Annotated in this window: 39 protein-coding genes and 1 rRNA gene; 17 read left to right on the top strand and 23 right to left on the bottom strand. The window is 75.5% G+C overall.

Annotation, left to right across the window (positions count from 1 at the left end):
• Positions 1 to 100: 100 nt before the first annotated feature.
• The 5 genes from ACFRAR_RS22050 to ACFRAR_RS22030 all read right to left on the bottom strand — a co-directional run bounded on the left by ACFRAR_RS22050 (position 101) and on the right by ACFRAR_RS22030 (position 7,599).
• On the bottom strand, positions 101 to 868 hold the full coding sequence (locus ACFRAR_RS22050; protein ID WP_380699826.1) for an SDR family NAD(P)-dependent oxidoreductase: 768 nt from the start codon (positions 866 to 868) through the stop codon (positions 101 to 103).
• Positions 869 to 1,192: 324 nt separating this feature from the next.
• The gene (locus ACFRAR_RS22045; RefSeq protein WP_380699825.1) at positions 1,193 to 1,933 is read right to left on the bottom strand and encodes a transglycosylase family protein; all 741 of its coding nucleotides are present in this window, start codon (positions 1,931 to 1,933) and stop codon (positions 1,193 to 1,195) included.
• 554 nt (positions 1,934 to 2,487) lie between these two features.
• A complete protein-coding gene (locus tag ACFRAR_RS22040; RefSeq protein WP_380699839.1) occupies positions 2,488 to 3,156 on the bottom strand; it encodes a response regulator in 669 nt (222 codons plus the stop codon).
• A 140-nt stretch (positions 3,157 to 3,296) separates the two neighbouring features.
• Positions 3,297 to 4,964 carry a sensor histidine kinase gene (locus ACFRAR_RS22035; protein WP_380699824.1) on the bottom strand — a complete coding sequence of 556 codons (1,668 nt, stop codon included), beginning with the start codon at positions 4,962 to 4,964 and terminating at the stop codon, positions 3,297 to 3,299.
• 103 nt (positions 4,965 to 5,067) lie between these two features.
• On the bottom strand, positions 5,068 to 7,599 hold the full coding sequence (locus ACFRAR_RS22030) for a SpoIIE family protein phosphatase (protein ID WP_380699823.1): 2,532 nt from the start codon (positions 7,597 to 7,599) through the stop codon (positions 5,068 to 5,070).
• A 94-nt stretch (positions 7,600 to 7,693) separates the two neighbouring features.
• Between ACFRAR_RS22030 and ACFRAR_RS22025 the strand changes: the two genes are divergently transcribed.
• Complete coding sequence (locus ACFRAR_RS22025) at positions 7,694 to 8,026, top strand: DUF4326 domain-containing protein (protein ID WP_380699821.1); 333 nt, start codon at positions 7,694 to 7,696, stop codon at positions 8,024 to 8,026.
• Positions 8,027 to 8,035: 9 nt separating this feature from the next.
• Here the strand turns inward: ACFRAR_RS22025 and ACFRAR_RS22020 are convergent, their stop codons facing one another.
• Positions 8,036 to 8,602, bottom strand: a complete 567-nt coding sequence (locus ACFRAR_RS22020) for a Uma2 family endonuclease (protein ID WP_380699820.1) — start codon at positions 8,600 to 8,602, stop codon at positions 8,036 to 8,038.
• Between the two features lie 162 nt (positions 8,603 to 8,764).
• Between ACFRAR_RS22020 and ACFRAR_RS22015 the strand changes: the two genes are divergently transcribed.
• Both ACFRAR_RS22015 and ACFRAR_RS22010 read left to right on the top strand, forming a co-directional pair.
• Positions 8,765 to 10,075: a PQQ-binding-like beta-propeller repeat protein gene (locus ACFRAR_RS22015; protein WP_380699819.1), complete on the top strand. Its 1,311-nt coding sequence runs from the start codon at positions 8,765 to 8,767 to the stop codon at positions 10,073 to 10,075.
• A gap of 50 nt (positions 10,076 to 10,125) precedes the next feature.
• Positions 10,126 to 10,761 carry a uridine kinase gene (locus tag ACFRAR_RS22010; RefSeq protein ID WP_380699818.1) on the top strand — a complete coding sequence of 212 codons (636 nt, stop codon included), beginning with the start codon at positions 10,126 to 10,128 and terminating at the stop codon, positions 10,759 to 10,761.
• Here the strand turns inward: ACFRAR_RS22010 and ACFRAR_RS22005 are convergent.
• The gene (locus tag ACFRAR_RS22005) at positions 10,709 to 11,557 is read right to left on the bottom strand and encodes a DNA-formamidopyrimidine glycosylase family protein (RefSeq protein WP_380699817.1); all 849 of its coding nucleotides are present in this window, start codon (positions 11,555 to 11,557) and stop codon (positions 10,709 to 10,711) included. The two genes, ACFRAR_RS22010 and ACFRAR_RS22005, sit on opposite strands and share 53 nt — an antisense overlap.
• A gap of 77 nt (positions 11,558 to 11,634) precedes the next feature.
• Positions 11,635 to 12,096, bottom strand: a complete 462-nt coding sequence (locus tag ACFRAR_RS22000; RefSeq protein WP_380699816.1) for a universal stress protein — start codon at positions 12,094 to 12,096, stop codon at positions 11,635 to 11,637.
• Between the two features lie 142 nt (positions 12,097 to 12,238).
• On the opposite strand from ACFRAR_RS22000, the gene ACFRAR_RS21995 reads away from it, so the two are divergent.
• Positions 12,239 to 12,625: a hypothetical protein gene (locus ACFRAR_RS21995; protein ID WP_380699815.1), complete on the top strand. Its 387-nt coding sequence runs from the start codon at positions 12,239 to 12,241 to the stop codon at positions 12,623 to 12,625.
• 37 nt (positions 12,626 to 12,662) lie between these two features.
• Here the strand turns inward: ACFRAR_RS21995 and ACFRAR_RS21990 are convergent, their stop codons facing one another.
• The 3 genes from ACFRAR_RS21990 to ACFRAR_RS21980 form a co-directional block, all read right to left on the bottom strand.
• Positions 12,663 to 13,637, bottom strand: a complete 975-nt coding sequence (locus ACFRAR_RS21990; protein WP_380699814.1) for a zinc metalloprotease — start codon at positions 13,635 to 13,637, stop codon at positions 12,663 to 12,665.
• A gap of 97 nt (positions 13,638 to 13,734) precedes the next feature.
• Entirely contained in the window at positions 13,735 to 14,400 is a 666-nt protein-coding gene (locus ACFRAR_RS21985; protein ID WP_380699813.1) for an AAA family ATPase, read from the bottom strand.
• A gap of 118 nt (positions 14,401 to 14,518) precedes the next feature.
• Positions 14,519 to 15,445, bottom strand: coding sequence for an LLM class F420-dependent oxidoreductase (locus ACFRAR_RS21980; RefSeq protein ID WP_380699812.1), 927 nt, complete (start codon positions 15,443 to 15,445; stop codon positions 14,519 to 14,521).
• Between the two features lie 150 nt (positions 15,446 to 15,595).
• Between ACFRAR_RS21980 and ACFRAR_RS21975 the strand changes: the two genes are divergently transcribed.
• Complete coding sequence (locus ACFRAR_RS21975; protein WP_380699811.1) at positions 15,596 to 15,949, top strand: DUF6401 family natural product biosynthesis protein; 354 nt, start codon at positions 15,596 to 15,598, stop codon at positions 15,947 to 15,949.
• A gap of 10 nt (positions 15,950 to 15,959) precedes the next feature.
• Here the strand turns inward: ACFRAR_RS21975 and ACFRAR_RS21970 are convergent, their stop codons facing one another.
• Complete coding sequence (locus ACFRAR_RS21970; protein ID WP_380699810.1) at positions 15,960 to 16,766, bottom strand: hypothetical protein; 807 nt, start codon at positions 16,764 to 16,766, stop codon at positions 15,960 to 15,962.
• Between the two features lie 226 nt (positions 16,767 to 16,992).
• Here ACFRAR_RS21970 and ACFRAR_RS21965 point away from each other — a divergent pair, with 226 nt between their 5' ends.
• The gene (locus ACFRAR_RS21965; RefSeq protein WP_380699809.1) at positions 16,993 to 17,760 is read left to right on the top strand and encodes an alpha/beta hydrolase; all 768 of its coding nucleotides are present in this window, start codon (positions 16,993 to 16,995) and stop codon (positions 17,758 to 17,760) included.
• A gap of 257 nt (positions 17,761 to 18,017) precedes the next feature.
• On the top strand, positions 18,018 to 18,686 hold the full coding sequence (locus tag ACFRAR_RS21960; protein WP_380699808.1) for a hypothetical protein: 669 nt from the start codon (positions 18,018 to 18,020) through the stop codon (positions 18,684 to 18,686).
• An 84-nt stretch (positions 18,687 to 18,770) separates the two neighbouring features.
• On the opposite strand, the gene uppS is transcribed toward ACFRAR_RS21960, so the two are convergent.
• The 4 genes from uppS to ACFRAR_RS21940 all read right to left on the bottom strand — a co-directional run bounded on the left by uppS (position 18,771) and on the right by ACFRAR_RS21940 (position 23,093).
• Positions 18,771 to 20,468 (bottom strand): polyprenyl diphosphate synthase, encoded by a 1,698-nt coding sequence (uppS, locus tag ACFRAR_RS21955; protein WP_380699807.1) that lies wholly within the window; start codon positions 20,466 to 20,468, stop codon positions 18,771 to 18,773.
• Positions 20,469 to 20,616: 148 nt separating this feature from the next.
• Positions 20,617 to 20,754, bottom strand: a complete 138-nt coding sequence (locus ACFRAR_RS21950; RefSeq protein ID WP_380699806.1) for a hypothetical protein — start codon at positions 20,752 to 20,754, stop codon at positions 20,617 to 20,619.
• A gap of 165 nt (positions 20,755 to 20,919) precedes the next feature.
• Positions 20,920 to 22,380 (bottom strand): sensor histidine kinase, encoded by a 1,461-nt coding sequence (locus ACFRAR_RS21945; protein WP_380699805.1) that lies wholly within the window; start codon positions 22,378 to 22,380, stop codon positions 20,920 to 20,922.
• Positions 22,377 to 23,093 (bottom strand): response regulator transcription factor, encoded by a 717-nt coding sequence (locus ACFRAR_RS21940; RefSeq protein WP_380699804.1) that lies wholly within the window; start codon positions 23,091 to 23,093, stop codon positions 22,377 to 22,379. Before ACFRAR_RS21940 ends, ACFRAR_RS21945 begins: the two co-directional genes overlap by 4 nt.
• Positions 23,094 to 23,332: 239 nt before the next feature.
• On the opposite strand from ACFRAR_RS21940, the gene ACFRAR_RS21935 reads away from it, so the two are divergent.
• The 5 genes from ACFRAR_RS21935 to ACFRAR_RS21915 all read left to right on the top strand — a co-directional run bounded on the left by ACFRAR_RS21935 (position 23,333) and on the right by ACFRAR_RS21915 (position 28,571).
• Entirely contained in the window at positions 23,333 to 24,712 is a 1,380-nt protein-coding gene (locus ACFRAR_RS21935; RefSeq protein WP_380699803.1) for a ferric reductase-like transmembrane domain-containing protein, read from the top strand.
• A gap of 41 nt (positions 24,713 to 24,753) precedes the next feature.
• A complete protein-coding gene (locus tag ACFRAR_RS21930; protein ID WP_380699802.1) occupies positions 24,754 to 25,296 on the top strand; it encodes an FMN-binding protein in 543 nt (180 codons plus the stop codon).
• 6 nt (positions 25,297 to 25,302) lie between these two features.
• The gene (locus tag ACFRAR_RS21925) at positions 25,303 to 26,079 is read left to right on the top strand and encodes an FAD:protein FMN transferase (protein ID WP_380699801.1); all 777 of its coding nucleotides are present in this window, start codon (positions 25,303 to 25,305) and stop codon (positions 26,077 to 26,079) included.
• Between the two features lie 636 nt (positions 26,080 to 26,715).
• Positions 26,716 to 27,927, top strand: coding sequence for a sensor domain-containing protein (locus tag ACFRAR_RS21920; RefSeq protein WP_380699800.1), 1,212 nt, complete (start codon positions 26,716 to 26,718; stop codon positions 27,925 to 27,927).
• Positions 27,915 to 28,571, top strand: coding sequence for a response regulator (locus tag ACFRAR_RS21915; RefSeq protein WP_380699799.1), 657 nt, complete (start codon positions 27,915 to 27,917; stop codon positions 28,569 to 28,571). The genes ACFRAR_RS21920 and ACFRAR_RS21915 overlap by 13 nt, the downstream gene beginning before the upstream one ends.
• Here the strand turns inward: ACFRAR_RS21915 and ACFRAR_RS21910 are convergent.
• The 6 genes from ACFRAR_RS21910 to ACFRAR_RS21885 form a co-directional block, all read right to left on the bottom strand.
• On the bottom strand, positions 28,544 to 30,898 hold the full coding sequence (locus tag ACFRAR_RS21910; protein WP_380699798.1) for a DEAD/DEAH box helicase: 2,355 nt from the start codon (positions 30,896 to 30,898) through the stop codon (positions 28,544 to 28,546). The two genes, ACFRAR_RS21915 and ACFRAR_RS21910, sit on opposite strands and share 28 nt — an antisense overlap.
• Positions 30,899 to 31,095: 197 nt before the next feature.
• The gene (locus tag ACFRAR_RS21905) at positions 31,096 to 32,094 is read right to left on the bottom strand and encodes a hypothetical protein (RefSeq protein ID WP_380699797.1); all 999 of its coding nucleotides are present in this window, start codon (positions 32,092 to 32,094) and stop codon (positions 31,096 to 31,098) included.
• Positions 32,091 to 33,038, bottom strand: a complete 948-nt coding sequence (locus tag ACFRAR_RS21900; protein ID WP_380699796.1) for an ABC transporter ATP-binding protein — start codon at positions 33,036 to 33,038, stop codon at positions 32,091 to 32,093. Before ACFRAR_RS21900 ends, ACFRAR_RS21905 begins: the two co-directional genes overlap by 4 nt.
• A 30-nt stretch (positions 33,039 to 33,068) precedes the next feature.
• A complete protein-coding gene (locus ACFRAR_RS21895) occupies positions 33,069 to 33,512 on the bottom strand; it encodes a GntR family transcriptional regulator (RefSeq protein WP_380699795.1) in 444 nt (147 codons plus the stop codon).
• Between the two features lie 96 nt (positions 33,513 to 33,608).
• A complete protein-coding gene (locus ACFRAR_RS21890; protein ID WP_380699794.1) occupies positions 33,609 to 35,147 on the bottom strand; it encodes a DUF2079 domain-containing protein in 1,539 nt (512 codons plus the stop codon).
• Between the two features lie 134 nt (positions 35,148 to 35,281).
• Positions 35,282 to 35,923: an HD domain-containing protein gene (locus ACFRAR_RS21885; protein WP_380699793.1), complete on the bottom strand. Its 642-nt coding sequence runs from the start codon at positions 35,921 to 35,923 to the stop codon at positions 35,282 to 35,284.
• A 104-nt stretch (positions 35,924 to 36,027) separates the two neighbouring features.
• Between ACFRAR_RS21885 and ACFRAR_RS21880 the strand changes: the two genes are divergently transcribed.
• The 5 genes from ACFRAR_RS21880 (at position 36,028) to ACFRAR_RS21860 (ending at position 41,411) form a co-directional block, all read left to right on the top strand.
• Positions 36,028 to 36,999, top strand: a complete 972-nt coding sequence (locus ACFRAR_RS21880; protein ID WP_380699792.1) for a GlxA family transcriptional regulator — start codon at positions 36,028 to 36,030, stop codon at positions 36,997 to 36,999.
• A 168-nt stretch (positions 37,000 to 37,167) separates the two neighbouring features.
• A complete protein-coding gene (locus ACFRAR_RS21875) occupies positions 37,168 to 38,382 on the top strand; it encodes an MFS transporter (protein WP_380699791.1) in 1,215 nt (404 codons plus the stop codon).
• A gap of 147 nt (positions 38,383 to 38,529) precedes the next feature.
• The gene (locus ACFRAR_RS21870; RefSeq protein WP_380699790.1) at positions 38,530 to 39,708 is read left to right on the top strand and encodes an alpha-hydroxy-acid oxidizing protein; all 1,179 of its coding nucleotides are present in this window, start codon (positions 38,530 to 38,532) and stop codon (positions 39,706 to 39,708) included.
• Positions 39,709 to 39,823: 115 nt separating this feature from the next.
• A complete protein-coding gene (gene pcp, locus ACFRAR_RS21865) occupies positions 39,824 to 40,507 on the top strand; it encodes a pyroglutamyl-peptidase I (RefSeq protein ID WP_380699838.1) in 684 nt (227 codons plus the stop codon).
• A 193-nt stretch (positions 40,508 to 40,700) separates the two neighbouring features.
• Complete coding sequence (locus ACFRAR_RS21860) at positions 40,701 to 41,411, top strand: CPBP family intramembrane glutamic endopeptidase (protein ID WP_380699789.1); 711 nt, start codon at positions 40,701 to 40,703, stop codon at positions 41,409 to 41,411.
• Positions 41,412 to 41,476: 65 nt separating this feature from the next.
• On the opposite strand, the gene rrf is transcribed toward ACFRAR_RS21860, so the two are convergent.
• Positions 41,477 to 41,567, bottom strand: a 5S ribosomal RNA gene (rrf, locus tag ACFRAR_RS21855); the annotation flags it as partial.

Raw genomic sequence — 41,567 nt, 5'->3', positions numbered from 1 at the left:
ACCCCTCGCGCCCGGGCCCCCCGCCGGCCCCGGCCTCGCTACCGCCCGCGCCCCCCCCCCCCCCGCCCACGACACCGCACCCGGCGTGCGCCGGGGCGGCTCAGGCGGCGAATCCGCCGTCCACCGCGAGCTCGGCGCCGCTGACGTACCGCCCGCCCTCGCCCACCAGGTAGGAGACCGCGGCCGCCACCTCCGCGGCGGTGCCGAAGCGGCCGAGCGCGGTGAGCTCGCTCTGGATCTCCGCCGAGGGGCCGCCGGCCGGGTTCATGTCGGTGTCGATCGGCCCCGGGTGGACCAGGTTGGCGGTGATCCCGCGCGGCCCGAGCTCCCGGGCCAGCGCCTTGTTCAGACCGATCAGCGCCGCCTTGCTGGCCGCGTACAGCGTGGTGCCGGGGAAGGCCACGCGCTGGGCGACGCAGCTGCCGATGGTGACGATCCGCCCGCCCTCGGCCAGGTGCGCGGAGGCCGCCCGGGCGTACAGGAAGGGCGCCCGGACGTTCACCTCCAGCACCCGGTCGACGTCCTCCAGGGTGAGGTCGCCGATCGGGCCGAGGACGCCGACCCCGGCGTTGTTCACCAGGACGTCCAGCCGCCCGAACCGCTCCACGGCCGCCGTGACCGCGTCCTGCACCGCCTGCGGGTCGGCGCTGTCCGCCCGGACCGCCCAGCCGGTGCGCCCCAGCGAGGTGATCTTCGCGGCGACCGCCTCGGCCCGCTGCGCGCCGCCCTGGTAGGTCAGCACCACGTCGGCGCCGTCCTCGGCCAGCCGCAGCGCGACCGCCTCCCCGATCCCCCGGCTGCCGCCGGTCACCAGGGCCACCTTGCCGTCGAGCCCGCCCAGGCCGTCGCGCACCGTCGAACCGTTCATCGTCATCTCTCCAGAACCCCTCGTTCCGATCTCGGACATGACTCGATCCTGCCCCTGGGCGTTTCAAACCTCCGGCGGCATTCGGACATTGCGTTCAACGTTCAACCACACCTCGGACCGCTTCCGCACCCCGGCGCGCGCACGGCGCGGCCTCCCGCCCGCCGCCCCGGGACGCGCCGGAGCGGCCGCCCCCTGCGCGGGGCGGCCGCTCGGCCGGTCACGGCGGTGTGCTGCCCGTCAGCCGACTCCGATCGGCCGGTTCCTGGCCGGCCGCCTCCCGGTCGGACGGTCCGGGCGGACGGGTCCTGGTCGGACGGGTCCTGGTCAGACCGTCAGCGTCTGGCCCGGGAAGATCAGGTCCGGGTCGTCGCCGATGGTGCCCACGTTGTTCCGGTAGAGGCTGTCGGTGTCGGTGCCGAACTTGGCCGCGATGTCGCTCAGGGTGTCGCCGCTCCTGACGGTGTAGCCACCGGCGGCGGTGTTCGTCGGCGCCACCGGGGCGGACTGCGCCGGCTTGGCCGAGGGACGGCCCTCGGACGCCTGCCGCGCGGCCACGGGCGCGGCGGCGGGCTTGGCGGAGGGCTTGGCGGCGGGCTTGGCCGCCCTGGTGGCCGGCTTGGCCGCCTTGGCCGCCGTGCCGCCCGAGGCGTCGACGGCCGCCGGAGCGCCGCCCCGGCCCAGTCCCGCCTTCTTCCCGCAGACCGGCCAGGCACCCGGCCCCTGCGAGGCGAGGACCTTCTCCGCGACGGCGATCTGCTGCGCCCTGGTCGCCTTGTGGGCCTGGGAGGCGTACGCGGTCCCGCCGTACGCGGCCCAGGTGGACGGGCTGAACTGCAGTCCGCCGTGGAAGCCGTTGCCGTTGCTGATGCTCCAGTTCCCGCCGCTCTCGCACTGGGCGACGGCGTCCCAGGTCGAGGCGGGAGCGGCGGAGGCCGAGGTGGCCGTGACGAGGCCGGTCACCGGCAGGGCCGCGACGGCGGCACCCGCGACGACCGCCATCCGCAGGCGGTGGCGCTTGCTGGTGGTGGTGTCGGTGGCAGCGGCGGTCTCGTGACGGAGATTCATACAGGTCCTCTCGACAAGCCCCGGGCGGGCATGCGGAACCAGGCCCGGGACATGGGCCGGCGGTCGTTTGCTCACCTCACTCGAGGGGCGGCCGGACACGTGTCGGACGTGCCGTGCCGCCCCGGTCACCTCCGCACGCCGACGGCCCGTTCGAGCCGGCTCGTCGACGGGCACCGCCCTCGCGCCGGGGGTCGGTCGGCGGGCAGTGCGTCGGGGTGAACCCGGGTGGCGCTCGTTGCGCCGCCAATGAAGCTAGGGGCATCACCCGGACGCAGCAAGCAATTCTTGGACGTCGCTGGTCAATTGACTGTTACCGGCGGTATCGATCACAAAATCATGCCCGATTTGAAGGCTTTTGACCGTATTTTCAAGATCATATGGTCAAAATCCGTGCCCTCGCTCACACCTCTCCATCCGAGAAAGCCGCCACACCATCCACGCTGAGAAATCGTCAGCTGACGTACCGTCACCGTCGCACCCGGAGTTCCCGGTTCCGCACCCCCGCCGAGTGGCATCCGTCACGCCCGGCACCCTAAGTGACCTGAACGGCACCCTCAGCGACGACCGTCCAGCTCCGCGTCCCGCGCCAGCAACGCCGCCTGGACCCGGTTCTCGCAGCCCAGCTTGGCCAGGATCCGGCTCACGTAGGTCTTCACCGTCGCCTCGCTCATGTGGATCCGGGCCCCCGCGTCGGCGTTGGACAGACCCTCCCCGAGCAGCTCCAGCACCTCCAGCTCCCGCGGGGTGAGCACCTCCAGCCGGCGCCGCGCCGCCACCGCGCGGGCGGCCAGCGAGGCGGTGCGCCCGGAGGCCAGCGAGTCGACGATGTGCCGGGTCGCCGCCGGCGAGAGGAAGGCGTTCCCACCCGCCGCAGCACGGACGGCCTGGATCAGCTCGTTCGGCGCGGTGTCCTTGAGCAGGAAGCCCGCGCCGCCCTCGGCCACGGCGCGCAGGACGTTCTCGCGCTCCCCGAAGGTGGTGAGGATCAACGCCCGCGCGCCGGGGGCGGCCTTCGCCAGCTCCCCGAGCGCCGTCAGACCGTCCATCACCGGCATCTGGATGTCCAGCAGCACCACGTCCACCCGGTGCGCCCGCGCGAGCTCCAGCGCCTCCCGGCCGTCAGCGGCCTCCGCCACCACCTCGATGTCGTCGGCCGAGCCGAGGATCATCCTGATGCCGGCCCGGATCAACGGCTCGTCGTCGGCGACGAGGACTCGGATCACGCTGGTCATTCCCCTCGAACGGTGCGTCGGCTGCGGCACCATCCTCACATTCCGGCGCAGCCGCCCCGCACCGCCCCCGTACCCGCGGCCCGGTCCTCCCGCCGAGCACCCGGCCGGACCACCCCGGCGCGCGCGGGCGCTCAGCCCCTGGCCACGTACTCCTGCTTGTCCACCAACACGCCGTCCCGGAAGCAGAACCGCGCCACGTGCTCCTCGTCCCAGCCGGACCCGGGCGCACCGCCCAGCACGTACCAGCGGCAGTGCGCGCCCGGCGGCACCTCGGGACCGGCCCCCTTGTAGGTGTCGGTGAAGAAGTCGTTGCCGCGCGGCAGGGTGCTCAGCACCTCGGCCTCGGCTGTGCCGACCCCGATCCGGTCGAACACCGGCTTCTGCACCATCGCGTCGCTGGTGCCCCGGACGACCGCGATCACCCCCCAGACCAGCAGGCCGAGCACGACCAGCGCGACCGCGACGACCCCGACCGCGCAGCCCGTCGCCGGGCTGCGGCGCCGGCGCCCCGCCTCCTCGGCGGGCGGCGGGCCGTCCAGGATCCAGTCCTCGGCCCCGTCCGCCGCGGCGGCCGTCCCCTCCTGTTCCGCCCCTTCGTAGGGGAGGACGGCCGCCAGCCGGAAGCCCTGCTCCGGCGTGGGCCCGGCGTGCACCATGCCGCCGACCAGCCGGGCGCGCTCCCGCAGGCCGGCCAGCCCCTGACCGCCGCTGACCACCGTCCCCGCGCCGGAGCGCGCGCCCACGAGCTCCGGCGTGCGCGTGTTGGTCACCTCCACCACCAGCGCGTCCGGCTCGTACCGGAGCGCGACGCCGATCGGTGCGCCGGGGGCGTGCTTGTGCGCGTTGGTGAGCGCCTCCTGGACGATCCGGTACGCCGCGTGGTCGACGGCGGCCGACAGCGGACGCCGCTCGCCCTCCACGCCGAAGGCGACCTCCGCGCCGGCCGCCCGGGAGGACTCCACCAGTCCCCCGACCCCGTCCACCCCGCCCCGGGCCGGTGTCCCGGCGCCCGTCCCGGTGCCGGGCGGCGACGCCGTCGACTCGTCGTGCAGCACCCCGACCACCTCGCGCAGCTCGCGCATCGCCGCGACCGCCGCATGCCGCAGCACCCCGACCGCCTCGCGCTGCCGGTCGCTGAGCGTCCGGTCCACCTCCAGCGCGCCGGAGTGCACCGAGATCAGCGCCAACTGGTGGCCCAGGCTGTCGTGCATGTCCTGGGCGATCCGGTGCCGTTCGCGCAGCCGCGCCTGGTGCACCACCATGACCCGCTCGCGCACCAGCTGCTCGTTGCGCTCGCGCAGCGCGTCCAGCAGGGCGCGACGCTGCGCCCGGTAGCGGCCGTAGAGCGCGGGCAGCACGGCGGACACCAGGAAGAAGCCGAGCGACAGCGGCAGGACCAGCTTCGGCGACAGCGAAGCGACGTCCTTCAGCACGCCCGACACGGTGAACAGCACCCAGCCCACGACGAAGGCGGCGACCAGCGACCAGACCCGGCGGATCCGCGCCCCGGCGGTCCAGCCCGCGCAGATCAGCAGCAGCATCGGCCCGCCCGACCAGCCGGCCAGGGTCGCGGCGACGAGCAGCACGGTGGCCGGCAACCCCTTGCGCAGCACCCACAGCACGGCGACGGCCACGCCGAAGGACAGGGCCAGGCCGCTGTCGAGGAGCACCTCCGACAGCGCCGCGAACCCGCCCATCAGCAGGGCGCCGAGCGCCTCGCCGACCACCCGGCGGGGCCGCCAGGGCCCCGGCAGTGCCGTCCGTACCGCCGTGTGCCAGGCCCGTGCGATCGCTTCCACCCGTCGAGACTATCGATCCGGCCGGGGCACCCGCCGTCCTCCTTCGTCGATGCCCGGCACCGACGAAAGTCGCCTGGTCGGCGCGGGTGCGGCCGGCGGGGTCTCAGCCGAGGGCGGTGAGCAGCAGCGCCACGTCGTCCACCCGGCGGGCCGAGCCGACCTCGCGCAGCAGCCGCTCGGCCGCCTGCTCCAGCCCCTCCCCCGCCGCGGCCCGGGCCAGCGCGGCGCGCAGCCGGTCCACGCCCTGGTCGATCGCCACCGCCGGGTCCTCCACCAGCCCGTCGGTGTACAGGGCGAGCACCGCTCCGCTGTCCAGCCGCAGGTCGCTGACCGGGTAGTCGGCCCGGTCGTCCACGCCGAGCAGCGGCCCGCCCGGGACGTACAGCGCCTCGGCCCGGCCGCAGGGGTGGCGCAGCACCGGCGGGAGGTGCCCGGCCCGGGCGATCCGGGCGAGGCCGGCGGCCGGGGTGAGCCGGACCAGGCAGCAGCTGGCGAGCAGCCCGGGGTCGAGGTCGAGCAGCAGCCGGTTGGTCCGGGCGAGCACCTCGCCGGGCGGTTCGCCGCCGGTGGCGAAGGCGCGCACGGCGCTGCGCAGCTGCCCCATCGCGGCGGCGGCGCCGACGCTGTGGCCCTCGACGTCGCCGATCACCAGGGTGACGTCCCCGCCGGTGACGATCGCGTCGTACCAGTCGCCGCCGATCTCCATGCCCTGGGTGCCGGGCAGGTAGCGGGCGGTGATCCGGATGCCGGGCACCTCGGGCAGCCGGTGCGGCAGCAGCCCCTGCTGCAGGCCGCGGGCCAGGGTGAACTCGGCGTCGTACAGCCGGGCGCGCTCCAGCGCCTGGGCGATGAAGCCGCCGAGGGCGGTGAGCAGACCGCGCTCCTCGACGGTGAACGGGCGCGGCCGTTCGAAGCCGACGATGCAGCTGCCGACCGGACGGCCGGAGGCGATCAGCGGCAGGAACGCCCAGGCGCCCATCTCGTCCAGGGCCAGGCCGGGGTAGGTGGCGGCGAGGTCGCGCACCGACTCGAAGAAGATCGGGGTGCCGGTGCGCAGCGTCTCCGAGCCGGGCACCCGGGCGTCGATCGACAGGCCTTCGAAGGCGTCCAGGAAGCCGGCCGGGTAGCCGGTCTGGGAGAGCAGGTGCAGGCGCTGCTCGCGCACCGCGTAGATGGCGAGCTCCTGGCCGCCGAAGGCCGGCAGGATCTCCTCGGTGACCGCCCGGCAGACGTCCCGCACGGTGACCGCCTCGGTGAGCGCGCTGGCCAGCTGGAGCAGGTGATGGGTGGCGCCGACCCCGGTGCGGGCGGCGGGTGGCGGCGGGGCGGGGAGCGGTTCGGCGGCGCCCGGCGGGGCCTCGGCCGCGACCACCCGGCCGGTGACGCCGTGGGCGTCCGGGTAGAGCGAGAAGGCGAGCCAGCCGTCCGGCGGGCGGGCGGCCAGGAAGGCGGTGGGCCGCTGGGAGAGCTGGGCGGCGCGGTAGCGGTTCTCGTAGAAGGGGTCGGCGAGCCAGGGCAGCGCCTCCCAGGGGTGGCGGCCGAGCAGGTCCTCGCGGCGGGCCCGGAGCAGTGGTTCGACGGCGCGGTTGGCGTAGCAGATCCGGCCGTCCGGATCGAGCGAGAACAGTCCTTCGGGCAGCCGCTCGACGGCGGCCGCGGCACCGGTCAGGCGCCGGACGTCCAGCACCGCGCCGACCAGGTGGGTGCGGGCCTCGGAGATCGCCGCCGGCACCCGGGCCCACAGTTCCACCGGGTACGGCAGGCCGTCCGGTCCGAGCACCCGGACCCGGGCGGCCAGCACCTCGCCGCGCTCCAGCGCGATCCGGGCGGCGGCCCGGAACTCCGGCAGGTCGCCCGGGGCGACCCGGCGGTTCAGTGCGGCCACCGTGCCGTCGAACTCGCCCGGGCCGAAGCCGAAGATCTCCCGGAAGCACGTGTCGGCGGCGAGCGCCCCGGTGGCGGTGTCCCAGTCGAACAGCCCGACCCTGGTGGTCGGCATCGACGACACCGGCACGTCGACCACGGACACCTCGCCGCCCGGTTCCACCGACCGCCCGGGCTCCGCCAGCCCGGCCAGTTCTCCGCCGAGCCGGGCGGCGACCTTGGCCAGCCGCCGGGCCGCCGGATCCGGCAGCCCCTCGTCCGAGGCCGGCCACAGCCCGGTCAGCACCCCGAACCGCTCCGCGCCGTGCGCCACCGGCACACAGGCGGAGGCGAAGTCGTACGGCAGTCCGACCGCGAGCTGCGGGAAGCGGCGCATGGTGTCCTCGGTGTCGGTGAGGGTGACCACCCGCCCGGTGCGGAAGCAGACCGCGACCGGCAGCGGCCCGGCCGCCGCCACCCGCCGGAACGGGCTCATCACCGCCAGCGGCACGCCCGCGATGGTGCGCAGCACCAGCGACCGGCGGTCCCGCGAGCGCAGGTACACCAGCGCGCCGTACGCCCCGGTGGACCCGAGCACCCGGCGCACGGCCCGCGCGAGGAACTCGTCGCGCCGCTGGTCCGCCTGCCCGGCCGTCTCCCGGACGGACCGGGGGAGCGCCCGGCCCGCCCGCGCGGCGGCGCCGGGCTCCGGCGGCCGGTCCGGGCGGGGCCGCGCCCCATCGGCCCCGCCGGTCGCGTGCGGATGGCGCATGTTCCCGTGCTACGCCCGGCCCCGGGCGGTGTCAAGGCGAGGGCGCGGCGGCCGCGGGCTGCTCCGCGGCCCGGATTGCCACAGCATGGAGGGCATGCCGAGCACTTCCCGACGCACCACCGTGGTCAACCTCAAGGGCCACCGCGACGACTCCGGGTACGGGGACGTCGTCTACGTCGGCCGGGCGATGCACCGCGGCGGCTGGCACCTCGCCGAGTCCCCGCTGCACTGCCCGTTCCACCCGGGGCCGGACCTGACCCGGGAGGAGATGGTCGTCGAGTACCGCGCCTACCTGCTCGACCGTCCCGACCTGCTCGCCCTCGTCCCGCCGCTGCGCGGCCACCGCCTCGGCTGCTGGTGCGCCCCGCTGCCCTGCCACGCCGACGTCCTCGCGGAGTTCGCGGACCACCCGCCGAAGCGGCACTGACCACCGCCGTCAGAGCCCGGAGAGGTCCACCGCCACCGGGTACGGCACCACGGCCTTGACCAGCCCGGTGAACAGCTCCCCGGCGCGGTAGCCGGCCCCGGCCTCGTCCAGCACGTAGGTGTGCACGATCGGCACCCGCCCGGTGGCCTGCTCGACCCGCCAGTAGAAGGGGATGCCCGCTTTGGCGTACTGGTCGAGCTTGACCACCCGGTCGGTGGTCTCGGAACCCGGCGAGACCACCTCGACCAGCAGCAGCACGTGGTCGGGTCTGGTCGGCGACTCGTCGATCGTGTCCGCGCGGTACACCACCACGTCCGGTCGGCGGTTGTTCAGCGGCACGTCCTGCAGCCGGACGTCGAAGTCGGTGTCGGCGTTCCATTCGGCGCCGCCGGCCTCGTCCAGGGCGTTCGCCAGGAACCGGGCGAGCCGGTCGTGCCGCTTGGAGGCACTCGGGGACACGACCACCATCGCGTCGACGATCTCGATGCCCGCGCACTGCTCATCGGTCCAGGAGTCGTACTGCTCGCTGGTGATCTGCCGGTGCATCCACTCGGGTGCGATCATCTCAGCCGTCACGGCGTACCTCCCCTGCGGTGCCGGGCGGTTCCGGTGCTGTGTGCCAGAGCCTAGTACGAGCCCTCGTACGGGCGTCGCGGGGCTCCGGATCGTTCGGGGGCTGTTCGATATCCTCCGGGCGGGTGGCGGCACGGGGCCGCCGGTGGGGGAAGCGAGAACCGCATGCAGTCGCCGTCGTCCGAGGGGCCCGTCCGGGAGAAGTCGTGGCAGTGGGACGCGGACGGCGGCGGGGCCTGCGAGGACGTGATCGCGGGCGGCGCCGAGCGGGGGCGGCCGAGCCGGCGCGGGCTGCTGATCGGGGCCGGGGTGCTCGCCGCGGGCGGAGCCGCCTGGGCGCTCGGCCGTTCGGGTGACAGCGGGGCGCTCCCCCGGCCCGCGCCGACCGGGCCGCCGCCGACCGCGCTGTCCGGCCCGACCCCGCTGTGGACCTACCGAGGCCCGGAGACGATGACCCCCGAGCGGCTGACCGCCATGCCGGGCCGCCCCGTCCACCTCTCCAGGAGCGGTCTCCAGCTCCTCGACCCGGCCACCGGCGCCCCCGGCCGCCTGCTGGTCTTCGACCCGCCGCCCGCCCGTGGCGGGCCGAGCGACCCCGCCCCGCTCGACAAGGTCGTGATCGGGCCCGACCACCTCTTCGCCGCCGTCCACGAGGGCCACCTGGAAGCGCGCCACCTCACCGACCCCGCCGCCGACTGGAGCCTGCCGCTGCCCGACGAGTTGCAGGGGCAGGTCAGCCTCGCCGGCTACGACCGCGGCGTCCTCTACGGCAGCTCCTGGGGCCGACCGCGGGCCGACCGCCCCCTGTCGGATCACCACCTGTTCGCGCTGCGGGTCGCCGACCGGTCCCTGCTCTGGACGGTCCGCACCGAACAGGACGAACGGCCCGTCACCCCCACGACGAACGTCGGAAGCCCCGTCCTCGTCTGCGTCCGCGTCTTCGGCGGCGGCACCGAGCTGGTGGCCCGGGACGCCGCCACCGGCCGCGAGCTGTGGACCGCCCCCGGCGAGGAGGAGCTGCGCTGGTGCGTCCCCGGCGCGAACAGCATCTACGTCCCCGACGGCAACGGCGGCGTGCGCATGCTGCGCCCCACCGGCGAGACGGGCTGGACCCACTCCCCCGCCCGGGGGGAGTCCTGGCGGGCACTGCCGCCCGTCGAGGACGGACCCCGGGTGCTCGTCCTGCGCGACCAGGGCACCGTCACCGGCCACGACGCGTGGTCCGGCGGGCAGGTCTGGTCCTGCCGGCTGCCGGACCCGCTGGACCGCCGCAGCCGTCCGGTGGTCGCCGACGGCACGCTGTACGTCCCCGGCCCGGCGGCCGGCGGGGTCAGCGCGATCCACACCACGGCCGGCCAACCGGGCCCGACCTTCCGCGACTCCGGCCCGGGCAAGGACGTCTGGACGGTCGCCGCCGACCGGGACCGCCTCTACCTCGGCCACGACGACGTCCTGCACGCCCTCCCGCTGCGCTGAGCACCCCGAAGAGAGCCGCGAAGGAAGCCACGAGACGGCAGGATGGCCCGATGCAGGTACGCCCGATCTCCCCCGACAACCTGGCCGAGCTGCTCGCCGACCGCGTCGCCGCCCTGCCCGGCGCCGGCGGGCGCCACCTGCGGGTGGCCGTGGACGGCGCGGCGGCCGCCCGCCCCGAGGTGCTCGCCGACGCCCTGGTGGAGCCGCTGCGGCTGCGAGGCCACCCGACGCTGCGGGTCTCGGCGGCGGACTTCCTGCGCCCGGCGTCGATCCGGCTGGAGTACGGCCACCACGACGCGGACGCCTTCCACGACCTCTGGCTGGACGACGGCGCCCTGATGCGCGAGGTCCTCGACCCGCTGGAGCCGGGCGGCAGCGGCCGCGTCCTGTCCTCCCTGCGCGACCCGGTCACCGACCGTTCGACCCGCGCCCCGTACACCGAACTCCCGCCCGGCGGCGTGCTGTTGCTGGACGGCGCGCTGCTGCTCGGGCGATGGCTGCCGCTGGAACTGACCGTCCACCTGGCGCTCGGCCCGGCCGCGCTGGCCCGCCGCACCCCGGCCGACCAGCAGTGGACGCTGCCCGCCTTCGCCCGCTACGCGGCGGAGACCGGCCCCGCCGAGGCCGCCGACGTCACCGTCCGGGTGGACGACCCGCGCCACCCCGCGCTGGTCGAACACCCCTGAGGTCCGGGGCCGGGCCGCGCTGGCAGTACGGGCACCAGAACACCGCCCGGTCGCGCGGCGGCTCGCCCTGGCGCCCGGTCACCACGGGGGTGACGCAGCGCGGGCAGGGCCGCCCGGCCCGGCCGTAGACCCAGTGCCGGTAGCCGGGCCGGGTGTCGCCGGTGGTGATGTGCCCGGGGCGCAGCTTGTTGGCCTCCAGCATCTGCCGGGCCCGCTCCACCAGCCGGTCGGGGTGCGGGAGTTCGCCGACCTCGGTCCACGGCGTCACGCCCGCGACGAAGCACAGTTCGTTGGCGTAGACGTTGCCGATCCCGGCCAGGTTGCGCTGGTCGAGCAGGGCCTCGACGAGCGGGCGGCCCGGGTGGGCGAGGAGCCGGCGGACGGCCTCGACCGGGTCCCAGTCGGGGCCGAGCAGGTCGGGGCCGAGGTGGCCGACGATCCGCCGTTCGTCGGCGGTGCGCAGCAGTTCGACGACGGGCAGCCGGTAGCCGACGGCGGCGCCCCGGTCGGTCGCGAGGACGGCGCGGATCTGCCAGGCGGGGCCGCCGGTCCACTGCTCGCCGGTGCGGTAGACCTCCCAGCGGCCGTCCATCCGCAGGTGGGTGTGCAGGGTGAGGCCGCCTTCGAAGCGGGCGAGCAGGTGCTTGCCGCGCGGGGCCACCTCCAGCACCCGGCGGCCGGCGAGGTCGGCGGTGGCGTGCGCGGGCACCCGCAGGTCGGCGCCGATCAGCAGCTGTCCGGCGAGGGCCTCGTGCAGGTGGGCCGCCACGCGGTAGACGGAGTCACCTTCTGGCATGTCTCCATTCTGGTCCGTGTGGCGGCCGGGCGCGGCGGCGGCCCCGGCGCAGTGCTCCGGGGCCGCCGTCGCCTCGACTACTTCGGCTGTTCCGCGTCGCCGTGGGCCTCGCGCACGACGACCACGGGGCAGGGCGCGTGCTCGGTGAGGTGGCGGCTGACCGAGCCGAGCAGCACGCCGGAGAAGCCGCCCAGGCCGCGGCTGCCGACGACGAGCAGCGCGGCGCCCTTGGCGGCTTCCAGCAGCACGCGGGCGGCGTTGCCGGGCGTCACGCTCTCGGTGATCCGCACGCCCGCGTCGTCACCGGCCACCTTGACGACGGTGTCGGTGAGGGTCTTCCCGGCGATCTCCTCGGGGTTGAAGGTCTCGACGGTCGGCACGCCCTGTCCGGCCCAGCCGTAGAAGGCCGGGTACTCCCAGGCGGCGATGGCGTGGACCGTCCCGCCGACGGCCCGCGCGTAGTCGATCGCCCAGCTCAGCGCCTGCTCCGAGGCGGGCGAGCCGTCCACACCGACGACGATCCGGGGATTCGCACTCATGGCTTGCTCCTTGCTCCTGATCGGTACCGACCCTCAGAACATAGATCAAATCGGACAAACGATCGGTATCTGCCACGCCGGGAGGCCCCCGTCGCATTCAATTCCTGTGCGACCGGCGCCCCGGAGCTGGGAGACTGCCCGGATGCCGAGCAAACCCCGCCGCCGTACCGGCGGCTTCGCCGAGGTCCTGGCCGCCCTGCCGCCGAAGGAGGAGGCGGGTGAGCGCTGGGACCTGCACGACCCGGTCGCCTCGGGCGGCTTCGTGGACGCCGGGGGCTGCTACTGGCGGCTGGCCCGCGGGCCGGTGGACCGGCGGCTGGCCAAGCGGCTCGCGGCCGAGGCGGAGGAGATGACGCTGGGCCTGTGGGGCCGGCTGGAGGAGACCTCCCCGGGCCACTTCGTGCCGGCCCTGCTCACGCCCGAGGAACGCCCGGCCGCCTGGCTGGAAGCCACCGCCCTGGAGTACCTGGCGTACGAGTTCCGCGCCTCCGGCGGCCGGCGGCTGCTCTGTCTGGTCGTCTTCTGCTGAGCCCCCGACGCCCCGGCGACGCCTCCCGGGTGTGACCTCAACTTCGGTAGGCCGCCCAGATGTTGGCCATCCGCTGGGCCTGCCCCGGGGTGAACTGGGTCATGCAGGAGTCGTAGCTGTAGTCCATGAAGTTGTGGATCGGGTCCAGCCCCGGGCCGGAGCAGGTGTGCCGGCCCTCCGGGCAGCCGGAGGCGGCGGTGCGCTCGGGCGGGGTGTCGTCCACGTAGTCGCCCGGCGCCCGGCAGCCGTTCTGGAAGGTGTGGAAGAGGCCGAGCCAGTGGCCGATCTCGTGGGTCGCGGTGTTGCCCTCGTCGTAGTGGGTGGCTCCGCCGCCCGGCAGGGAGGCGTCCAGCACCACCACGCCGTCCTGGACCGGATCCGCCCGGTACGCGTTCGGGAAGGTCGACCAGCCGAGCAGGGAGTCGCCGAGCAGGGCCGTGTAGAGGTTGAGGGCGCCCTGGTCGCCCTTGCGCAGGGCGGTCTTCATCTGCTGCTCGGCGGCCGAGCCGGGGGTCATGCCGGTGTACCAGGAGGCGTTGTCGGTCCAGTCGGTGCCGACCAGTTCGAAGTGGAACCCACTCGGGGTGTTGCCCTCGCCCTGGCCGCCGTAGCTCGCGTTGAGGTGGTCGATCTGGGCGGTGACGGCGCTCTGGTCCAGCCGCCCGTCGCCACCGGAGTGGATCACGTGGAAGTAGACCGGGACGGTGGTCGGGGTGAGGGCCCGGGTCCGCGCGGCACCGAGCTCGCCGAGCCGCGCTTCGAGGTCGGCCTGCATCGCCCGGGCCTCCTCGGCGCTCACCTCGTTCGGGTCCCGCCCCGCCGGGCCGCCGGCCGGCAGCCGGGCCGCGGCGTCCGCCGCGCCGGCGCCGTCCTCGCACGCGGCCGGCGGAGCAACGACGGCACGGTGCGCGGGCGGTGCGGCGAACTGGCTCAGTCCGGCCGCGGCGACCAGCGCGGCGGCGCAGGGGAACAGGCGGGGGGCACGCGGGCGCACCCGGGCAGTACGGCGCATCTGCGCTCCTGTCGGCGGGAGTTGACGGAGTCTCGGCCGCGCCCCGGGCCTGCTCCGGCCGGACCCGCCGGTGGCGCCCGGCGCGGACTCGCCGAGACTACGACGCGGTGAAGTCGATCTCCCGCAGGGCGCGCGCGGCGGCCCGGTCGAGTACCACGGCCGACGCACAGCCGGCCGGCAGCCGTCCGGCCTCCAGGGTCCGGCGGCGCAGCCGGGCCACCACCGCCCGGTGCCGGGCGAAGGCGTAGCGCGAGACGCCGCGACCGCGCCGCCGCTGCCCGTCCAGCGCCTCGGCCGGATCGGCGTCGAGCAGCAGCAGGTGCACCCGGCGGCCCTGCCGGGCGGCGGCCCGGACCAGCCCGCGCCGCACCCAGGGCTGGGTCCCGCAGTCGTGGACGGCGAGCGGGCCGCCGTCCAGCACGGCCCGGCGCAGCCGCCGGTAGTGGGCCAGCCGGGCGAGCGGCCGGTAGAACACGTACGGCAGGCGGCCGGGCAGCCGGGCCGCGTACTGCTCGCGGACCGACTGGGAGTCGATCAGCGGGGCGCGGACGCAGCGCCGCATCAGGGTGCTCTTGCCGCTGCCGGGCAGGCCGGTGACGACCAGCAGGTCCCCGGCCGGGTACCGCAGCACGGCCGGCCCGGGGCCGCGCAGCTCGTACCGGGCGGGCGGGTCCTGCGACACGGACAGCACGCCGTGCTCCCCGGCGGGGCGCGGCGGCGGCACCCGTGGCACCGCCGCCGGCACCGCTCTCGTCCCGCGCACCCGGCCTCCCCCGCCGTTTCCCGCCGCCGTCCCGTCCCCCCTCCTGGAGCATGGCGCAATCCCAAGAGCGAGTAAAGGGCGGAGCTCGGAGCCGGTACGGACGACCCGGCGCCGGGCGTCAGCCGAGCTGCGGGGCGACCCGGGAGGCGATCAGCTCCAGGTGGTCCAGGTCGTCCAGGTCGAGGATCTGGAGGTAGATCCGCTGGCTGCCGACCGCCGCGTACCGGCCGATCTTCTCCACCACCTCGTCCGGGGTGCCGGCCAGGCCGTTCTCCTTCAACTCCGCCACCTCGCGGCCGATCACGGCGGCCCGGCGGGCCACCTCGGCGTCGTCCCGGCCGACGCAGGCCACCAGGGCGTTGGAGTAGACCAGGTCGTCGGCCGCACGCCCGGCGGCCTCGACGGCGGCGCGGACCCGACCGAACTGGGCGGCCGTGACGTCCGTCGGGGCGAACGGCAGGTTGAACTCGTCGGCGAAGCGGGCGGCCAGGGCCGGGGTGCGCCGGGGGCCGTAGCCGCCGACCAGCACCGGCACGTGCTCCTGGGCGGGCTTGGGCAGCGCGGGCGAGTCGGTCAGCGTGTAGTACTCGCCGGCGAAGTCGAAGGTGTCGCCGAGCTTGGTGTTCCACAGCCCGGTGATGATCGCCAGCTGCTCCTCCAGCCGCCCGAACTTCTCCTTCGGGAAGGGGATGCCGTAGGCGGCGTGCTCGGCCTCGTACCAGCCGGCGCCGAGGCCGAACTCGACCCGGCCGCCGCTCATCGCGTCCACCTGGGCGACCTGGATCGCGGTGACACCCGGCAGCCGGAAGGTGGCGGCCGTCATCAGGGTGCCCAGGCGGATGGTGCTGGTGTCCCGGGCGAGGCCGGCCAGCGTGATCCAGGCGTCGGTGGGCCCCGGCAGCCCGGAGGCGTCACCCATCTTCAGGTAGTGGTCGGACCGGAAGAACGCGCTGAAGGCGCCGAGCTGCTCGGCGGTGCGGGCGACCTCGAGGAGCGTCTCGTAGCTCGCGCCCTGCTGGGGTTCGGTGAAGATGCGGAGATCCATGCCGGCCATTGTGATACGGACCACCCGGTGGGCGCAGCGGATCCGCCGGACCACGGAGCGTTCCCGGCGGGCGCGCGAGGTGGCCAAGGTCTCAGCACGGAAGCGTCACGGGCGTCCGTTCCCGCCCCGGGGCTCGCCTACGGTGGACGGATGTTCGCGACCTCCGACGATTCCTTCCGGCGCTCTCCCGACGAGCCGGCGGGCTGTCCGCTGCCCGGCATCGTGACGGCCTTCACGCCCCGGCTGGCCGAGTTCGCCTTCGAGCCCGGCTTCGTCGCGGCGGTCGACCAGCACACGGCGATGCTGCGGGAGCTGCTGTACGCGCAGGGACCGGAGCTCGCGCCCCGGCCCCTGGACCGTGAGGAGTTGTCGGACTACGCGCTGGGCTTCCTGGACGCGCTCGCCGAGATCGGCTGGCGGGAGCCGGTCGGCCACGACTACGCCGTGCTCCGGCTCACCGCCATCTGCTGGCTGGTGCGCGAACAGGGCCTGCTGGAGGTGTGAGCTCCCGGGGTCACCGGGGCTCGTCGCCCTCGATGCCCTGGACGGGCGGGTTGCCCGGGCCGGTCTGGGTGGTCGGCCGGACCGGCTGGTTGGACAGCACGTCGGAACGTCCGGCCTGGTAGGCGTTGCCACGGAGCCGGGCCGTCTCCCGCTCGGCGCCGTCCAGCCACCGCTCCCAGCGCTGGCGCATCGGCAGGATCAGGCCGCCGCCGACACCGACCACCAGCACGCCGACGATGGCGGCGAGCGCGGCGATCAGCACCGGCCCGGTGATCGCGGTGGCGATCCCGGCCTGGCCCAGTGCGGCGATCACGCCGAGGCCGACGATGAACGCCCAGACCAGGGTCGAGACCGTCCGGCCGTAGGAGGCCCCGGAGAGCGAGCTGCCCACGATGTCGCGCACGCCGTTGGCGATGGCCATCGCGACCACCACGATCACGACGGCGACGATGCCCCGCGGCAGCCAGGCGACGATGCTGTGGATCATCGTGCTGATCGGGTTCGGGCCGAAGACGCCGAACGCCAGCTGCAGGGCCATCAGCAGGACGATGTAGTAGACGACCTTGGAAATGATGCCGGTCATGTCGTACTTGGAACCGGACAGGCGGGCGGCCATCCCGGAGCGCTCCGCGACCCGCTCCGAACCGAGTCGTCTCAGCACCCGGTCGAGGACCTTGGCGATCGCCTTGGACACGAACCAACCGACGACCAGGATCGCCAGGAAGGCGATGAACTGCGGGATGAACTTGGCGATCTTCGCCCAGGCCTCCGTGAAGCCCGATCCGAAGTCGACGGACAGTGCGAGCTGCTGAGCCACGGCGTCCTCCACTCGATGACACGGCACCACGAGCGGGCACCGCGGGCCCCCCACTTCGTGGATAGCAGGCACCCGGTCCGGCCGCGCGCGCCCGGTGTCCGGGATGCTCCCCTCGGGTGAACCCCGCGGCGGTCCGCACGCGTACAGTGGCGGTCCGGGGACGGGCCACGGGGCGGGGCGGGGCGGACGGGGCGGGGCGGGGCGGGGCGGACAGGACGGTGCGACGGTGACCGGTACGACGACGAACAGCACGACGGCGGGGCATCCGGTGGACCACCGGGCGCCGCACTGGCGGGTCCGCCCCGAGGCGGCGCGGGCCGCCGTCCTGGTGCTGCACGGCGGCGAGGAGCACAACCTCGCCCGGCCCGGGCGCCTCAACCTCCCGCTGCTGCGGATGCACGGCTTCCTGCGCGGCCTGACCAGGGCGACCGCGGACGCCGGGATCGCCGTCGCCACCGTCCGCTACCGCCACCGCGGCTGGAACGGCGAGCGGGCCGACGCCGCCCGGGACGCGACCGCCGCGCTCGACGAGCTGACCGCGCTGCTCGGACCGGTGCCGACCGTCCTGATCGGCCACTCGATGGGCGGCCGCGCCGCGCTCCAGGCCGGCGGGCACCCGTCCGTCACCGGCCTGGTCGCCCTCGCGCCGTGGTGCCCCGTCGAGGACCCGTGCGACCAACTCGCCGGACGCACCGTCCTGATGCTGCACGGCGACCGCGACACCGTCACCCCGCCCGCCGAGACCCGTGCCTTCGCCGCCCGCAGCCGCGCCGCGGGCGCCCGGGTCTGCGGCTACACCGTCACCGGCAGCGGCCACGCCATGCTCCAGCGCATCCCCGACTGGCACCGCGCCACCACCCGCCTCACCACCGCCCTCCTCGGCCTCCACCCCCTCCCCGACGAGACCGCCTCCGCTCTCGCCCTCCCGCCCGCCTCCCCCGAGGCCCTCACCCTTCCGCTCCCGCCCCAGCCCCGCCGGGCGCCGGGCCGCTGAGGGAGGCACACGACCCGGGGCGTCCGGCCGGCCCGCCGGGCCGCCCGCCCTCCGGACGGGGCACCCTGTCGCCGGACCTGACACCCGGCGGGCGGCGGTCCCCGGGGGCTCATGGGCCCCGACGAACAACCCGGGACGACTCCGCGCTCCCCCCACACGGGTGGTTTCGCCCGCCCGGCCGCCGTCGAAGACGGTCGGTGGACGGATGATCCGTCCCAGGGCCGTGCCGGACGGCCCGGGAAGGACGGTTCGGAACGATGAGCACGACGCGACGGTCGCTGCTGGGCGCGGCACTGGCCACCCCGCTGCTGGGGTGGCTCACTGGGACCGCGGCCGGTGCCGTTGACGGCGGCACCGACCGCTCCGGAAGGCTGGGCACCCTCACCGACGGCTGGGTGGAGGTGCGCTGGACACCCGAGGCGCAGGCGCAACTGGACCGCTTCCAGGCGATGGTGGACGTCGTCGCCCCGGCGCGCGTGGTGCTGGACCGCCGGGGACCGGCCGTACGCCTGCCGATCCGCTCGGCCACCGGCGACCCGTCCCTCGCGAACCCGCCGAAGGTGCACGGTGACGGGGCACTGGACGGCGGGGTCTCGGTCCGGACGTCCAAGGGTGTCTACCGAGTGGTGAACGTGGCCGGCGCGATCAAGGACAGCCTCGCCTCCGGCCGGTGCGAGGTCAGCGGGGCGGAGATGGGGCACCGCTCGGCCTTCCACTGCGGCCTGACGGAGGGGAAGCTGACGGCCGAGCCGGTGCCGGCCGGGCAACCGATGAAGGTCCGGCTCAGCGGGGTGCCGCTGCGCCCCACCCAGCAGGCGGTGGACGCGTACACCGCGAACTACGGCGCGCACCCGGTCACCGTGGACACGGTGCTGGCGTACGTCACGGCCCAGGGGACGTACACGCCTCCGCCGGCCGAGCAGTGAGAAGCAGTAGCAGTAGAGCAGCAGGAGCAGCAGCCGCGGCCGGGGCCTGAAGGTCCGCCGGGGCCGTCAGGGCTGCGGGGGCCGTCAGGGCTGCCAGGGCTCGCGGAGCCCGCGGGACTGGGCGGGCACCGCGCCGCCGAAGCGCCGCTCACGGGCCGCGTAGGCGCGGACGGCTCCGCGCAGCCGGGCCAGGTCGTAGTCGGGCCACGGCGTCGGGTCGAACAGCAGCTCGGCGTAGGCGAGGTGCCAGGGCAGGAAGTTGCTGATCCGCTGCTCCCCGGAGGTGCGGATCAGCAGGTCGACGTCCGGCAGGTCCGGGGCGTACAGACGCCGGGCGAGGTCGGCCGGGCCGATCGCCTCCGGGCGGATCTCGCCGGCCACCGCCGCCGCGGCCAACGCCCGTGCGGCGGCGGCCAGCTCCTCCCGGCCGCCGTAGTCCACACAGACCGTCAGGGTCAGTGTGCCGTTGTTGGACGTCAGGCTCTCCACCAGCGCGATCGCGGAGGCGAGCGACTCGTCCACCCGGTCCCGCCTGCCGCACCAGCGGATCCGCACGCCGAGCGCGTGCAGGCCCTCCGCGCTGCGGGCGATGCCGTCGGCCATGGAGTCGAACAGCGCGGCCAGCTCCCCGGACGGCCGGTCCCAGTTCTCGGTGGAGAACGCGTAGAGGCTCAGGTGCCGGACACCCAGCCGCAGCGCCGCGTTGACCAGGCGCAGCGCGGCCCGCTGCCCGGCCTGGTGGCCCTGCTCGGCGGGCAGCCGCCGGGCCTCGGCCCAGCGGCGGTTGCCGTCCATGATCACGGCGACATGGGCGGGCGTCCCGGCGGCCGGCGGGGCGGGGCGGGCGCGGCGGTGGGGGGTGGTGCCGTCGGAGCTCAGCGGGGTGAGGCCCTCGGTCAGGACGCGCGAGCGCAGCAGGGCCACCTCGTCGTGCTGGAGCTGGGCGCCGAGCAGCATGGCGTGCAGGAACGGGCGGCAGTCGGGGGCGGCGAGCCAGGTGGCGGGCAGGGCCTGGTCCAGCAGGTCGTGCAGCTGGTCCCGCTGGCTCTCGACCAGTTCGTCCAGGGCGGTCTGCCGGGCGGTCTGCCGGGCGGCATCGTGGCCGGGGACGGTCAGGCCGGGGACGGTCAGGCCGGGGACGGTCAGGCCGAGCCGGCGCAGGTCCTCCCGCGGCAGGTAGCAGCGGCCGGCCGCGAGGTCGGGCGGGAGGCTCGCCAGGAGGTCGGCCAGCTGCCAGGCCTCCCCCAACGCGGACAGCGCCCCCGCCGCCCGCGGGCCCGGCGCACCCAGCAGCGGCGCCCACAGCTCGGTGATCGCCCCCGCGACGCCCCGCAGGTGACGGCGCTGGTCGGCGCGGGTCTCGAAGGCGGGCGGGCGGGCACCGTCGGCCCGGGTGGCGTCCAGGTGCTCCTCGACCAGCGCGGGGTCCAGCTCCCAGCGGCGCGCGGTGTCCACGAACGCCCGGCGCAGCGGGTGCTCACTGTGACCGGCCGCCAGCTCGGCCAGGGTGTCGGCCCGCCAGCGGGCGAACCGGTGCCCCCGGTCGACGGCGGCATCCGCGGCGGCGTCGACCGCACCGCCGTCGCCCTCGTCGGCGATCCGGCCGGACCGGGAGGCGAAGGCGCTGACGGCGTGGAGGCACGGCCGCACCTCGGGCGGCAGCAGGTCGCTGATCCCCCGCAGCAGCGGGAGATGGCCCGCCACCTCCCGCTCGCAGAGCCGGTACGACTCCCGCAGCTCCGGCGGGCCGTCCACGCCCGCCGCCGCCTGGTTCCCCGCCATGCCCGTACCCCGCCTCCGCCGACACCGTGCGCCTCGTGGTCAACGAGGCGGGCGCGGATCGGTGGCGATCCGGGAGCGGGGGGCCGGGGTTCCCAGCGGTCTTCGGCGGCTCCCGGCGGCTCCCGGCGGCTCCCGGCGGCTCCCGGCCTCAGCCGAGGTCGGCCGGGGTCTCCACCACCACGCCGTACAGGTCGCCGATCGTCGTGAGCGCGCCGCGGTGGACCTGGGCGGCGGTGAGCTCGGTGCCCGCCGACTCCAGCGGCCGGGTCGCGCAGGCGGCGGCCACCTGCTCGCCGCGGCCTGGGCATCACCCCGACCGACTACCGGCAGCGCTTCCGCACCGCCGGAGACGCGGCCACCGCGGGCACGACCACCGCAGGCGCGACCGCCGCGGGCACGACCACCGCAGGCGCGACCGCCGCGGGCGCGACCGCCGCGGGCACAGCAGCCGTCACGGCAGCCGGACGGTGAACTCCGTGCGGCCGGGCCGGCTGGCCACCGTCACCGCGCCGCCGTGTGCCCGGACGACGGCCCGGACGATCGCCAGGCCGAGCCCGGTCGAGCCGGTGGCGCGGGAGCGGGCCCGGTCGCCCCGGACGAAGCGCTCGAAGACCCGGTCGACGAGCTCGGGCGCGATCCCCGGTCCGTCGTCCGTGACGCTCAACTCGACCTGACCGTCCACCTGTCGGAGACTCAGCCCGACCTCGGTGCCGGGCGGGGTGTGGGTCCGGGCGTTGGCCAGCAGGTTGGCCGTCACCTGGCTCAGCCGGTGCTCGTCGCCGCGCACCAGCACCGGGTCCTCGGGCAGCACCAGCCGCCAGCGGTGCTCCGGCCCGGCGGCGCGGGCGTCGGCCACCGCGTTGAGGGCGATCCGGGTCAGGTCCACCTCCTCCGCGGCCAGCGGACGGCCGGCGTCCAACCGGGCGAGCAGCAGCAGGTCCTCGACGATCGCCCCCATCCGCACCGCCTCGGCGTCGATCCGCTCCAGCGAGTGCCGCACCGGTTCCGGCACCGGCCCGGGGTGGCGCAGCGCCAGTTCGGCGTGGCCCCGGACCGTCGCGACCGGTGTGCGCAGCTCGTGGCTGGCGTCGGCGGCGAAGCCGCGCAGCCGCTCCTCCACCGCGTGACGGCGGGCCAGCGCGTCGCCGACGTGCCCGAGCATCCGGTTGAGCGCGGCGCCGACCCGGCCGACCTCGGTGCGCGGGTCGTCGTCCGGCACGCGTTCGGCGAGCATCACCTCCCCGCTGGCGAGCGGCAGCGCGCCGACCCGCTCGGCCATGCCCACCACCCTCCGCAGCGGGCGCAGCGAGAAGCCGACCCAGACGGCCCCGGCCGCGCCGGCCGCGGCGACGGCGATCGCGAAGACGGTGAGCTCCAGGGTCTCCAGCCGGTCGACGGTGTCCTCGGCCGGACGCAGCGGCAGGCCGCTGACCAGCACGTCGCCGTCCCGTCCGGCGACCGCGCGGACCCGGTAGTGGCCCAGGGTCCGGCCGAGGTCGAGGGAGTGGGCCGGTCCGCCGACGGGCAGCGCGGCCAGCGCCCGCTGCTGGGCGGAGGTGAAGCCGACCCGGTCGTCCTCGTCGCCGGGGTCGTCCACGTCGTCGGCGTCCCCGTCGACCACGCCCGCGGCGGTGACCTTCCCGGCCAGCAGCCGCACCCCGAGGGTGCCGGGGGTCTGGGCCCGGGTGTCGGGGCCGGCGCCCTGGCCGGTGTGCTCCAGGCTCGCGGCATAGCGGCCGCCGGACTCGGCGAGCTGCTGGTCCAGGCGGTCGACCAGGAAGTGGCGCAGCGCCGCCGTGGTGGCGAAGCCGACGGCGGCGCAGGTGACCACGAGCAGCACCAGCAGGCCGGCGATCAGCCGGGCACGCAGGGTGCGGGGCAGCAGCCGGGCGTGCGGGACGCGGAGCCTCACGGCGCGGCCTTGATCAGGTATCCCGCGCCGCGCACCGTGTGGATCATCGGACTGCGGCCGGCGTCCACCTTCTTGCGCAGGTAGCTGATGTACAGCTCCACGATGTGCGCCTGTCCGCCGAAGTCGTACGACCAGACGGCGTCCAGGATCTGCGCCTTGCTGAGCACCTGCCGGGGGTGGCGCAGCAGGTGGGCGAGGAGCGCGTACTCGGTCGGACTGAGCTCGATCGTCTCCCCGCCCCGGGTGACCTCACGGGCCCGCTCGTCCAGGACGAGGTCGCCGAGCACCAGGGCGTGCGGGGGCGGCTGCCTGGTCGCGGCGGGCGGGGCGGCGCGGCGCAGCAGGCCGCGCAGCCGGACGACCACCTCGGCGAGGCTGAACGGCTTGGTCACGTAGTCGTCGCCGCCGGCCGCGATGCCCGCGATCCGCTCTTCGACGGCGTCCCGGGCGGTGAGGAACAGCACCCGCACCTCGGGCTGCTCGGCGTGGACACGGCGCAGCACCTCCAGGCCGTCGAGGTCCGGCAGCATCACGTCGAGCACCACGGCGTGCGGGCGCCAGGCCGCGGCGGCCTCGACGGCGGCCAGGCCGGTGGTCACGCCGCGTGCCTGCCAGCCCTCGTAGCGGACGGCCCCGCAGACCACCTCGACCAGGTCCGGCTCGTCGTCGACGACCAGGACCCGCCACTCCGGACGGTCGGCGGCGTCGTCCATGGATCATCTCCCTCGGGTCGGTGCAGGCATTGTTCATCCTGGCCGGTCCCGATGAGAAACCGGTGAGACCTCGGGAGCCGGTTCGTAGACCGCCCCATCGGCTTTGACCTGGGACGATGATGCCGCGGGCGACTGCCGTGGCGGCTCGGCTCTGAGTCGACTCAGAGCCGGCTCAGAGCTTGCGGTGCGATCGTGGGCGGCCTCGGCGGCACTCGCCGCCGGGGCTGAGGAGGTTCCCGATGAGCACTGCCGCCGCACCGACGTCGCGGCCCGGGCACCGGGCGGCACCCGACCGCCCCGGGCACCGGGCGGCGCCGCGTGCGCCGTTCGCCCTGGACCCGCGCGCGGCGCTCGTCCTGATCGCGGTGGGCGCGCTCGGCGTGCTCGCGCTCTGGTGGAAGGACACCCCCGCGGTGGTCGGTGCGGCCGGCTGGCTGACCGACGCGAGCCGGATCACCGGCCTGCTGGCCGGGTACGCCGCGCCGGTGCTGATCCTGCTGATGGCCCGGATGCCGCCGGTGGAGCGCGGGGTCGGCGCGGACCGGCTGGCCCGCTGGCACGCCTTCGGCGGGCGCTGGATGGTGGCGCTGGTCGCGGTGCACGTGCTCACGGTCACCTGGGGCTACGCGCTGACCGACGGGCGCGGGCTGATCGGCGAGGGCGTGGAGCTCGTCTTCCACTACCCCGAGATGCTCAAGGCCACCCTGGGCACCCTGCTGCTGTTCGGCACCGGCGCGGTCTCGGCCCGGATCGCCCGCCGCCGCCTCGCCCACGAGACCTGGTACTACCTGCACCTGGCGACCTACCTCGCGGTCGCGCTGGCCTTCTCCCACCAGCTGGTCACCGGCGCCGACCTGGCGGGCGGCCCCGGCCAGGCCGCCTGGTACGCGCTCTACTTCGGCACGGCGGCGCTGCTCGGCTGGTTCCGGCTGCTCCGGCCGTGGCTGCTCGACCGGCGCCACCGTCTGGAGGTCGCCGAGGTGCGGCCGGAGGGCCCCGGCGTGGTGTCGCTGTTCCTGACCGGGCGGCGGCTGGACGAGCTGGGCGCCGAGCCGGGCCAGTTCTTCCGGCTCCAGTTCCAGGCGCCCGGGCTGCGCTGGGCCGCCAACCCGTACTCGCTGTCCGCGCCGCCGCACCCCCGCTTCCTGCGCTTCACCGTCAAGGACCTCGGCGGGCACAGTGCCGCGGTGGCCGCCCTGCGCCCGGGGACCAGGGTGCGCGCCGAGGGCCCGTACGGGGCGTTCACCGGGCGGCGGCTGCGCCGGCGCCGGGTGCTGCTGCTCGGCGTGGGGGTCGGGATCACCCCGCTGCGCGCCCTGTTCGAGACGCTGCCGGGCGAGCTGACCCTGGTCCAGCGGGCCCGGCGACCGCAGGACGTACTGTTCCGCGTGGAGCTGGCCGAGGTCGCCCGGCGGCGCGGTGCGGCGGTGCACGAACTGCTCGGCTCGCGGGAGCAGGTCGGCGACCTCGGGGCCGCGCTGGCCCGGCTGGTCCCGGACCTCGCCGAGCACGAGGTGTACCTGTGCGGCCCTGACGCCCTGGCCCAGGAGGCCGTGCGGGCGCTGCGGGCGGCAGGGGTGCGGCCCGGCCGCATCCACCACGAGAGCTTTTCGTTCTGAGCCGGTCCGGCTCACCGAGCACCTGAGGAGCGTCGATTTCCATGCGCCGAGCCGTCGTCACCAGCGCCGCCACCGCGGCCGGGGTGGTGCTGCTGCTGTCCCTCAAGCCGCACGAGGCGGCCGGGCCCACGCCGGTGATCGGCTCGGGCCCGGGCTCCGGCTCCGGGCCCGCGGCCGGTTCCGGGTCGGGCTCCGGCTCCGCCGCCGGGTCCGGGTCCGACGTCTCGCAACCGTCGGCGGGCACCGCCGCCTCCCCCGGCCCGGCCGGCTCCCCGGCGCCGTCCGCGCCCGCCGCCGCCCCGGGCGCCACCCGGAAGGTCAGCGGCAACACCGTCAACACCCGCTACGGCCCGGTCCAGGTCCAGGTCACCCTGGCGGGGAGCCGGATCACCGCCGTGGACGTGGTCAAGTACCCGAACTCCGAGCGGCGCGACCGCGAGATCAACGGTTCCGCGCTGCCGATCCTCAACCAGGAGGCGATATCCGCCCAGAGCGCGCAGATCGACGTGGTCAGCGGCGCGACGTACACCAGCGACGGCTACGTCCGCTCGCTGCAGAGCGCCCTCGACCGGGCCAAGGGCTGAGGCGCCGTGCTCCGCCACGCCGAGCCCGTGATGGGGACGGTCTTCTCGGTCACCGTGCGCGACCCGGGCCCGGGCACCCCGGCCGTGGTGGAGCGGATCGCCGAGCGGCTGCACCGGCTCGACGCGGTGTTCTCCCCCTACCGGGCGGACAGCGACATCAGCCGCCTCGACCGGGGCGAACTCGACCTGGCCGACTGCGCGCCGGAGGTCCCCGCCGTCCTGGCGGCCTGCCGTGAGGTGGCCGCCGAGACCGACGGGTACTTCACCGAGCGGCCCGGCGGCCGGCTCGACCCCAGCGGCTGGGTCAAGGGCTGGGCGGTCGAGCGGGCGGCCGAGCTGCTGCGCTCCTCCGGCGCCCGGCAGTACTGCGTCAGCGGCGGTGGGGACGTGCAGACCGCCGGCGGGCCGTGGCGGATCGGCGTGGCCGACCCCCGCCGCCCCGGACTGCTGGCCGCCGTCCTGGCCGGCCACGGTCTCGCCGTGGCCACCTCGGGCACCGCCGAGCGCGGCGCGCACATCCTCGACCCGCACACCGGCCGCCCGGTCGACGGCCTGGCCTCGCTCACCCTGGTCGGCTCGCCTGGCACCGGCATCGCCCGCACCGACGCCTGGGCCACCGCCGCCTTCGCCATGGGCCCGGACCGCGCCCTCGCCTGGGCCGCCCGCCGGGCCGGCGTCGAGGCCTTGGCCGTGCTACCGGACGGCTCCAAGCGCTGGACGCCGGGGCTGCCCGGACACCTTCCGGCCAGCGGGCCGGCGGACTGGCGGGCCGCCGTCGGCTGAGCGGTCCCGTGCCGCCCCGGAACACCGGCCGTCCCGTCCCGGAACCGGCTGTTCCCCTGTGGAACCGGCCGTCCCGCCCCCGAACCGGCTGTTCCCCGCGGAACGCCCGTTCCCGGAAGGACCGTTCTCACTCCGGCAACGCCGGTTCCGCCCTACCCCCGCTCCTGCTGCGCCGCCCGCCAGGCCTCCCGGGCCACCAGCGGCACGAGGTACGACCAGCGGCGCCAGACCGTCCGCCCGCACGTCGTGCGCCCGCGCCGCCGTCGTCAGGCTCGCCCGCCGGACCCGCGGCGCCGGCGGCCGGGAGCCGAGCCGCGAGCCGCCGTACTTGGCGAAGTCGTACACCAGATTGGTCACCACGCCGAGCAGCAGGGCTCCCCCGATCCCCGGCAACCACTCCATCCCGGCCCCCCACCTCGGCGATCGACCGCCCCATTGTGGAGGGGCCCCGCCGCCGGGGGAAGGGCTCCGGGCCGCGGCCGGCTCCGGGGCCGGTGTTAGGGTGATCGAAAAGTCGGACCGCGGGCTCGGAGGCACTGAACCATCGTGCGGGCGCCAGGAATTGCCGCGGCCACGGCCTGGTCCAGCGCCCGGTCCGCCACCCGGTCGGGCCTGCGCTCCGTCGCACGGTCCGCGGTGCGCCGCTCCCCCGCCGCCGCCGGCTACCTCGTCCTCGGCCTCGGCACCGGTCTGGTCGCGTTGGTCGGGCTCTGCCTCCTCCTCGTCGTCCTCGCCCTCTGCCTGGTCGGCGTCGGCCTGCCGCTCCTCCCGCCCGCCCTGCGACTGCTGCGCCACTGCGCCGAGTTCCAGCGGCGGCGGGTCGGCCGCCGGCTGGGCGGCGACCGGCCGTGCACTCCGTACGGCGACCGGGCGTCCCTGCGCGACCCGGCCGTCCGCAAGGACCTGCTCTGGCTGCTCGCCCACGGCACCGCCGGGACGGCCCTGGCGGGCGCCGCCCTCACCCTGTGCAGCCACGCCGTCAACTGGCTGACGGCGCCGATCTGGTGGCAGCTGCTGCCGGACGAGCGGGGGAAGATCATCCTGCTGACCGTCGACTCCTGGCCGATGTCGGCCGCCGCGGCGGCCGACGGGATCGGCTACGCCGCGCTCGCCCTGGCCGCGCTGGCGCCGATCGCCGACCTGCACGCCCGGGCCTCCCGCCGGCTGCTCGTCGCCCGGCCCCGCGCCTCGCTCGCCCGGCGCGTCCAGGAGCTGACCACCACCCGCTCCGAGGCGCTGGACGCCCACGCCGCCGAACTGCGCCGGATCGAACGCGACCTGCACGACGGCGCCCAGGCCAACCTGGTGGCCGTCTCGCTCCGGCTCGGCATGATCCGCCGAGCCCTCGACCAACGCCCGGAACAGGCAGCGGAGTTGGTGGACTCCACCCAGCTCGTCGCCGAACAGGCCCTGGAGTCGCTGCGCGCCCTGGTCCGCGGCATCCACCCGCCGCTGCTCGCCGACCGAGGCCTCGCCGAGGCCGTCCGGTCGCTCGCCGACCGCTGCGCCGTGCCCACCCGGGTGGAGCTCGACGCCCTACCCCCGGCCGGGCCGCCGCCCCGCGCACCGGCCGCCGCCGAGGCCGCGGCCTACTTCGTGGTCTCCGAGGCGCTCGCCAACGTCGCCCGGCACAGCGGCGCCCGCCGCGCCCTCGTCCGGCTGCGGATCACCGCCGACGCCATCGCCGTCCGGGTCGAGGACGACGGCCGGGGCGGCGCCGTCGAGGGCACCGGCAGCGGACTGCCCGGCCTGCGCCGGCGGGTCGCCGCGTTCGACGGGAGCACCCGTCTGTCCAGCCCTCCCGGGGGCCCGACCGTACTGGAGGTGGAGGTCCCGTGCGGGTCCTGATCGCCGAGGACAACGCCCTGCTCCGTGAGGGCCTGGTCCTGCTGCTGCACAGCGAGGGCCACGAGGTGTGCGCGACCGTCGAGCACGGCGACGACCTGTTGCCCGCCCTGCTCGACCAGCGCCCGGACGTCGCCGTGGTCGACGTCCGGCTGCCGCCGGACTTCCGCGACGAGGGCCTGCGCGCCGCCGTCGAGGCCCGCCGCCGGATACCCGCGCTGCCCGTCCTGATCCTCTCCCAGTACGTCGAACGCGCCTACGCCGCCGAGCTGTTGGCCCAGAGCGCCACCGGCGTCGGCTACCTGCTCAAGGACCGGGTCGGCCGCGCCGAGGAGTTCCTCCGGGCACTGGCGCGCGTCGCCGCGGGCGGCACCGCGATGGACCCCGAGGTCATCTCCCAGCTGATGGCCCACCACGCCGGCCCCGACCCGCTGGCCGCCCTCACCCCGCGCGAACGCGAGGTGCTCGCCCTGATGGCCGAGGGCCACAACAACCCGACCATCGCCCGGCTGCTCTTCCTCGCCGAGAGTTCGGTGAACAAGCACATCGGCAGCATCTTCGGCAAGCTCGGCATGCCCACCCCCGACACCGGCCACCGCCGGGTGCGCGCCGTCCTCACCTATCTGCGCGCGCTGGCCGACGAGTGACCGTCCTCCTCGGCCGCCGGCCCGTCCGCCGATCCGTCCGCCGGGCCGTCACCCCCGTCCGCCGGGCCGTCACCCCCGTCCGCCGGTCCGTCCCCCTCCCTTGCCGGTCCGTCCGCTGAGGCCGCCAGCCGCAGCTGCTCCTCCTCGACGATCAGTGCCGCCAGCGACTGCTCCGACACGTCCACCGCCTCCGGAGTCGACTCCGCCACCTCGCTGCGCCGCGCGTAGTCGTCGAACAGCCGGCCCTTCACCCGCAGCAGGTCCAGCATCCGCTGGTCGACGGTGTCCGCCGCCAGCAGCCGGTGCACCCGTACCCGCCGGACCTGCCCCATCCGGCGGGAGCGCGCTATCGCCTGCTCCTCCAGGGTCGGCTTGACCTGCGGCTCGCAGAGGATCACCACCGAGGCCGCCTGGATGTTCAGCCCCACGCCCCCGGCCTGGATCTGGCACAGCAGCACCGCGTGCCCGAGCGCGGCGCTGAACTCGTCCACCACCGACTGCCGCCGCTCCGACCCCAGGGAGCCGTCGATCGGGCCGAACGCCCGCCGCTCCAGGGCGGTGTGGACGGCCGCCAGGACATCGCGGAAGAACGAGAAGACCACCACCTTCAGCCCGCTGTCCGCCGCCTCCCGGACGATCTCCAGCAGCCGCCTCAGCTTGGCCGACTCCTCCGGCTCCGCGTACCCGGCCCGGCGCATCGCCGGGAAGTTGCCCGCCGCAACGGCCGAACGGTAGGCGGCGAGGTCGGCGGGCGAGAACTCCTCCCACTCGTCCACGTGCACGAGCTCGGGCAGCTCGGTGAGCACGTCCCGCTGGTTGCGGCGCAGGTACGCCGGGGCCACCACCCGGCGGAAGGCGGCCGGCCCCGCGACCGCCGGACCGTACCCGATCCGCGGCACCAGCTCGGGCTGGAGGTACTGCACCAGGGCGCGGAACTCCTCCACCCGGTTCTCCATCGGCGTCCCGGTGAGGAACAGCACCCGCTCCACCCGCTCCGCCCAGGCGGCCACCGCCCGCGAGCGCTGCGCGGCACGGTTCTTGACGAAGTGCGCCTCGTCCACCACCAGCATGCCGACCGCGGCCGCCGTCGCGACCTCCGCCGCCTCCAGCCGCCGCAGCCCGTCGAAGGTCACCACCGCGACCCCGCCCTCCCGGAGCCACTCGGCGAGCGCGGCCTCACGCTCCGGGCCGTGCACCCGGTACGCCCGCAGGGTGCTGCGCGACCCGATCTCCCGGGTCCAGTTGATCAGGACGCTGGCCGGGCAGACCACCAGGAAGTGGGTGCTCCCCCGCGCCCGCAGGTGTGCCAGCACGGCGATCGCCTGCACCGTCTTGCCGAGGCCCATCTCGTCCCCGATGATCACCCGCTTCTGGGCCAGCGCGAAGCGCGCCCCGAACGACTGGTAGCCGCGCAGCGAGACCCGGCAGTGGGAGTCGTCCAGCGGCTCGGCCCGGACCCGGTCCGACAGCACCTCCGGCAGGAACCCCTCGGCGGCGCCGAGTTCGGCCCCGGCCTCCCCGGCGATCCCGCCGAGCACGCCGTAGTAGTCCGCCGAACGGAGCTCGAAGTCCGTCCATGCCTCGACCGGGTCCAGCGGCGGGCGCAGCAGGTCGACCGAGGCCTGGGCCAGCAGCACCGGGACCTGCCGCGTCCCGGACTCCGCCAGCACCTCCTCCAGCCGCTCGACCGCCGCCTGTGCCCGTGCCCGCCGCTCCCGCCCGGCGAACAGCCCCCGCCACACCCCGCGGGCCGGCCCGGCGGCCGCCACCAGCGGCTCGACCTCGACCCGGACCCGCTCCGCCGTCTCCCTGGCCCGCCGCGCCTCCGGCCCGGCGGCCACCAGCCGCTGGAGCGCGACGACGAGCGCGGTGCTCGCCTCGTCCCGCTGCTCGACGTCCAGCCGCACCGCCACGCTCTGCTCGACGGCCCTGGTGATCTGCGCGGCGGCCGCGAGGGCCTGCGCCGCCGTCTGCGCACCGATTCCCGGGATCAACTGGAGCGCGTACGGGGAGGCCTCCGCCACCTGCCGCACCGTCCCCAGCCCGGCCGCCTCCAGCGCCCCGACCCGCAGTCGGCCCTCGGTCACATCCCGGAGCCGGCCCACCGCGATGGCGCCGAGTTCCTCCCGCACCAGCCGGTCCCGCAGCTCCACGTACGCCAGCCGCACCTGCTCGACCACCGCCCGGTGGTCCGCCACCACCGCCCCGGCCGCCGCCCGCAACGCCTCCGCCTCGGCGAGGACCGCCCCGGGCCGCCGCCCACCCCGCCGCCGCTCCCCCACCGCCAGCTCCCGTCCCGCTCCGCACCCGAACCCCCATGATTCCATCCACCCCCCGACCCGGCCCGCCCCAGCCCCCGACAGCCCGACGGCCCGACGGCCCCGACGGAGTCGCGCCCCGCTCCGGGCCCCGCCGCCACCTCGACGGAGGCCGGACATGCCGAAGTCCCCCCGGCGGTGCCGGGGGGACGGGGTGGTGCGGGTGGCCGCCGTCGCGTCGGCCGGGCGGGCCGGCCCGCGGGGCGCTACGCCCGGATGCGGCGGAAGACCACGACCAGCAGGAGCAGCGTGAGCGTCAGGAGGATGCCGGCCTCGACGAGTTGGATGGGGACGAGGTGGTCGGCGGGGTGGTAGCGGGCCCAGGAGGCGACGGCGCCGTCGCAGCCGGGGCTTCCGCTGGAGGAGAAGAGGCAGTTGTCGGTGCTCACGCGGGTGCCGTCCGGCAGGATGATGCCGCGGCCGAGGCTCCAGGCGTTGGTCGGTTGCGGGACGCCCACGGCGGCCACCCGGTCCACCGCCGGGTAGAAGGAGGGGCGGGCCCAGATGACGAGGCCATGGGCGATGGCGACGAGGGCGCCGGTGAGGAACATCGCGGGCACGGTGCGGCGGACGAGCTGCCCGACCAGGACGCCGAGGACCAGGGCGAACAGGGACCAGGCGATCGGGGCGAGGCCGAGGACCGGGTAGGTGAACGCCTGGAACGGCGGGTCGAAGGCGGCCGGCCCGTGCACGATGTCGGTCCACCACACCCAGGTCATCAGCGTGGCGATCACCCCGCTGAGGGCCAGGACGGTGACGACGGGGACGCCGAGGCGGACGGCCAGCCAGCGGACCGGGCCGACGGACTGCGCGCGGATCAGCCGGATGGTGCCGCGTTCGTACTCCTGGGCCAACAGCGGGGCGCCGACGAACACGCCGATCCACAGCGGGACGAGGGTGACGGCGGGCTGGAGGACCTCGGAGTACCAGAAGACCGGGCGGTCGATCGGCTGGACGAGGTTCCAGCAGCTCCTGTTGTTCCAGGAGTCGGGGCTCCAGCAGCCGGTCCGCTCCAGGTCGTCGACGATGTCGCGGCTGGTGAAGTGGATCCACAGGAGGCCGGCCACCGCGAGCACCAGCAGCGCGCCGGACGTCCGCAGGAGCAGGCGGCTCTGCCGGAACACCAGCCAGAAGAGCCCGCGCAGACCGGGCGTCGCGGGGGCGGCCGGAGCGGTGGTGCGGTCGGTCAGGACGGTGGTGTTCACGCGGCCACCCCGTTCCGCTGCTCCGGGGCGGCGGGCGCCCGGAGGTAGCCGAGCAGCAGGTCCTCCAGGCTCGGCCGCTCGCTCTCCCACGGCCCGTCCGGCGGTTCGGGGGCGCGGACCAGCGCGACGGTCCGGCGGCCGCTGGTCCGCTTCTCGATCACCGTCTCGTCGGCGAGTGCGGCGCCCTCGGCGGTCGGACCGGTGAGCAGGTGGTGCCCGTCGAGGATCTCCTCCAGGTCGCCGGCCAGCCGGATGGTGCCGCGCTGGACGAGGAGCAGGTGGTCGATGACGCCGTCCAGTTCGGGGAGGATGTGCGAGGACAGCACGATGCTGGTGCCGCGCTCGGCGGCGGCCGACATCAGGGTGCCCATCAGCTGGTGCCGGGCGAGCGGGTCGAGGTCGGCCATCGGCTCGTCGAGGAGCAGCAGGTCGGGGAGCTTGCCGAGGGCGAGGGCGAGGCAGACCCTGGTCCGCTGGCCGCCGGAGAGCGAGCCGATCCGCGCCTTGGGGTTCAACTCGCCCTGGTCGATGACCTGCTGGACCACGTGCTCGTCCCAGACCGGGTTGAGCTCGCGGCCCATCCGCAGCGTCTCGGCGACGGTGAGGCCCGGGTACAGCGGCTTGTCCTGCGGCACGTAGGCGACCCGGGCGCGCAGCTCGGGCGCGCCGGCCGCGGCGCCGAGCACCCGCAACTGCCCCTCGGTGGGCTTGAGTTGACCGGCGGCGAGGGAGAGCAGGGTGCTCTTGCCGGCCCCGTTGGGGCCCACCACGCCGCAGATCCGCCCCGCCGGGACGGCGACGTCACAGTCGCGCAGGGCCCAGCCGCCGCGGTACTTCCTGCCCAGGCCGGCGGCCACCAGCGCCGCCCCGGGCTCCGGCTCGGATGCGGGCGCGGGCGCGGGCGCGGGCGCCAGGGTCGTCGGGCCGTCCGCCCGGTCGGTCATCGGGTCGTCCACCCGGTCCCCCCACTGTTCTCAGTTCGGTGTTGCCGCGGAATCGGAAGCCCCGGAGCCCGAGGCCCCGGAGCCGGAGACCCCGCTGTCGAAGCGCTGCTCCAGGACGGAGGCCATCAGCGCGGCGATGTCCTCACGCTCCAGCCCGGCCTCACGGGCCTGGTCCACCCAGCCGACCAGGTCCGCGCGCAGGGGCCCGTCCGCCGCCGCCCCCGGCCGGGCGAGCGAGCGCCGGACGAAGGTGCCGAGCCCCGGGCGGGGCTCGACCAGCCCTTCGCGTTCGAGTTCGCGGTAGGCCTTCAGCACGGTGTTGGGGTTGATCGCGGTCAGCTCGACCACCTCCCGGGCGGTCGGCAGTTTGTCCCCGGGCTGGAGCAGCCCGAGCCGCAGGGCTTGCTTGGTCTGCTGCACGATCTGCTGGTAGGTGGAGACGCCACTGCGCCGCTCGATGCGGTACTCGATCACCCGCAATTCGGCCTTTCACTAGTTCAATAGCGGAATAGTGGCCCACCGCGACGCGTCGGTCAAGCCGGGCCCGGGGGGTGTCCCCGCTCGAAGCGCTCAGGGCCGCTGGAGCAGCAGCAGGCCGTCCCGGTCGACAAGCGGCCGGTAGCCCCGATCCCGGTAGACGGCCAGCATCCGCGCCGTGTCGGCGGTCGCGCACGGGGACTGCACGCTGGGATCGCGCAGGTCGACGGCCACCCACTGCGGCCCGGGGCCCACCGGCCGCTGACACACCAGGGTGACCTCCGCCCGGCCGGTGAGCTGGGCCGCCAGCCGGTTGGAGGCGGCGACGGTGGCATCGTCGGGTATCCGGTGGAGCAGCGCCCGGGTCTCGGCGAGCCGGGGCGAGGTTCGCCAGGCCTCGGGCATCACCACCTCGTGCAGCGGGTAGAGCGGCAGCGTCACCGCCGTCACCAGGGCGCTGACGGCGAGCGCACGGCGGACCCGGCGGGCGTCGGAACGCCGCAGCACGTCGACCAGGGCCGCCAGCGCGACCGGCATCAGCACCGCGCTGTAGTGGTAACTGACGCCCCAGTAGTGCGAGTTGGTCGAGAACAGCCGCCAGGCGAGGGTGGGCACGGCGAGCAGGAAGAGCGGCGAGCGCACACCGAGGAAGCCGGCGGTGGCGGCGAGCAGGAACAGCAGCAGCCACTTGACCGGCGGCCACCCCAACCGCAGCGGCAGCCCCCAGGGCGAGGACGGCCCGCCGCCGTCCAGCTGCCGCCAGTAGTCGAAGCCCCCGCCCGGGTTGAAGGCCGGCAGCACGGCCAGCACGATGAGCGCGGTCGCGGCGAGGCCGAAGGCGGCGAGGGCGAGCCCGGGCAGCGGGCTGCGCCGCCGCTCCCGCCGGGCCTGCCAGGCGATCAGGGCGCCGACGGCGGCCACCGTCAGCCCCAGGTCCTCCTTGACCAGCACCAACGGCAGCGACCAGAGCGCGGCGGCGAGCGGTCGGCGTCGGCCGAGCGCGGTGGCGGCGAAGGCGAGCAGCGGGACGGCGAAGGCGATCTCGTGGAAGTCGTCGGCCGCCGCCCGGACGATCCCCCAGGAGGCCCCGGTGGCACAGCCGACGAGCAGCGCCGCCTTCGGCCCGGCCACCTCGTGGGCCCAGCGGGTCAGCGGGACGACGGCCAGCGCCATCAGCAACGCCTGGGCGACGACCAGGGTGAGCGCGCTCGGGAAGACCCGGTAGGCGGGGGCGAGGAGCGCGATCAGCGGGTGGAAGTGGTCGCCGAGCAGGTGGTAGCCGGGCCCCTTGAGCGGCACGATCGGCGCCTGGCCGTGCGTGTACGCCCGGACGGCCTGCTCGAAGATGCCCAGGTCGTAGGCCTTGGTGAGGCCGCGCCGGTGCCGGTTGACGGCGACGCAGGCGTAGAGCGAGGCGAAGGCGGCGGCCAGGCCCCAGGCGAGCACGGCGGGTCGGCGGGCGAACCCGGCGAGGCGGCGGAGGGCGAACCCGGCGAAGCGGCCCGTGGCCCTGGCGGGGCGGCGGACGATGGCCGGCGTGGCCGGGAGAGCGGCCGGGACGCCGGCCGGAAGAGCGGCCGGGAGGCGGGTCGCGCTCGAACGGGTTCGGGGCGGGGGGACGGACACGGCCATCGGCAAAGTACCCTTTCACTATTCGATTAGTGGAAGGGTGGTGGAAGTCCGGGCACCCGTCAAACCCGGCCGGGCGACGCCGACCGGGCCTTCGGGCTGCCCTCCGCGGCACGTGGCGCACACCTGGCGCACCCTCACTCCGCCCAGTCGGAGCCCTTGACCACCTCCACGAAGTCACCGCGCTCGAAGCCGGGCACGAAGTGCGCGAGCACGTCCGCCTTGACGTTGCCGAAGGTCGTCTCCGGGCGGTCCTTGACGCCCTCGGTGAACGCGGCCAGGATGCGGTTCTTGAAGTCGGGCCGCGGATGGGCCGCCACCACGGCCTCCCGCCGCTCGGCGGGAACCGCGTGGTAGCCGATCCCCAGCACGTCCAGCTCCACGCCCCGGGTGACCAGGGCGATCTCCGGCGCCATCCGCAACGGGATCTCCGGGGTGGTGTGCAGGGCGATGGCGGTCCAGACCCGGTCAGCCGGCTCCCCGGTGATGCCGTGGGCCGCCAGGAAGCGGCGGGCCTCGTCGGCCCCGTCGATCTCGAAGCGCTGGTCCGTCCGGGCGAAGCGCCCGGTGAGCCCGAGGTCGTGGAACATCGCGCCCACGTACAGCAGCTCCGGGTCGAACTCCAGCCCCTGCTCGGCACCGCGCAGCGCCCCGAACAGGAACACCCGGCGCGAGTGGTCGAACAGCAGGGGCGAGGCCGCCTCCCGCACCAGCTCGGTCGCCTCCCGGGCCAGGGCGCTGTCCGGGACGCGCACGCCCGCGATCGTCTCGTTCGTCATGGTTCCTCCGCTTTCGGGAGCCGTTCGGTCGATTCCCTCCACCCTCGCCCGCGGGCGTAGGCTGCCGCCATGTCGGAACGGACGACCAGCCCTCGGATTCGGACATGACGCACCGGGTCGCCTTCCTCGTGTTCGACGGGGTGACGCTGCTCGACGCCAGCGGCCCGCTGGAGGTCTTCCACCAGGCGGCACGGCTCGGCCACCGGTACGGGACCGTCCTGGTCTCCCCCGACGGCGGCACCGTCACCACCGCCAACGGCGTGGCCCTGGCCGACACCGCCGCACCACCGGACCTCCCGGACCGCCTCGACACCCTGGTCGTCGCCGGAGCCGACCACCTGGCCGCCCGGAGCCCCGACGGACACCTGCTCGCCGCCGCGGAGAGCCTCACCCGACGGGCCCGGCGGGTCGCCTCGGTGTGCAGCGGAGCCTTCGTGCTCGCCGCGCTGGGGCTGCTCGACGGGCGCCGCGCCACCACCCACTGGCGCCACGCCGCCGCCCTCGCGCTCCGCCACCCCGGGGTACGGGTCGAGCCCGACGCCCTGCACATCCGGGACGGCCGGTACCACACCAGTGCGGGCATCAGCGCGGGCATCGACCTCGCCCTCGCCCTGGTCGAGCACGACCACGGCGCCGAGGCCGCCCGCGCCGTCGCCCGCGAACTGGTCGTCTTCATGCAGCGCCCCGGCGGCCAGTCGCAGTTCTCCACCGCCCTCGCCACCCCGCCCGCCCGGAGCGGCCCGCTGCGCGCCCTCACCGACGCCGTCCTCGCCGACCCCGCCGCGGACCACAGCCTGCCCGCGATGGCCGCCACCGCCGCCGTCAGCACCCGCCACCTGGCCCGGCTCTTCCAGGCCGAACTGCACACCACCCCCGCCCGCTGGGTCGAGCGCGTCCGTCTCGACCGCGCCCAGCAACTGCTCCTCGACGGCCACGGCATCACCGCCGCCGCCCGGCTCAGCGGCCTGGGCAGCGACGAGACCCTGCGCCGCGCCTTCGCCCGGCAGTTGGGCACCACGCCCACGGACTACCGCAACCGCTTCACCACCACCGGCGACACCGACACCGACATGTGACGAGCCCTCCGCACCACCGGTTCCGTCCGCTGGGGCCACCCCCGGTGTCCGACGCGAGGTACCGCCGGACCGCCACGGAAGCGTTGACGTCGGATTCACGCCAGCCCAACCCCCGGTCGGCTTGGTGGACTTCGGGGCGGACCCAGCACCGACCGACAGGACCCCGGCATGCCGACCGGCACCACCCCGCGCTCCGCTCCGCCCGCCCCGAGGACCCCGGCCCGGGGCGGCGGCCTGCTCGCCGTCCTCGCCGTCACGACGGGCGTCTTCTCCATCGTCACCACCGAGATCCTGCCGATCGGCCTACTGACCCCGATCGGCGCCACCTTCCGGATCTCCCCCGGCACGGCCGGGCTGATGATGACCCTGCCCGGCATCGTCGCCGCCGTCGCCGCGCCCGTGGTGACCGTCGCCACCAGGCGCGCGGACCGGCGGACCATGCTCGGCGCGCTGATGCTCCTCCTGGCCCTGGCGGACCTGCTCAGCGCGTGCGCCCCCGCCTACTGGGCGGTGCTGACCGCCCGGATCGCGCTCGGGCTGGTCATCGGGGCGTTCTGGTCGATCGGCTCCGGGCTCGCCCCGCGCCTCGTCCCGGAGCACCGGCAGGCCCGGGCCCACACGGTGATCTTCTCCGCCGTCCCGCTGGGTTCGGTGCTCGGGGTGCCGGCGGGCGTGTTCCTCGGCTCCGTGGCGGGCTGGCGGGCGGCCTTCCTCGCGATGGCCGGGCTGACCCTGCTCGCCCTGGCCGCCCTGCTGCGCTCACTGCCGCCGCTGCCCCCGCTCACCACCACCGGCCTGGACGTGCTGCGCGGACTGCTCGCCGCCCGGGGCACCCGCACCGGCATCGCGGTGACCTTCCTGATCGTGCTGGCCCACTTCGGCAGCTACACCTACGTGACCCCCTTCCTCGCCGGCACCACCCACGCCGGCGGCGGCCTGCTCACCGGCCTGCTGCTCGTCTACGGGGCCGCCGGACTGCTCGGCAACGTCCTGGCCGGCGGCCGGGCGGCACGGGCGCTGCGGCCGGTGTTCGGCGCGGCCGCCGTCCTGCTCGCCTGCGCGGCCCTGCTGCTGCCGCTGCTGGGCACCGGCGCTCCGGGCGCCGCCGTCCTGCTGACGCTCTGGGGCGTGGCGTACGGCGCCGTCCCGGTCTGCTCGCTCAGCTGGTTCCTCGCGGCGGCCCCGCACGCGCCGGAAGGCGCCGGCGTGGTGTTCACCTCCGCGTTCCAGGCCGGCTTCTCGATCGGCGCGCTGACCGGCGGCCTGGTGGTGGACCACTCCTCCCCCGGCACCGTCATGCTGCTCGGCGGAGCGGTCGCCCTGCTCGCCGCGGCCGCCGTCCGGCGGTACGGCCACCTGGTCCGTCCCGAGCCGGTGTCGTGACCGTGCTGCCCCCGACCCCTGGCCCTCCGCTCCGCACACGGTGAGAATGCCGGGGTGCCGCCCGTCCGTCCGGCCTGACGGCGGGGCGGGCGAGCAGCGCCGGCCGGGACGGTCCCGGGCGGCCGAGGACGGAAGGACGGCGAGCGGATGGACCCGGCGTTCCACGGGCGGTTCGGCGACTACCAGAACGAGATCTACCTGAACGGGCTCGGCGGCGTGCTGCCGACGATGCCGATGGCCTTCGCCGAACTGGAGGCGCGGGCGAGCGCGGCGCTGGCAGCCCCGGTGCTCTCCTACGTCGCGGGCGGGGCGGGCGACGAGTCCACCCAGCGGGCGAACGTGGCCGCCTTCGCACGGTGGGGCCTGGTGCCGCGGATGATGGTCGGCGCGAACACCCGGGACCTCTCCGTGGACCTGTTCGGCATGAGGCTCCCCACCCCGCTGTTCATGGCGCCGATCGGGGTCATCGGGCTGTGCGCCCAGGACGGCCACGGGGACCTCGCCACCGCCCGGGCCGCCGCCCGGAGCGGAGTGCCGATGGTCGCCTCCACCCTGACGGTCGATCCGCTGGAGCGGGTGGCCGCCGAGTTCGGCGGCACCCCCGGCTTCTTCCAGCTCTACACCCCCACCGACCGGGCACTGGCCGAGAGCCTGGTGCACCGGGCGGAGGCCGCGGGCTACCGGGGCATCGTCGTCACCCTGGACACCTGGGTCACCGGCTGGCGCCCGCGCGACCTGGCCACCGCCAACTTCCCGCAGCTGCGCGGACACTGCCTGGCCAACTACACCTCCGACCCGGTGTTCCGCGCCCGTCTCGCCAAGGCGCCGGAGGAGGACCCGCAGGCGGCCGTCCTGGAGTGGGCCGGCGTCTTCGGCAACCCGCTGACCTGGGACGACCTGCCCTGGCTGCGCTCGCTCACCGACCTGCCGATCCTCCTCAAGGGCATCGGTCACCCCGAGGACGTCCGCCGTGCCAGGGACGGCGGCGTCGACGGCGTCTACTGCTCCAACCACGGCGGCCGCCAGGCCAACGGCGGTCTGGCCGCCCTCGACCTGCTCCCCGACGTGGTCGAGGCCGCCGACGGCCTGCCCGTCCTCTTCGACTCCGGCATCCGCTCCGGCACCGACGTCGTCAAGGCGCTCGCCCTCGGCGCGACCGCCGTCGGCGTGGGCCGCCCGTACGCCTACGGCCTGGCCCTGGAGGGCACCGACGGCATCGTGCACGTGCTGCGCTCCCTGCTCGCCGAGGCCGACCTCCTGATGGCCGTGGACGGCTACCCGACCCTCGACTCCCTGCGCGCGGACGGTGCGCTGCGCCGGACCTGACACCGCGGTGGCGCATCCCCGGCAACAAGCGGGCCTTGCCGGGACATTCGGGACGGCCCTACGCTCGAACGGCACAAATCGGGTCCGTACGTCCACGTGCGCTGGGAGGTCCGCCATCATCCGCGTCCTGCTGACCGCCTTCGAACCGTTCGGCCGAGATCCCCTCAACTCCTCCCTGGAGGCGGGCCGGCTGGTCGTCGCCGGTCCGCCGGCCGGAGTGGCCCTGGAGTTCGCCGAGCTGCCCTGGGCGTTCGGCGACTCGGTCACCGAACTGCGCCGGGCTGTGACCCGGTTCGAACCGGACCTGGTCATCGCCACGGGCCAGGGGGGCAACCGCCCCGACCTCACGGTCGAGCGGGTCGCGATCAACCTGGACGACGCCGTCAGGGCGCCCGACCGGACGGGCAACCAGCCGGTGGACCAGCCCGTCGTGCCGGACGGCCCGGCCGCGTACTTCTCCTCCCTGCCGGTCAAGGCCTGCGTGGAGGCGATCCAGCAGGCCGGCATCCCCGCCACCGTCTCGCACACCGCGGGCACCCACGTCGGCAACCACGTCTTCTACGGGCTGGCACACCTGATCGCCACCGAACGCCCGAGGCTGCACGGCGGGTTCGCGCAGCTGCCGTACCTGCCGAGCCAGACCGCCGACCAGGAGCGGAGCGCGTCGATGTCGGCCGAGACCGCGGCCGAGGGGGTGCGCATCCTGATCCGCAGCGCCGTCGCCGCCCTCCACCCGCCGACCGCCGGCCCGGTGGCCACACCGCGCCGACGAGCCTGGCTGCCCCGCCGCGGCGGCTGACCGCCGCACCGACTCCTCCACCCCCGCCTCCGCCTCCGCCTCCGCCTCCGCTCTCAACTTCACTTCACGGCCGGAGACTTCGTCCTCGGCGACCCTCTTCGACGGGGGCTCCGAAGTCCGACTCCTGCCCTATGCTCGCCGCATGGTGACACGGTGGGGAGAGCACGTTCGCCGGAGGCCGGCGCTCGGGGCGGTGGAACTCGCGTTGGGGTGGCAGGGCGTGGTGGTACTGGTGGCGAAGCTGCTGCCTCCGCTGTCGCCGAACTGGTTCCCGCAGCTGGGTCCGACGGTGGTCAACCTGGTGGCCGCCACGGCGGCGCTGGCGCTGCTGCGGGCCTGGGGGCTGACGCACGTCGCGGGGGTGACGACGTGGGGCAGGCTCGCCCGATGGCCGGTCCTGCTACCCGTCGTGGTGGTGTCCGGCCTCGCGGCGCTGCCCGGCATCACTGGTGACGCTCCGACCCTGATCGGAGGAGTGGCGCTCACGCTCGGCGTCGGCCTCAGCGAGGAGTTGGGCTATCGCGCACTGATCCTCCAGGTCGCACAGCCGCTGGGCACGGTACGCGCGGTGGTGCTGAGCACGGTGCTGTTCGGGGCGGAACACCTGGACAACTACCTGTTCTTCGGGGCGTCCTGGAACAACACCCAGTGGCAGGTCCTGTCCGCCGGCCTGTTCGGCTTCTGCCTCGCCGCGGCACGCCTCACCATCGGGAGCATCTGGCCGCTGGTCCTGGTACACGCCCTGGCGGACTACCTGCAGATCTACTCGCCCGGCCGGACCCCGGACTGGCTCCAGGTGCTCGACATGACGGTCAGCCTCGCACTGGGCCTCGTCCTGCTGCACCGGCACGTGCGGCACGCACCGACGCCGGAGCGGGCCGGCGGTGCACCGCTCCAGCCGTAGACCTCGGCCGGAAACGCGAAGAACCCCCATCCGGAAACCGGATGGGGGTTCAATTCTGAAGAATTGTTCGGCGGCGTCCTACTCTCCCACAGGGTCCCCCCTGCAGTACCATCGGCGCTGTGAGGCTTAGCTTCCGGGTTCGGAATGTAACCGGGC

It is taken from the genome of Kitasatospora sp. NPDC056651 (assembly GCF_042792155.1).
In the GTDB taxonomy this organism is placed as follows: domain Bacteria; phylum Actinomycetota; class Actinomycetes; order Streptomycetales; family Streptomycetaceae; genus Kitasatospora.
Note: the sequence above shows the minus strand (reverse complement) of the source record. Positions and strands in the feature narration are given on the sequence as shown.

Excerpts from the sequence above, each read along its gene's own strand:
- ACFRAR_RS22050 (WP_380699826.1), bottom strand. The coding sequence starts at position 868 with ATGAACGGTTCGACGGTGCGCGACGGCCTGGGCGGGCTCGACGGCAAG.
- ACFRAR_RS22045 (WP_380699825.1), bottom strand. The coding sequence starts at position 1,933 with ATGAATCTCCGTCACGAGACCGCCGCTGCCACCGACACCACCACCAGC.
- ACFRAR_RS22030 (WP_380699823.1), bottom strand. The coding sequence starts at position 7,599 with ATGCGCCATCCGCACGCGACCGGCGGGGCCGATGGGGCGCGGCCCCGC.
- ACFRAR_RS22025 (WP_380699821.1), top strand. The coding sequence starts at position 7,694 with ATGCCGAGCACTTCCCGACGCACCACCGTGGTCAACCTCAAGGGCCAC.
- ACFRAR_RS22015 (WP_380699819.1), top strand. The coding sequence starts at position 8,765 with ATGCAGTCGCCGTCGTCCGAGGGGCCCGTCCGGGAGAAGTCGTGGCAG.
- ACFRAR_RS22010 (WP_380699818.1), top strand. The coding sequence starts at position 10,126 with ATGCAGGTACGCCCGATCTCCCCCGACAACCTGGCCGAGCTGCTCGCC.
- ACFRAR_RS22005 (WP_380699817.1), bottom strand. The coding sequence starts at position 11,557 with ATGCCAGAAGGTGACTCCGTCTACCGCGTGGCGGCCCACCTGCACGAG.
- ACFRAR_RS22000 (WP_380699816.1), bottom strand. The coding sequence starts at position 12,096 with ATGAGTGCGAATCCCCGGATCGTCGTCGGTGTGGACGGCTCGCCCGCC.
- ACFRAR_RS21995 (WP_380699815.1), top strand. The coding sequence starts at position 12,239 with ATGCCGAGCAAACCCCGCCGCCGTACCGGCGGCTTCGCCGAGGTCCTG.
- ACFRAR_RS21990 (WP_380699814.1), bottom strand. The coding sequence starts at position 13,637 with ATGCGCCGTACTGCCCGGGTGCGCCCGCGTGCCCCCCGCCTGTTCCCC.
- ACFRAR_RS21980 (WP_380699812.1), bottom strand. The coding sequence starts at position 15,445 with ATGGATCTCCGCATCTTCACCGAACCCCAGCAGGGCGCGAGCTACGAG.
- ACFRAR_RS21975 (WP_380699811.1), top strand. The coding sequence starts at position 15,596 with ATGTTCGCGACCTCCGACGATTCCTTCCGGCGCTCTCCCGACGAGCCG.
- ACFRAR_RS21960 (WP_380699808.1), top strand. The coding sequence starts at position 18,018 with ATGAGCACGACGCGACGGTCGCTGCTGGGCGCGGCACTGGCCACCCCG.
- uppS (WP_380699807.1), bottom strand. The coding sequence starts at position 20,468 with ATGGCGGGGAACCAGGCGGCGGCGGGCGTGGACGGCCCGCCGGAGCTG.
- ACFRAR_RS21940 (WP_380699804.1), bottom strand. The coding sequence starts at position 23,093 with ATGGACGACGCCGCCGACCGTCCGGAGTGGCGGGTCCTGGTCGTCGAC.
- ACFRAR_RS21935 (WP_380699803.1), top strand. The coding sequence starts at position 23,333 with ATGAGCACTGCCGCCGCACCGACGTCGCGGCCCGGGCACCGGGCGGCA.
- ACFRAR_RS21930 (WP_380699802.1), top strand. The coding sequence starts at position 24,754 with ATGCGCCGAGCCGTCGTCACCAGCGCCGCCACCGCGGCCGGGGTGGTG.
- ACFRAR_RS21910 (WP_380699798.1), bottom strand. The coding sequence starts at position 30,898 with ATGGAATCATGGGGGTTCGGGTGCGGAGCGGGACGGGAGCTGGCGGTG.
- ACFRAR_RS21900 (WP_380699796.1), bottom strand. The coding sequence starts at position 33,038 with ATGACCGACCGGGCGGACGGCCCGACGACCCTGGCGCCCGCGCCCGCG.
- ACFRAR_RS21890 (WP_380699794.1), bottom strand. The coding sequence starts at position 35,147 with ATGGCCGTGTCCGTCCCCCCGCCCCGAACCCGTTCGAGCGCGACCCGC.
- ACFRAR_RS21885 (WP_380699793.1), bottom strand. The coding sequence starts at position 35,923 with ATGACGAACGAGACGATCGCGGGCGTGCGCGTCCCGGACAGCGCCCTG.
- ACFRAR_RS21880 (WP_380699792.1), top strand. The coding sequence starts at position 36,028 with ATGACGCACCGGGTCGCCTTCCTCGTGTTCGACGGGGTGACGCTGCTC.
- ACFRAR_RS21875 (WP_380699791.1), top strand. The coding sequence starts at position 37,168 with ATGCCGACCGGCACCACCCCGCGCTCCGCTCCGCCCGCCCCGAGGACC.
- ACFRAR_RS21870 (WP_380699790.1), top strand. The coding sequence starts at position 38,530 with ATGGACCCGGCGTTCCACGGGCGGTTCGGCGACTACCAGAACGAGATC.